Here is a 55994-nt window from a genome sequence, read left to right as displayed (position 1 = left end):
AGCACCTGGTTGCGATGCGCGGGGCACATGAGCGCGGAGAGATGAACAGTCCTCGCGTCTCCGAGCCGCGAATCCAATGCCTCACAGACCCGCCGGGCGTCGTCGCGCCGGTGCACGATGGCCAGGACGCTCGATTCCCGTGACAGGTCGTCAGCGAGCCGCTCATGCGACCAGGGCTCATCGGCGTCAGGCCAACACACGCGCACGCGCCGCAAGCGGCGGAAGGCCTCCCGAGGCTCCGGCAGGATTTCACGCACCTGCTCGAAGCCTTCCGCCAGCCCCGGCCGCCGCCCCAACGCCGGCTGTGTGGCCGTGCAGATGACCACCGATGCGCCATGGTCCGACACCAGCGTGCGCAACACATCCAGGATGGGCGCCAGCAGGCCCGGGGGCAGCGTTTGCGCTTCGTCCAGCACGATGACGCTGCCCGCCAGCCGGTGCAGCTTCCGGCAGGCACCGGGCCGGTTCGCGAACAGGCTGTCGAAGAGCTGGGCCGTGGTCGTCACCACGACGGGCCGGTCCCAGTTCTCCGCCGCCATGCGGTTGCGCGCCGTCTCCCGCTCCGGGTCCCCACCCGAGTGGTGCTCCAGCACCGCGTCCTCGCCCAGGGCCTCCGCGTACACCGCCGCGTTCTGCTCGATGATGGAGGTGAACGGGATGGCCACCACCACACGCTCCAGCTCGTGCTTCACGGCGTGCTCCAGCGCGAACGCCATCGATGCCAGCGTCTTGCCGCCCCCCGTGGGCACCGTCAGGCTGAAGATGCCCGGACGCTCGGCCGCTCTCGTCAGGCAGGCTTCCAGCACCTCCGCGCGCACGCGGTTCACTTCCGACAATGGTCCCTGTGCCTGGACTCGCGCCTTCAGCCCGCCCAGGTGCCGCGAGAGCCTGTCGCGGAGGATGGGGATGGGTGGTGAACCGGCACGCAGGGCCGCGCGCCCGGCATCGAAGAACGCTTCCGTGTCCAGGAAGTCCGCGTCACAGAGCGCGGAGAAGAACATCCGCGTCCAGACCTCCAGGCGCCGCCGCCAGGCCCTGGTCTCCCGAGGCGATGTCGGACGTACGGCCAGGAAGTCCGGCAGCGTGAGCAACCGCTCCACGCGCAGCAATGCTTCTGGCGCCGGCCATGCCAGCACCTGGGCATACAGCCGCTGCCTGTCCTCCTGCTGGAGACGGTCCGCCAGCGCTTCCGCGTTCGCCAGCCCTGCATGGTGCCCGGCGATGACGAAGGCCAGGGGCGTCCCTACGTCCGGCCCCAGCACCTCCCTCGAGTGCAGCGCTCCTGCGGTGGAGTGGTCCCGAGGCCCCGACGAGTCCTCCTGCTCCAGGTGCGCCGCGATGCCGTTCTCCTCACGGATCCGGCGCTGGAACGCAGCCGTGTATTTCCCCAGGTCATGCCACCGTCCCGCGAGCCGAGCCCACTCCTCGGAGCCGAAGCGCCTGGCGAACCGCGCCGCCAGCTCACCCACGGCTTCCAGGTGCTCCTCAAGCAGGTGCGGCCGTCCCTGTTCGTCCACATGTGCCCAGGCCGCGTGTGCATTGGACAGAGTGCCCCCCAGGCAATGAATGGCGTCAGCATGGACCACGGTCCACGCGCGCCGACATCCCCCGGAAGAGGCATGGCGAGACAGCGGACGATGTGTCTCGGACGTGTTCGCTACGGCGGCGCGAGCTGAACATCCAGCTCTACGTCCGAGAGCAATCCGAGCACTTCATCCCGGTACGGCAGTCCCGCCTGCGCTCCCAGCCGCGTCGTCGCGATGGCAGCGGCTGCATGCGCGAAGCGCGCGGCGGAGAGCAGTGGCTGAGACTCGGCGAGGGCGACACAGAGCGCCGCGGAGAAGGCATCCCCCGCTCCGGTGGTATCCACTGTGTCCACCGGCAGCTCAGGCAGCCACGCCTCCTCCTCCCGCGACACCAACAGACTGCCCCCAGGCGCCGCGATGATGGCCGCCCCCACGCCGCGCATCAGCAGGTTGCGGGCGGCTCGCCGCGCGGAAGCACGGCCATGCACCGTGATGCCTGTCAGCGTCCGGGCCTCGGAGGCGTTGGGCCGGATGACGTGCACATCCTCCAGCAACACCTCCGGCAGCGGCACGGCCGGCGCGGGATCCAACACCACCCGGACTCCGGCCGCTCGCGCCAGACGGACCGCCGCCTGGACCGCGTCCAGCGGCACCTCCAACTGCACGAGCAATACCTTCGCGGTGGCGATCCGCTCCGCGCTCCGCAACACATCCCGGATGGAAAGTCTGTGATTGGCGCCCGGTGAGAAGAAGGTCTGCTTCCTCCCGCGTCCATCCACCATCACCAGCACCGCGCTCGAGGGCGCGGATGGATCGGGCACCACTCCCTCCAACGCAACGCCTTCCCGTTCCAGCAACGTCACCTGCCTCAGGCCGCGCCCATTCGTCCCCACCCGTGCCACCAGCGAGGCTCGCGCCCCCAACCTCACGGCGGCCACCGCGCCGTTGGCTCCCTTTCCTCCGAGCGCCTCCTGGAAGACGTCACCCTCGGCGCTGCCTCCCGGCTCCGGCAGCGACGGCCCTCGCACCAGGTAGTCCGTGGCCACTCCCCCCACCACCACGATGCGCGGGCTCATGGCGGGGCCTCGCCGGACGGCTGCTGCCGTGCGGCCGTGACCAGGTGCTGGAGGAACCAGTCCCGGGCCAGCCGGGCCGCCTGCTCCAGTGTCCCCGGCTCCTCGAAGAGGTGGGTCGCCCCGGGGACAATCTCCAGCCGTTTGTGCGTGCGCAGCGCCTCCAGGGCCTGCTCGTTGAGTGCAATCACTTGCGTGTCCTCCCCACCCACGATGAGCAGGGTGGGCGCCCGCACCGCCGGCAGCGCCGCGCCCGCGAGATCCGGACGACCGCCCCGGGACACCACTGCCTGGATGGCTTCGGGCATCCGCCCCGCGGCCACCAGCGCCGCACCCGCTCCCGTGCTCGAACCAATCAACCCCAGCGGCTGGCCTCCCAACCCTGACACCCGTTCCAGCCACCGCGTGGCTCCTACCAGCCGCCGCGCCAGCAACTCGATGTCGAAGCGCAGGTGCCGCGTCCGCCGCTCGGCCTCCTCCTCCCCCAGCGTGAGCAGGTCCATGAGCAGTGTCGCCAGCCCCGCCTGCTGCATCACTCCCGCGACGTACCGGTTGCGCGGGCTGAAGCGACTGCTGCCGCTGCCATGCGCGAACAGCACCACGCCGGAGACAGACTCCGGCACGCTCAGCGTTCCTTCCAACCCCACGCCGGGCTCCACCTCCAGCCGCACCGCGTGCTCTGAAATTCTGTATTCAGCCATGTTTCAACCCTCCGCCGGCCCCACGGCAGCCCCTTCACCGTGCGCAGCGCGCGCCAGCAGCTCGCGCACCTCGTCGTCGGTGGTCTGCGTGAAGTCCTCGAACCATTGCCCCACCGCGTAGAACGGCTCTGGGGTGTGGACGCAGACGACCGCGTCCGCTTCGCGCTCGAACTCCGCGCACGTCTCCGGCGCGCCCACCCCCACGCCCACCACGATGCGCGCGGGCTTCTGCTGACGAAGCGCCCGGAGCGCCGCCCGCATCGTCGAGCCCGTGGCCAGCCCGTCATCCACCAGGATCACTGTCCGCCCTTCGACCCGCGCGGAAGGCCTGCCGTCACGGAAGAGCTGCTCCCTCCGGACCAGCTCCCGCCCCTCGCGCGCGGCAGCCGCGGCGATGGCCGACTGGGAAATCCCCAGCCTTCGCACCACACCCGCGTTGAGGACCGTGACGCCTCCGGTGGCGATGGCCCCCATCGCCAGCTCCTCGTGCCCCGGTGTGCCGAGCTTGCGCACCACGAACACGTCCAGCGGCACCCCTAGGATTCGAGCGACCTCGAAGCCCACGGGCACACCGCCGCGCGGCAGCGCCAACACCAACAGGTCACCCCCTCCGCCGAGCAGGACGCGGAGCCGTTGGCCCAACGCACGGCCGGCGTCGACGCGATCTCGAAACATTTGCATGTCTTGCTCCCATCTCTTGAGGTGGAAGACATGCCGGATGGCAGCAAGGGCACCCTGCCCGCCCGCTCGCATCACGCCCGAGTAACTGATTCAGCGATCAACCATTAACAAACATTTACATCCGACTTCTTACGCGTGACGCGAAGCGTCACCTGCCTATGGTCTGTTCCGCGTCAAACCCCCGTAGGAGTGCGTCAAAACCCAACGCAGGGAGTCCCCATGTCGAAGGTCTATGAAGCTCCGGGTCAGAAGGGCAGCAAGGTCGAGTACAAGAGCCGTTACGGCAACTACATCGGCGGTGAGTTCGTCCCGCCCGTGAAGGGCCAGTACTTCGAGAACATCAGCCCCGTCACGGGCCGCCCCTTCTGCGAGATTCCCCGCTCCACGGCGGAGGACATCGAGAAGGCGCTCGATGCCGCGCACAAGGCGAAGGACGCGTGGGGCCGCACCGCCGCCGGCGAGCGGGCCAACATCCTGCTGAAGATCGCCGACCGCATGGAGCAGAACCTGGAGATGCTCGCCGTCTCCGAGACGTGGGACAACGGCAAGCCCATCCGCGAGACGCTCGCCGCGGACCTGCCGCTCGCCATCGACCACTTCCGCTACTTCGCCGGTTGTATCCGCGCGCAGGAAGGCTCGCTCAGCCAGCTGGATGACAACACCGTCGCGTACCACTTCACGGAGCCGCTCGGCGTCGTGGGGCAGATCATCCCTTGGAACTTCCCGCTACTCATGGCCGCGTGGAAGCTGGCGCCCGCGCTCGCCGCCGGCAACTGCGTGGTCCTCAAGCCCGCGGAGCAGACCCCCGTCACCATCCTCAAGTTCGCGGAGCTGGTGGGCGACCTGCTTCCCCCCGGCGTGCTCAACATCGTGAACGGCTTCGGCATCGAGGCCGGCAAGCCGCTCGCCAGCAACAAGCGCATCGCCAAGATTGCCTTCACGGGTGAGACGACCACCGGCCGCCTCATCATGCAGTACGCCTCCGAGAACATCATCCCCGTCACCCTGGAGCTGGGCGGCAAGTCCCCCAACATCTTCTTCGAGGACGTCTTCGCCAAGGACGACGACTTCGCCCAGAAGGCGCTGGAGGGCTTCGCCATGTTCGCCCTCAACCAGGGCGAGGTCTGCACCTGCCCGTCCCGCTCACTGGTCGCCGAGCGCTTCTACGACGACTTCATCGCCAAGGCCGTGGAGCGCACCAAGCGCATCGTGCAGGGCAACCCCCTGGACGTCACCACGCAGATTGGCGCGCAGGCGTCCAATGATCAGCTGGAGAAGATCCTCAGCTACCTGGACATCGGCAAGAAGGAGGGCGCCAAGGTGCTCACCGGCGGCGGGCGCAAGTCGCTGTCCGGCGCGCTGGCGGAGGGCTACTACGTGGAGCCCACCATCTTCGAGGGCCACAACAAGATGCGCGTGTTCCAGGAGGAGATCTTCGGCCCCGTCGTGGCGGTGGCGAAGTTCAAGGACGCCGAGGACGCGCTCGCCATGGCCAATGACACGCTCTACGGCCTGGGCGCCGGCGTGTGGACGCGTGACAACAGCACCGCGTACCGCATGGGCCGCGGCATCCAGGCGGGCCGCGTCTGGGTGAACTGCTACCACCTGTACCCCGCGCACGCGGCGTTCGGCGGCTACAAGCAGTCCGGCATCGGGCGCGAGACGCACAAGATGATGCTCAATCACTACCAGCAGACGAAGAACCTGCTCGTCAGCTACGACCCGAAGCCCATGGGCTTCTTCTAGGACGCCCCGCATGCCCGTGCCGCGCGTCGAGGTCACGCCGGCCGCCGAGGCCCTGCTCCACAAGATGCAGGGCCTTCACGGTCCGCTCCTCTTCCACCAGTCCGGCGGCTGCTGCGACGGCAGCGCGCCCATGTGCTTCCCGCGCGGTGACTTCCGCGTGGGCCAGGAGGACGTGTACCTGGGCGACATCGTCCGCACGCCCTTCTACATGTCCGGCCCGCAGTTCGAGCTCTGGCGCCACACCCACCTCACCGTGGACGTGGTGCCCGGTCGCGGCAGCGGCTTCTCCGTCGAAGCCCCTGAAGGCGTGCGCTTCCTCATCCGCTCACGCCTGTTCACCGATGACGAGTACCGCGCGCTCGAACAGGAAGGCCCCCCGCCCAAGGGGCCCCAGCACTGAAGGCATCGCCGGCCCCAGCCTCCCTCACATCTCCGGGGGAGGCAGGGGCCGCGCTTCCGCCGTGTTCCGGGGCAGCCGCAGCGTGAAGGTGGCGCCCTGCCCCGGCTGGCTGTCCACGTCGATGCGGCCGCCCAGCGCCTCCACAATCTGGCGGCTGATGTAGAGACCCAGGCCCATGCCGCCGTAGTGCCGCTCGCTCACTGCGCGCTCGAAGCGGCCGAAGAGGCGCGGCAGCGCGTCCGCTTCGATGCCGATGCCCTCGTCGCGCACCTCCACCCAGGCTTCGTCGCGCGCATCCACGCCCGCGCGCACTGACACCGGGTGGCCCGCGCCGTACTTCGCCGCGTTGGAGAGCAGGTTCATCAGCACCTGGCCCAACCGCAGCGCGTCCCACTGGCCTGTCAGCGTGCGCGGCAGCTCCAGCTTGAGCAGGCACCGCGCCTGGGTGAACACGTCCCCCAGCCGCTCCACCGCGTCGCGCGTCAACTGCGCCAGGTCCACCTCCGCGCGATCCAGCGACAGCTTGCCCAGGGACATCCGGCTCACGTCCAGCAGGTTGTCCACCAGCGCCGTCAGCCGGAGCACCTGCCGCTGCGCGGTGTTGAGCCTGCCCGTCACCGGCCCGGGCGTGCCCGCTGTCTCCAGCGCGCGGCCAATGAGGTTGTGCTGGAGGATGAGGCTGGTGAGCGGCGTCTTCAATTCGTGGCTCGCCACGGAGAGGAACTCGTCGCGCAGCCGCACCGCGGACTGGGCGTCGTGGAACAGGCGCGCGTTCTCCAGCGCCACGCTCACGCGCAGCGCCAGCTCCTCCGCCATCGTCACGTCCGCGGCCACCAGCGTGCGCTGGGGCTCGGCGGTGAACAGCGTGATGACGCCCAGCGTGCGGCCGCGCGCGCGCAGCGGCACCGACAGCACGGACGTGGGCGCCAGGCGATCCACCAACGCCCGGTGCGCGGCGCTCGTGGAGACGGCGTCGCAGCGCGTGAAGTCCAGGCGCGACAGGAAGCAGACCTCCCCGGTGCGGAAACACTGGAGCGCCGGGTGCGCGGGCCCCCGGTCCGTGCCTCCCAGGGCCGCATGGAGGCGCGCGTCGTGCGCTGCAACGCGGTGGGCCGCCGTCACCCGCCGCAGGGTGCCGTCCGGCGCGGCCAGGTCCACCAGACAGCCGGTGGCCACGTGGTCCACCACCAGCCGCGCCACCTCTGGCAGCGCCTCTTCCACGTCGTCCAGGCGCAGCGCCAGCACGCGGCTCGCGTCCAGCAACAGCTGCAACCGCTCCTCGGCCTCCTTGCGCCGGGTGACGTCAGCCATGGCGCCGGTGAGCTCTGTCACCTTCCCGTCCGGTCCGCCGATGGACTGCCCCACGCTGTGCAGCCAGCGCACGCCGCCGTCGCGGCGAATCACGCGGAACTCCAGCTCGAAGAAGCCCGGCGGCTCGCGCTGGTAGCGGTGGAACTCCGCCTCGATGTGCGGCCGGTCCTCCGGGTGCAGGCGCGCCAGCATGTCGCCCACCGGCGCCGCCGAGTCCACCGCCGGCAGGCCCAGCATGTGGTTGAGCGCCGCGTCGCGCAGCTCCTTGCCGCGCACCAGGTCCAGGCGCCAGGTCCCCATGTCGCCCGTCACCAGCGCCTGCCGCAGCCGCTCCGTGCGCTCGCGCAGCGCTTCGTAGAGCGCGGCCCGCTCCAGCGCCTGCGCGCACTGGTGCGCCAGCGCCTCCAGGAACGCGCGCTCCTCGGCGGGGAAGACGCGAGCCTCCGGCCACCCCAGCAGCAGCAGGCCCCGCGCACGCGTCTCTCCCCACAGCGGCACCACCGCGCGGGCCCCCGGCCCCTGGCGGCGCGCGAACTCCGCGCCTTCCGGGTGGCGTGCGACGAACTCCTCCAGCGTCCCGAACCACTTCGCCTCGCGCCGGGGGGCCGGGTCCGTCCCGTCTGGTGGCCGGGTGAACGACGCCAGCGAGTCTTCCGGGTAGCCCAACACGCGCAGCGGGCGCATGAGGCCGTCCTCCTCCAACGCCAGCACCGCGACGCGCGTGGCTCCGCTCGCCTCCCACACCTCACGCGCCAGCACCTGCGCCACCGCGTCCTCGGTGGCCGCGCGGGACAGGGCCGCCGTCACCGCCTGCAGCCGCGCCGTGCGTGCCTGGGCCTGACGGGCCTCGCCATACAGGCGCGCGTTGTCCAGCGACAACGCCGCCCGGCGGGCCAGCTCGCGCGCCAGCTCCAGGTCCTGCTCACCAAAGCGTCCGGCCGTACCGGACATCAATGACAGACTTCCCAGCACCCGCCCGCGCGCCACCAGCGGCACCACCATCACGGAGCGGCACCCCAGGCGCCACGTCTCCTCCAAGGCCGCGTTCCCCCGTGCCGCCGCCAGGAAGGCCTGTTCGGGCACGTCCGGGATGAGGCGGGCCTCGCCGGTGCGCAGCACGTGGGCCATGTTCTGGGAGCCGTTCTCCTGGAGGGCCCAGCGCTCCCCAATGGCATACACGGTGGGTACGAGCGAGGGGTCCCGGTGCGTCGCGGCCCTTCGCACCACCTGGTTCGAAGGCGTGACGACGTCCACCGCGCACCAGTCCGCGAACACCGGCACCACCAGCTCCGCCAACTCGCGCAGCACCGTGGGCTCGTCCAGCGACGACGCCAGCACCTCACCCGCGCGGGCCAGGAACGCGAAGCGGCCCTCCTCCGCGGAGGATGACACCTCGCGCACTCCTGACAGGGACACGGGCACGACAGTCTCCACGGCGGCGGCCTCACGCGTGACGGCCTCGCCTCCGCTCCCGGACACGGGGACCCCGTCGTTCGCCGCCACGGCGGACGGCGGCGGTAGCTCGGTCGAAGGCTCGATGGACGGTTCGGGCATGGAGCGCGGGCCACGGCGTCACGGGGATGACGCCTCACCAGTGGGACGTTTCGATAATGACGGCCCCCGACCGGCCACAAGCCTCCCCGGCCACTGGATTCCTGGCGAGTGTCCGGCAGGCAACCCGCCCGGCCTGCCTGCCCTCGCGCAGTGCCTCAGCCCGCCGTGACGTCCGGTGAAGGCGGGTTCCACCACACCGCCCCCTTCTCCTGGATGGCGGTGTGCGCCCGCTCCCGCACCGCCTGCATCCCCGCGGCGTCCAGGGGCTGGAAGGCCGCGGCCGATTGCAGCGCGGCGTCCTGCTCGTTCGGGAAGCCCATCCCCATCAACATCACGTCCGGATCCAACGTCAGCGTGTATTGCACGCACTCCGCCACCGACAGGTGCGGCAGCATCGGCGTGTCGCGCGTCTCTCCGCCGGAGCTGACCTTGCCGCGCGGCCGAGCCTGGAGCGGACGGCCGTAGCCCTCCGTGTCTCCCAACAGCTTGCCCGCGCCGAACGTCTTGAAGGACACCACGCCCACGCCGTGCGCTCGCGCCAGGGGCAGCACCTGCTCCACGTAGCGCGCGTCCACGAACGGCCCCAGCGGGAACATCACCACGTCGCACCGCCCGGAGCGCACCGCCGCCACCAGCGCGTCCGGGTGGTGGCAGGAGATGCCCTTGAAGCGCGCCTGCCCCTTCGCCACGCACGCCTCCAACTGCGCCAGCGCGCCGCCCGGCCGGGCCAATTCCTCCCACTGCGCCAGCGACTTCACCGCGTGCAGCGCGAACAGGTCCACCGACGGCAGGCCCAGCCGCCGCAGGGACGCCTCCACCTGCGGCGCCACCGGTGCGTCCAACTCGTCCACCTTGTCGATGACGAACACGCCCTCACGCCGGCCGCGCAGCGCCTCGCCCACCACCTCCTCGCTCAGGCCGTCCTCGTAGCCAGGCGCTGTGTCGATGACGTTGAGCCCCGCGTCCAGCGCCCGCGCGAGCGTGGCGACCAGTTCCTCACGAGGCACCGTGCGGTCCGCCAGGTCGCCGATGCCCACCGCCGTCGCGGTGAAGCCCGTGCGTCCGAGCGCGCGGCGCGGGGTGAAGCGGGGAAGCGATGTCGTGGTCATGAAGCAATCCTCCCGTCAGGCCAAGGAGGAGAACAGCATCTCACCGCGCCTGGCGCCCCGTGCGGTTCTTGTCCCAGATGGCTCCGAGGATGAGCAGGTAGGCCATCAGGCGAACGACATACAGGTAGTGGATGCGCTCGGCGTCCAGCGTGGGCGCCAGCAGCGCGCCCAGCAGGTTGTGGACGCCCATCAGCGTGAAGGCCAGGGAGAACAGCGCGAACAGCCGGTCCTTCGACTGGAGATAGAAGCGCAGGAAGAACAGGGCGCACGCCAGGTACGCCATCAACACCGCGCCATCGAGCAGGATCTTCATCATGGCGTCCCCCCCATTGCGTCAGGACACGTCCCAGATGAGGCCGAAGAGCAGCACGCCGGCCCCCACCAGCGATGTAACGGTGCGCTCCAGCGACAGGTCGCCCGCGGGGATGAGCACCAGGTCCACGAAGAGCAGCACGTTGTTCAGCGTGAAGACCGTGAAGCACAGGCCGCTGTAGAGCAGCAGCTTCATCCGCGTGCGCCGCCAGGCCCGCAGCAGCAGCACCGCGCACGCCAGACTCGTCAACGCGCACAGGATGTAGACCGCCTCAGCCATGTCCGTCGCCGTCCTTGTCCTTCTTGATCACGAACGCGTCCGCGAAGCCCCTTACCCGGTCCATGGGGCGTGAGAAGATGAACGAAATCACACTCACGCGCCGCGCCGAGTACGCCATCGCCAGCTCCGCTGTGGCCTGAACGTCCTCCGAGCGGCCGGGGCTGAAGCGGTAGGCGTCCTCCGCTACCCCATCCTGGAGAAGCAGCCCTCCTGTCTTCAGCTCCGCCATGCGGCGGGCCGCTGAGGCTTCGGTGATGCGCAGTTCCAGGGCAACCGCCGGCGCCGACCACGCCCGCTCCGTCCGGGCGCGAAGCAGGAGGAGCACCTCCAGCTTCTCGATGGAATCGATGTGCGTCGTGAGGAAGCGCTGGACCCGTGGTGAGAGGCCGGCGTCAGTCACGTCTCCACCTATGGACCCAGATACTTTGTGAATCAACCTTTCTATTGGGGGCGGTTGTTCACAGTTACACACGAGCCCGGTCGCCTGACTGGTCAGGGTACGTCACGCCAGGGGCCGCCTGATTCCGCCTAGTTGCGAACGCGGGGGGCGGGGGCACGGACGCGGACGTCCATGCGGGCGTCGCCGGCCACCATGCTGCTCAGGGCCTCTGGTTGGGCCGGGGACAGGCGGGCCACGGCGCGCAGGGCGGCCACCAGGATGAGGGCCTCCAGGCTGGAGGGCACCGCCAGCCCCTCGGGGCCGGCCTTCACGGGCAGGGGCAGCCGGGGCGCGCGGCCGGCGGCGGTCAGCGCGTCCACGGCGTAGGTGGGGCGGGCCTCCAGCGACACGGTGATGGCGGGCAGGGACTGCGCCTCCTTGTCGGCGCCGTGCACCTGGAGCTCCAGCAGCCGCCCCAGCGAACCGGGGGACAGGTAGAGGGCCAGGCCCGACGGGCCCTCGTCGTCGCCGTGGAAGACGCAGCCCTCGTAGGTGTGCTCGTGCGCGCCCGTCACGTCCACGGTGAAGGCCTGGCTGTCATCCCAGTGCGTCCAGGGCTTCGCGTCCCAGAACTCGGTGGCGGCCTGGACGAAGAGCAGCGCTTTGTCGCTTCCCAGCCCGGACACACCCAGCTGGCCCCACGCGAGGAAGGTGGCGATGGCCGCCCGGGCGGAGAGCGCCGCCAGGGACGGAGGCGCCACGGCCAGGCCCAGCGCCTCGGCGGCTTCCGCCAGCGCGGGCTCGCACGACACCTGGGATGGCTCCAGGCCGGCGATGAGGGCGCGCACGCCAGAGAGGTCCGTCTGTTCGAAGACGGGGGCGGACGGTTCGCCCGACTCGCCGATGCGCAGGTAGACGCCGGTGGTGCCCACGGAGAGGGGCACGGGACCCAGCTTGAGCAGGTGGAACATGGCGGACCCTCCGGGAACGCGGGCGGTGCGCCTCACCCTCCCAGGATGCGGGGATTCGCGTCCAGGGCCCTGCGGACCATCTTCATCAGGGCGCGGATGTCGAACGGCTTCTGGAGGAACTCCATGCCCGGGTGCAGGCGCTTGAGGCCGCTGACGTCCACGGCGCTCATGCCCAGCACGGGAATCTGGCGCAGCGTCGGGTCCTGCTGGATGCGCGCGATGAGGGCGGGACCGTCCAGCACGGGCATCATCCAGTCCGTGAGCACCAGGTCCGGCTTCACCTCCGCCAGGCGCTCCAGGGCCTCGCGGCCATGGGACGCCGTGAGCACGCGGTAGCCCTCCTCTCTCAGAAGGTCCGCGAGCGCCTCCAGGATGCCCTGTTCGTCGTCCACCACCAGCACGGTCTCGGTCGCGGGAACCACGGAGCCTCTGGGGGTCAGGAGTGGTTGCCCGGGAAGCGGGCGATGCCGGTGAGCAGCAACTCGGGCGACGGCTGGAACGGCGGCTGGATCTCGATTCCCTGGGAGGTGATGAGGAACTCGCGCAGCGTCGGATCATAGTCCGCGTCGCGCAGCTTGAAGATGGACAGCAACCGCCTCAGGCGGCCATTGAGTTCCAGGTGGCGCATGAACAGCAGGTTCTCCGCCACGCCGGACAGGCCGGTACCCAGGGGAACATCCATGTCCGGGCCGAAGAGGCGCGGCGTCTCCAGCGTGAAGACGGTCGTCACACCGTGGCGTCGCAATTCCTGCGTGAGCGCGGCGAAGAAGGGACTGATGCGCGCCGGCTCGTTCGTGGTCTCCACCATGGCGCTCAGGCCATCCACGAACAGGCGTTTCACACCGCGTCTGCGCACGTCCTCCATCAGCGTGTGCGCCACCAAGTCCAGGTTGCACTCGGCGGGCATGTTCCACTGGAGCACCAGCCGGCCGTCCTTCACCGCGCTGGCCAGGGACAGCCCCACGTTGGCCGCCTTGTGCATCAGCCGGTCCGGCCCCTCGTAGAAGCTCACCATCAGGCAGGGCTCGCCCAGGCGCAGCCCTTCCGCCAGGTGGCTGACGCCGAGGATGGTCTTGCCGCAACCCGGGGGCCCCATCACCAGCGTGGTGGACGCCGCGGCGAAGCCCTCCGGAATCATGGCGTCCAGCGTGGGCACGCCGAAGCGCACGCGCTGCGTGCCCCAGTCCGGCGGCTGCGAGCGGCTGACCATCGTCTCCAGGCGGGGGAAGACCTCCAGGCCCGCCTCGGAGATGCGGAAGTGGTGCGAGCCATTGAGGCTGGCGCTGCCCCGGAACTTGCGCACCTGCAACTCGCGCCACGAACGCATGGCCGCCGTGCGCTCGCGCAGCTCCAAGATGCCGTCCACCATGGTGTATTCCGGGTGAACGGTGGGGCCCACGCTGCTCGTGAGCAGCAGCGCGGTGAAGCGGGACAGGCCGGCGGACACCTGGAGTTCGTGGATGAACTTCTTGAAGTCGCGGCTGCTGCCCGCGGCCTCCTGCGCCTGCACCAGTCCGTCCAGCACCAGGATGCCCGCGCCGTGGTTGCGCATCTCCCGGCGCAACAGCTCCAGCAGGCCCGGCAGCCCCTGCTCCTCCAGCATGCGGAAGCCGCTGACGTAGTAGATGCGCTGCGGCAGCTGGGAGGCGTCGAAGAACGCCATGCTGCGCAGGTTCGCCAGCATGCGCGAGTGCGACTCGGCCAGCAGCGTCACGTACAGACAGCGCGTGCCCTGTTGCGCCTGCGAGTAGCACAGCTGGTTGGCGAAGATGGTCTTCCCCGCGCCGGGCTCCCCCACCACGATGTAGACACCTGAGGCCACCAGGCCACCGCCCAGGACGGGATCCAGTCCGGGAACGCCTGTCGCGATGCGCTCGAAGACGGGAGGGTGCTGCTCGCTAGGGGACATGGCGACCGCTCATACCGTAAAACCCGGGGTGTCGCCCTGGGAGATTCGCGCCGGGGCCCCCTGAACGCCTGGAGCCCTCACACCGTGGAAACCCTCGTCCGGTTCGCCGAAGGGCTGGGCCGCTTCTCCGCGCGCTTCGTCCCCAGCGCCTTCTCCATCGCGGTGCTGCTCACCCTGCTCACCATGGCGCTGGCCATGGGCTGGGTGGGCGCCGCGCCGCCGGTGGTGCTGGACGCGTGGGGCGGAGGCTTCTGGGAGCTGCTCACCTTCTCCATGCAGATGGCGCTGGTGATGTTCACCGGCTACCTGCTCGCGCTCACCGCCCCGGTGAAGGCAATGCTGGAATGGGTGGCCAGCCTGCCCAGGAGCCCCCGGAGCGCCACCGCGCTGATGGCGGCGGTGTCCATGGCGCTCGCGTACTTCAACTGGGGCCTGTCGCTCGTCGCCAGCGCCATGCTGGTGCGCTTCATCGCGCGCAGGCGTCCGGACGTGGACTACCGGCTGCTGGTGGCCTGCGCCTACTTCGGCCTGGGCGCCACTTGGCACGCGGGACTGTCCGCCTCCGCGCCGCTGCTGGTGGCGACGCCGGGCCACTTCCTGGAGAAGCAGCTGGGGGTCATCCCCATCGACCGGACGTTGTTCTCCGCCTTCAACGTGGGCCTCACGCTGGCCGCGGTGGCGCTGCTCACGGCGCTGGCGTGGGCGCTGCATCCTTCTCCCGAGCGCACCGTGCGTGTGGAGCCCGCGGTGCTGGAGAAGCTGGGCGACTTCGTCCCACCTCAGAAGCCCCAAGGGCGCTTGAGCCCCGCGGAGTGGCTGGACCACGCGTGGCTGCTCAACGTCCTCTTCGGCGTGCTGGGTCTGGCGTGGTTCGCGCGGCACCTGTGGCTGAACGGCGGATGGAAGGCGCTCAACCTCAACGTGGTGAACTTCACCTTCCTCACGTTGGCGGTGCTGCTGCACGGCACGCCCGCGCGGCTGATCAAGGCGAGCGAGGAGGCCGCGAGCGTGCTGCACGGCATCGTGCTGCAGTTCCCGCTGTACGCGGGCATCTACGGCATCTTCAAGGCCACGGGGCTCACGGACCGCATCGGGGAGCTCTTCGTGTCGCTGTCCACGCAGCAGACGTTCCCGGCCATCGTGTACCTGTACAGCGGCGTGGTGAACTACTTCGTGCCTTCTGGAGGTTCCAAGTGGGCCATTGAAGCGCCCTACCTGCTGGATGCGGCGGGACGGCTGGGCGTGGCGCCGGAGAAGGTGGTGCTGGCGTACGCGTGGGGCGACATGGCCACCGACCTCATCCAGCCCTTCTGGGCGCTGCCGCTGCTGGCGGTGGCCCGCTTGGAGTTCAAGGACATCCTCGGCTTCCTCCTGGTGGCCTTCCTCGCGTACCTGCCGCTGGTGACGCTCGGCTTCTTCCTGTTCGGGTAGCGCGGCGCGGCGTCCCCGGTGCGAAACCCTGGAATCCGGGGCTTGGGGAATGACGCGGGATGTTTCATGGTAGACAGGCACACCAAGGGGCCGGACGTGGGCCGGCCGCCTTCAACATCACCGAGGGGACCCCAAGACATGAAGAGCCTGATCAACGGAAGCGTGCTGTGCGTGGTGCTGGGTGTGGCGACGGTGGCGGGAGCGCAGCAGAACGAGGTGGTCGCGCCGCCGGCGGAGCTGGTGAAGGCCCCCAGCGCGGACGCCATTCGCGAAACCTGGAACTACTTCTACAAGGGCCAGGGCCAGGGTCCCGTGCTGGTGGAGGCCAAGCTCTGCACGGACGTGGCCAAGGACGGCCCCAACAAGTACGAGTGCACCGCCGAGGTGGGCCCCGAGGGCGTCAAGGCGAACACCAACGTGATGCTGTGGCAGAGCTACCTGGTGCCCCAGGGCGACTCCATTGACGACATCACGGTGCAGGTGAAGCAGGGCACCACCGTGCGCGAGACGAAGGACGTGAAGGTGAAGGGCGAGGGCTGGCGCGCGCGGCAGTGGACCGGCGTGCGGCTGCCCAAGGCCGGCAACTGGACCGTGGCGGTCATGCGCGGCGACCAGGTCCTCAAGGAAGTGTCGGTGACGGTGACGGGGAAGTAATCCGCCGTCCCATCCCAGGCATACCGACGCCCGCCGGGAGCACTCCCAGGCGGGCGTTGCTGTCTGCTCAGGGCTGGAAGACGTCCTCGCCGCGAGGCGTGAGCACGCTCCAGGTGTTGGAGCGCAGGTTGAAGGCGCGGAACGTGAGGCCCGCCTCCCAGTCCCCCATCAGCAGGAACAGGTGGGGCCGGGCGAGGGGCAGGCCCTTCACGGACCGGGACTGGGACGCGGCGCCCACGGTGCCCCGGACGGCGTAATAGACATACGAGCCCGTCACGTCGGTGCCCGTCGGCGCGGGGAAGACCGCTCCCTCCGCGGGGCCACCGGACGCGCCATACGCCACGTCTGGTATGACGGGCGTGAAGGTGGTGCCCCGGCCGATGCCGTCACCCGCCACGTCGAAGAACCCCAGGCTGGCGCCCGTCACGGGCGACGTGGGACAGGCGTTGACGAACCGCACGCGCGCGTCCTGCGCGTCGGACGGCAGGGAGTCCGGCACCACGAATGCCTTCGGAGCCAGCGCGCCCGTCCCGCCCGCGCGGCCGGACACGACGACGAGGTAGCGGCGGCCCGCCTCCAGCGGACCCGTCTGGGCGCCCTCCAGCACGGACGTCACGCCATCTGACTGGAGAACGAAGGACAGCGGATGTCCCGCCGCGCTGGCCGGCAGGTCGCCCGGCTTCGGATCCGCGCCGAACTGGAAGTCCGCAGCCACGGGCACGCCCTGGCTGAGGGCCTTCAGCGGAGCGCCCGAATCCAGCGCGTGGAAGAAGTACAGCAGCGGGTCGCGCTTCAGGCGCACGGCGCCGTCCTTCCCACCAGGGATGAGCAGCAGCGACGGGGCAGCCGGGTCGTTCATGGCGCGCCGGTCATCGCCGAAGGACACGGCGTAGTACGCGGTGCCCGACGTCAGGCCGCCCGAGGGCAGCGTGTAGGCCAGCTCGCCGCTCTGGGAGGGCGCCGGGTTGTCATTGCTGCCCCGGACGAGCAGTCGCGTCGTGGACGCCACCGGGATGACGTGCCCCAGGACCTCCGTGTCCGCGGTGAAGGGCGCCACGTTGGGCAGGTCCAGCCCAGAGTCGGTCCGGATGAAGCGCGGCCTGCTGGCGGCGACCACGCGGTCCGCCGTCACGTGGCGCAACCGGGCCTCGCCAGCGCCCGGGGCTCCCAGCGTTTCATCTCGCAGCGCGAGCAGCTTCGGCGTGTCGAACCGCACCGTGCCCATGCGCGACATGAGGCCCAGCGCCAGGACGGTGACGTGTTCGCCCTCCGCCAGCGACACGCCCTGCAACGTGGCCAGGGCCGCCTCCGTGGCGGGCTTGCCCGTGTTGCGCACGCGGAAGGTCAGGTCCGTTCCGGGAGCCACCGGGATGAAGTCCGTGACCGCCGAGTTGCCCGGCTCCACGCCGGAGAACAGCGGCGCGGCGTCCCCGAGCGAGAGGTCCATGCGATACGTCGCGGCCACCCACGGGGTGTTCGGCTCTGAGGAGTTGCCTTCGAAGAGCACGTTGACGAAGCGCACGTACGCCGTGCCCGCGTCCACGCCGGCATCCGTCTGCGTGCCCGCGTCTGGCTCCGTGCCCGCATCCACGCCGGCATCCACGCCGGCATCCGTGCCCGCGTCCACGCCGGCATCCGTCTGCGTGCCCGCGTCCACGCCGGCATCCGTGCCCGAGTCCGGCTGGGTGCCCGCATCCGTCTCCGTGCCCGCGTCCGGCGGCGGTGCGGACGTGACGGCCACGCACTTCTCCTCCTGGCACTTCCAGACCTGGCCCGCGGGAGCAGCGCCCTTGTCGCGGCAGTCAAACGAGTCCACGCACTCGGCGGAATCACATCCGGCCAGCGCCGAGGCCAGGCCCACCACCAGCATCCACTGTCTCCAGCTGTGTCTCATCGCGAGGCTCCCCTTCCGGGAGTAAGTGTTTGGGATTGATTGGGCTTCAGGGCGAGGCGCGCTTCTCGCACTCACCGCGCAGCGGGTAGATCCACCCCGCCGGGTGCTGCGTGAGCTGGTCCTTGAGGAAGAAGTAGGCCATCACGCCGACGTTGAACTCCGCGTGCTGGAGCCACTCCCCGAGCGCCTCCGGATCCGACCCGTCACGAATCCCCTGCGTCAGCGGGTTGTCCAGGGTGCAGACCTCCGTCCACATCCGCGTTCCGCCAAACGAGGTGACATTCGCGCTCGGAGGGGTGGCCGTGCCGAAGCGGCCCAGCCGGATGAGGTCGCACGCGCCGCGCGCCGCGCCGAGCATGTTCGCGCCCCAAGCCGCCCAATCCCGGGCGTCGCCAGAGAAGTCGATGTCCACCTCGCCGTACTTCACCCACGCCTGCATGAAGTCCTCGGAGAACTTCACCGTCGTGCCGCCGGAGGCCATCCACAGCAGGTAGCGGGCGCCACCGTGCGCGCCGTACTCGGCCTCGAACGGCGCCAGGTTGGACGTCGTGCCTGTCGTTCCAAAGAGGCCCGCCGCCAGGTTGGCCACGCGAGCGCCGTTGAGCGCCACCAGCGTCTTGGCCGCGCCGCTCTGCCCATCGCCCGAGCGCCCATGGCAGTTGGCGCAGATGCCCTGGAAGGCCGTGGCACCGGGCGTGGAGTAGTAGAGCTGGCCGTAGGGACGGCGGGGGCGGCCCAGCTCATCCAGCATCCACGGCTCCACCGGATCCGGCGCCGGCTTCGTGGGGAACGCGCAGCCCGCCTTGGCCACCCACCAGTTGGTGGCGAAGGGCTGCTTCGCCAACTGCTCATGCGCGGAGGTGATGGGGTAGCGCGTCAGCCTTTCGAAGGGAGGCTTGCCAATGAAGTCCTTCCACGCCGGGTTGCGAGGCTCATAGGGGACCTTGTCGGAGAAATCCTCGGTGATCCACCGCACGTCACTGGGCGGAGTGCACGAGGCGCCCACCGCCAGGTCCGCCTGCCGGATGCGCTCGGCCGCCCTCGCCTCCTGCTCCGCGGGCGGCAGCGCTTCCTCGCCCTTCCAGCGCAGCGAACCGATGTAGCGCGCCATCAGCAGCGCGGCGCGGCAGTCCTGCCCGGGCACGTTCGCGGGCATGTGGATGAGGCGCGCGTCCGTGTCACGCGCCACGCGCTGGTAGAGCGTGCTGCTGGGCGTGCGCAGCAACAGGTCCTTCGTGTAGTCCGGGACGGTGACGGGGTCGCACACGGCATAGGTGCGCTGGCCGTTGCTCTCCTTCACGCCACAGGGGTTCCAGCCCGGCAGGATGCCGTTCGCGGAGAAGTCCAGCGAGGCGATGGCGGGGTTGCTCTGCGTGGCGAACCCGTTGGGGTTGTGGCACTGCCCGCAGTTGGCGACGAAGTACCCCTGGAGCTCCAGCGTCTGCCGGTTGGGCGCCGGCTGGCCCTGGGGGACCGCCTGCCGGGCCTGGACCTCCAGCCGGGGCAGCAGCGTCTCCAATTCCTGACGCGAGCCGGACACCGGCAGCCCGGTGATGACGCCCGCGCGCACCAGTCGCTCCACCTGGCTCCGCTCGTCGTCCAGGACCCGCGTGTTCACATCCACGCCCGCTTCACCCGGGGCGCGGCGGTTGAGCTGCAACGGCGTGAAGCCGAGCACGAAGTCCTGGGCCTCCGCGCCGGAATGACAGTTGATGCACCGGTGCGCGCCGGGGATGGCGTAGTTGCGCGTCTTCCCCGTGCTCTCGTTCTCCGTGTAGACGAGGACGCGGTCGGAGAAGGGCTCCCCGTTGCGGTAGCGCAGGTCATGCAGCTGGGCGACGGTGCCCTCCGTGTTCCAGAGGTACGTGCCGAAGAGCGACTGGTTCCACGGCGTGCGCACGACGATGAGCCGCGTTTCGATCTTCTGGTAGCGCACGTACCCGTCCTTGCCCGCGACGGACTTGAAGAACGTCTTGTAGAAGCGCGTGTTGGGAGGGACCTGGAACTTCCCCGTCTGGGCGTCGTACCGGATGGACTGGCCCGCCGGCACGTGCACCTGACGCAGCTTCTTCGCGTGGTCGGAGAAGAGCGGATACGTGGGCGCGAAGGCGAACGTGCCATGCGTGGCCAGCTTCTCCGCGTCGAACGTCAGGATGTCCGTGTCCGTGTCGGACAGCAGGGGCGGCAGCTTCGTCATCGCCGCGAAGGCCGCGTCCTTGTCCGGGTCACTCCCGAGCGCCTCCGGCTTCGTGACGTCCGGGATGCAGTTGCCCAGGTCCGTCATCGCGTCCGCCACCGCGGGCGCCACGGTGACTCCGCCCACGGCCTTGTCCTCGCAGCTCACCGGGAACGCGCCCGTGGGCGAGCCCTGCGCGAGCCAGGAGTTGAGGACGCACGCCAGCTCCACCGCCTTCTTCGTCTGCTCGGGCGAGGCCAGCGGGGGCATCTCCCCCTGGGACGACTTCAACGCCATCCGGGCGCCGTCCTTCTTCAATCCCTCCACGTCCGCGCCGTACTGGAAGCCCCCGACGATGTTGGGCGGCGCATGGCACTGCGCGCACTGCGCATCCACCCGGGCCTTCATCCCGTCGAAGGTCTCCGTGAACGTCGCCACGGGAGCGCCCGCGCGCATCGGGATGCGCTCCGCCGAACGCGCGGGCTTGCAGCTCGAGGGCGTCACGACGACGACCCCGCTGTCGGAAGGCCCCGCGTCGGGTGGCTGCTCCTCCGGACTGGAGGAACAGCCAGACACGATGACAGCGGCCAGCAGCAAGACCCCCCGGGTCAGGCCTGGGACAAACCCCTTGCGCTTCATTCCCATGTGGACGGGACCTCTCTCGGTGACTGAGAGGCACCCTACCGCGCAAGTTTCGTCTGCCTTTGACAAGTCCTTGCAACAAACCCTGTCATTCGGTCACGGCGTCGTGACCAGGCGGAGCTTGCCCAGCTTGTTGCCGGTGCGCTCCGTGAACCAGACATTGCCGTCCAGGCAGAAGAAACCCGCCGGGCCGAAAGTGATGCCCGCGGGGCGGCTGCGCACGGTGGGCACGTCGAACTCGGTGATGACGCCCGAAGCGGTGATGCGGCCCACACGGTTGCCACCTTGCTCCACGAACCAGATGTGGCCGTCCGCGCCGGACGACACGGCGACCGGGGCGCTGGAGGGGTTGGGCAGCGCGTACTCCGTCACCACGCCGTCCACGGTGATGCGGCCCACCTTGTTGCCCAACTGCTCGGTGAACCACATGGCGCCGTCCACGCCCGGCGCGATGGCGCTGGGGAAGCTGGAGGGCGTGGGGAGCGGGAACTCGGTGATGACGCCCGCGGCGGTGATGCGGCCCACCTTGTTACCCGCCTGTTCGGTGAACCAGACGTTGCCGTCCACGCCCAGGGAGATGGCGCGCGGCTGGGATTCAGGGGTGGGGACCGCGAACTCCGTGATGACGCCGGCCGGGGTGATGCGGCCAATCCGGTTGCCCACCTGCTCGGTGAACCAGACGTTGCCGTCCAGGCCCGCGGTGATGCCGGAAGGCGCGGAGCCCGCCTGGGGCAGCGGGAACTCCGTCACCACGCCGGCCGGGGTGATGCGGCCAATGCGGCCCGCGCCCAGCTCCGTGAACCAGACGTTGCCATCCAGGCCCGCGGTGATGCCCTGGGGCGAGGCGAAGGGCGTGGGCAGGTCGAAGCTGCTCACCACGCCCTGCCGCGTGGCGCGGCCGATGCGGTTGGTGCCCGGCTGCGTGAACCAGACGTGGCCATCCGGGCCCACGGTGATGCCCACGGGGGACGCGCCCGGCTCCAGGGCAATCTCCTCCACCGTGCCGGCGGCGCCAGCCGGCTGACGGCAGAGCCAGGGCAGCGGCCGGGAGGAGGACGTGAGGGCCAGGCTCGTGTCCTGGGCGAGGGCGGGAACGGCGAAGAGGAACGCGGAGGCGAGCGACAGCTTCACGGCGGAACGCATGGGGAGGGCTCCAGGAGGAAGGACTGCGGGAAGGGACGCGCCGGAAGGCGGCCGCGGCGCGCAAGACGGCCAGGCCGGGAGGGACACACCCTCCCGACCCGGCCGGTGCCTGGACTTCAGGCGGAGGGAATCAGTTGCAGACGCCGGCGCCGCGGCCGTCGTTGTTCACGCCGCCGCACTTCAGCGCGCCGGACGTGTTGCAGGAGATGAAGCCCTGGGTCACCAGGATGTTCTCGAACTGGGCCTTGCCGGAGCCGTAGACCCAGTCATAGATGATGGCCTCTTCGTCCGAGCGCACGTTGGTGGTGCTCTCGTTGAGGAACAGCGCGCGGGCCAGCGGGTAGGCATTGGCCTTGTCCGTGAGGAACTTGCGGACGTTGTCCACCGACGGGGCGATGCTGTTGACGCTCAGCGCCTTGTTGCCCGTGCGCTTCGCGGAGTCACCCGAGTAGCCGATGGCGTTGGAGTCGGTCGCGGTCAGGTAGCCGATGCACGCCGTGGCGCTGGCGTTGGCGCCGGCGCTGACGCCCGCGGGGCTGGTGCAGGCCGCGGGCAGGGAGCCGTCGGCGACGACGATGACGCCCGGGCAGAAGGAGCCGCCGCCCACCAGCGACTTGAAGGTGTCGGTGGTGCCGGACAGGTCGTCACGGCGGTACTTCGTGAGGGTGCTGGTGCAGGAGCCCGGGATGGCCACGTTCGAGGCGTTCGTGGCGAAGAACGTCTTCTGCAGGTCCGCCATGGTGATGTCGGTCAGCGTGTTGGCGCTGTTCACGAACGCGTTCACCGCGTCCAGGGCGATGATGTTGCTCTTCTCACCCGTGAGGCACGGGGTCTTCATGTCGCGCGACATGGGCGCGAGCGCCTGCTGGCCGGCGCCGCAGAAGCCGGCCGAGCCGCCGCGCAGACAGCCCTCGCCGACGCCGGAGCCCTTGCCCTGGACGTTCAGGCCCGCCCCCGCCGCGCCGTCCGCGGCGATCAGCGCCGCCTTCAGCGTGTCCGAACCGTAGAACTCCAGGTTGGGGCCCAGCCCCTGCGCCACCGACTTCGTGTCCCCCATGGTGGCGCCGGACTCGCCACCGCAACCCACTGCCGACATCGCGATCACCGCGGCGGACATCACCCACGTCATCGTCTTCATGGACAGCTCCTGGTGGTGCTGGAAACAGGTTGAACAGCAAGTCCGGGCTCCCCCGGACACACCCCGGCCCTGCCGCGTCACGCGGTCACGAAGACGTGGCAATGGCAGGCAAGCCGCCGAACCCGGCGCATCCCGGATTCGACGGGACGCAAGATGCAGCAATGGCAGACAGCGAGGTGACTCAAACGCGTCAAGATTCCGCGTTGGTCAGGTCACACCGCGCGAATGGATTCTTCCACGGAAGGACCGTGACGCGTCCGTCAGCGATGTGATGACTTTCATGCAGTCCATTGTCCTCCCGGACGTCTGGGTGCTTTTTTCATCCCGGCCCGGCCCTGGAGCAGGAGTTTTTTCAGACAGGACGACAGCTTCCTCTTCCATCCGGGAGGGGGACGTCTGGACTTCAGAGGGGACACCGCGGCCAGCACACGTTGGCCGCGCCCTTGCAGTAGGGCTTGAGCGCGGTTGAAGGGCGGGGGAGTCGGGGTTGGGTGGGGCGAGTCCGGGACGGGGGGCGGCGGTGGCGTGGATACGGATGGCGGTGTTCATGGGGGGGATGTTCCTCGTGGGGTGCGAGGAAGCCCGAGCCACGGCACCGCGCATCCCGGTGCTCGGTGAGGTGGGTGGACAGGTAGCGCCAGAGGGCGTGGAGGCACACGTGTGGTCGCGGACCCTGATGGTTGGGGACCCACAGGCTCCGCACGCGGTGGTGACCTCCAACGGGGACGTCCTGGTGGCGGCGACCTATCAAGAACCCATCGACCTGGGGGCGGGTCCCCTGCCCTTCAATCGCAACGTTGTGGCGCCACACCTGCTGGTGGCGCGGTATTCGCCGGACGGGACGCTGAAGTGGGCGCGGGGCTGGACGCCCGAGCACGAGGCGCGGGCCCGCGTGGGCGGCCTGGCGGTGGACGCCGCCGACAACATCTTCATGACAGGCATGTCCGCGGGCTTCACCCGCGACGGCGCCACGCTGCCGGAGGGGCCGTTCCTGGCCCGGCTGGACGGCGGTGGCGCGCTGGACTGGGTGCGCTCGCTGCCGGGTGAGGGCCCGGTGGCGGTGAACGGCGTCACGTCCGACCAGCACGGGGGCGCGGTGCTGGTGGGGGACTTCGCCGGCGCGCGCGACCTGGGAGAGGGATTGAAGCGCACGCCCCATGGCAAGCACGCGGGCTTCGCGTTGAGCGTGGGCGCCAAGGGCGAGCAGCGCTGGAGCCGCGTGTGGATGCCCACGAACGAGGGCGAGGTCTCCGCGCGAGCGGTGGCGGTGGATGTCTTTGGCGACGTGCACGTGGTGGGCGGTTACGCGGGGGCGGTGTCGTTGGGAGACGCCACGTTCGTCACCGTGCGCCAGCACACGCCCTTCGTGGTGAAGCTCACCCGCGACGGCGACCACGTCTGGAGCCACGACGTCCGCGGCACGGATGGCACGGCGGTGTCCGTGGCGGTGGGGGCAAACCGCGTCTTCGTGGGCGGAGGTTTCAGCGGCCGGCTGTACTTCCAGAAGACCTTCCACCGCGCGGACTCCCGCGACGGCTTCCTGCTGGCCTACGACGCGAACGGCGGCCAGCAGTGGGCGCGAACCTTCCCCACCGGCGCACCGATGGTGGCCACCGACGACGCGGGCCAGCTGACGGTCGCGGGCGGCCATGACGGCGGTCTCGCGCTGGGCGGAGGCAGCCTGCCTCCGGGCCTGTATGTCGCGAAGCTGCTACCGGAAGAGGGCACGTCGCTCTGGGTGCGCGGATTCGCGAGCCCCGGCACCGTGGCCCAGGCCCGGGCCGTGAGCGTGGACGCGTCCGGTGGCGTGCTGCTCGCCGGTGGCTTCAACCGGTCCATGCCGGAGGACGGACCGTCACGGCCGCTGCAGGACGGCTTCCTGCTCAAGCTGAGCCCTTGAGGAACTGCTCCTGGAGTCGTGGCTCCAGCGTCTTCCGGGGCTCCTTCTCGAACAGCGCGGAGAGGATTTCGAGCGATACCCCCTCGTACTTGAGCGCGAACTCCAGCTGATGGAAGAGCCCTGGCTCCGGCGCGTAGATCGGGGGATAGAGGACGATGCTCCGCCCTCCTTCGACGCGCTCGCGCTTCCCACTCCCAGGCGCGACAAAGGACACCTGGTGATGCGGCAGCACGACGAGCTCGTGCGCCAGGATGATCCGGGCGTAACCGATGGGCTCCGCCTTGGGAGGAAGGTCGACTCCCAGGCGTGCGCGGATGGCTTGACCGAACGGTTCCAGAAATCGTTCTCCCGAAGGAGAACGTAACCAAAATGGTTATCCGGCTCCAAAAATCGTTACGCCTGGGCCATCATCCACAGAAAGACTTACGCCTCAGGCCCCGATACCCTCGGGGTCCGTGGCCAGCTCTCCGCCCAGGTGCATGCCCGTCTGGCAGCGGTAGTCCGTAATGAGCGACGCGGCCAGCACCTTCACGCCCAGCAGCACGTGCAGCGCCGCCGCCACCGGCGAGCGCTTCGCGTACCCCAATACGAAGGGCGCCAGCACCGCGCCCAGGCCATAGGCGTAGTCCGCCAGCTCGTGCGCCTCGATGGGGATGATCTTCGTGAGGCTCAGCCGGTAGTCCGTGAACAGCGACACGCCCACCGCGGCCCCGCCCAGCGCCCAGCCGGCCGCCTTCGCCTTGCTGTCACCGGACGCGCTCCCCACCGCCACCAGCGCCGCCCCGCCTACGTAGTCCAACACCGAGTGCAGGTCCTGCGACACCCAACGGCGCAGCGGCAGCCGGCCGAACAGCGGACGCGACAGGATGCCCGCCGCCGCGCTGTGGTCCCTCATCCGGCGCCACTCGCGCCGCACGGCGCCCTCCGAGCGCGGAGGAACTGGGGGCAGCAGGGGCTCGGGGCCTCGGACCTCGTACATGACGTGACTCCTCTCCCGGCCTTCGTGGCCTTGCCCGGAACGGTAGCCATGCCTCCAAACCCAGGCGCTGGAGCCGCCCCGGCCCCACGCCCGCCTGCCTGTGCCAACAATGGTGGGCAGGCTGACTACCCCACGAACTGTTGACTGCTCAGCAAGGGGGCTTCCACCCACCCCTCCCTGACGGGCAGACTGTTGTGCGCACTCAGGCCCTCACATTTCGAGAGGACCGACCGCTCCCGAGCGGTGGGTGCCGCGCCCCACCAACAAAGAGAAGACGATTCATGGCTACTGGTACGGTGAAGTGGTTCAACGATGCGAAGGGCTTTGGCTTCCTCACTCAGGACGGCGGTGGTGAGGACGTGTTCTGCCACCACAGCGCCATCAACATGGACGGCTTCCGCACTCTCCAGGAAGGTCAGAAGGTGGAGTTCGAGGTGACGCGCGGCCCCAAGGGCCTGCAGGCGCAGAACGTCCGCTCAGTGGGTTGATCTCCACCCGCTCCGGGTCAAACCCAGAGCACGGAAGCCCGGTCCCGCTCACGTGGGCCGGGCTTCTTCATTTTTACAACCCACCCAGAAGGAATAACACGCAATTCCTTTCAAACCTTCCACCGTCCAAGGAATCAAGGGGGGGCTGGTGAAAGTCCGAAAGACGTCTGTTAGGCTTTGATCCTGCGAGGGAGGGCGCACCTATGTTCGAAGTCACCAACGATGTCAGCCGTCGGACCATCACTGCCCGCATGAGCGGTTTCATGCGGCCGAACGAGATGAAGGAGTACGTGGCCGTCTACAAGAAGGCCACGGACAGCTACGGCGGAGGGCGGCACCTGGTTCTGGCCGACATGCGGGGTCTGCGCCCGCTGGAGCCGGAATCCGCGAACCTGTTCTCCGAGGTCATCAACCACGGGCGCAAGAATGGCTGTGCGATGTGCGCGCACGTGTCGGACTCCACCATCGCGCGCCTGCAGACGGCCCGCGTGGCGTCGGAAGCATCCCCCAACGACGACATCACCGTGGATTGTGTGTCGCTGGAGGAAGCGCAGAACCAGCTCGCCAAGGCGCGTGTGCGCCTGCTCAACGGCGAAGGCATGGCGGCTTCGCGCTAGAGCCGTTCCTTCCGGGCAGGACGCCCGCGGAACGCCCCGTCTCCGGCAAGGCCCGGAGCCGGTAGCCTCCCGCGGAAGACGCCCACCCGGAACTTGTTTCATCCCCTTTGTTTCAAATGAAAGGCGCGGGTGACGGAACCGTCACCCGCGCCTTTTGTTTCATGCCGTGAGGCCTCAGGCCGCGCGGTCGTGCGCCGCGGACGCGTCCACGGGGTGCGCGGAGTGCGGTCCCTGCGCGCGGGGCTGCTTCTTGCGGAAGGACAGCTTCTCCATCGCCGCGAACACCACCGGCACCACCAGCAGCGTGAGGAAGGTGGAGGTGATGACGCCGCCGATGACGGAGATGGCCATGGGGGCGCGGAACTCGGAGCCGATGCCCGTGCCCACGGCGGTGGGCACCATGCCAATGGCCATGGCCGCGCTCGTCATGAGGATGGGGCGCAGGCGGCGGGGGCCGGCCTTGAGCAGGGCCTCGTCCACGGAGTCGCCCTCGCGCAGGTGATGGAGCGCGCCGTCGATGAGGAGGATGGCGTTCTTCGTCACCAGGCCCATCAGCAGGATGACGCCAATCATCGCGCCCATGCTGACGTGGTAGTTCGTGACGACGAGTCCCAGCAGCGCGCCCACGAGCGCCAGCGGCAGCGACACCATGATGGTGAAGGGGTGCTTGAAGGACTCGAACTGGCTGGCGAGCACCATGTAGATGAAGACGAAGGCCAGGCCGAACGCGATGCCGAACGCGTCGTTCTGCTCATCCAGGCTCTTCATCTGGCCGTCGTAAACGATGGCGTAGCCGGGCGGCAGCGGCTTCTCCGCGATGGCGGCCTTGAGCTTCGTGGCCACGTCACCCAGCGCGGCGCCCTTGGCCAGCTGGGACACGACGGCCACCTGACGCTCGCGGTTCTCGTGCTCGATGACGCTGGGGCCGTCCTTGAGCGACACCTCCGCCACGTCCGTCACCTGGTGCAGGCCCTTGGGCGTGGCGATCATCAACTGGCGCACGCGCTCCGGCGTGGCGCGGTCCTGCTCGCGCAGGCGCACGCGGATGTCCGTCTCATCCGTGCCCTCGCGCAGCTTGGCCGTCACGTCACCGTCGATGGCGAGCCGCAGCTGAGCGGCGAGCGACCCGGCGGACAGGTCCATGTCCGCGGCGCGCGCGCGGTCGATTTGAATCTGGAGTTCCGGCTTGGCCGGGTTGGAGTCCACGCGCACATCGGAGGTGCCCAGGGTGCGCAGGATGCTGGCGACGCGCTCGGCCTCCTCGTTGACGCGCTTCAGGTCCGGGCCCACCACGCGCACCATGATGGGGAACCAGTCACCCAGGCCTTCGATGGACGGCGGGTCCGACAGGGTGATGGCGGTGGAGACCAGGTTGGGGACCAGCAGGGCGCGGGCCTCCTCCTTGAGGACGGGGATGCTCTTGGTGCGCTGGTCCTTGCCCACCGTGAGCACGCGCATGCGCGCCTTGTAGACATCTCCGTTGGGACCGACCGTCGTGTAGATGTCCGTGACCTCGGGGATCTTCTTGAGGAGGACCTCGGCTTCCGCGGCGCGCTCCGTCGTCTGCGCCAGGTTGACGGAGTCCGGCAGCTGCAACTCGACGATGAGCTGCGAGCGGTCCTCCGCGCTCATGAACTCCACGCCCAGGCGGCTGGCGGCGCCGAAGGACAGGACCAGCGCCAGCATGGTGAGGCCCGCGGTGGTCCACTTGTGGCGCAGCACCCAGCCCAGGATGCGGGCGTAGGTGGACTCCGTGGCCTCCAGGAAGCGGCGCAGCGCGCGGAAGACGGCGGGCTCGTGCCGCTGCTCCCCCGGCTTGTGCGCCTTGGCGAAGCGCGCGGACAGCATGGGGTCCAGCGTGAAGGAGATGAACAGCGAGATGAGCACCGCCACGGAGATGGTGATGCCGAACTGCTTGAAGAACTGACCCACGATGCCGGGCATGAAGGCCACGGGGATGAACACCGCCACCAGGGCCAGCGTCGTCGCGAGCACCGCCAGACCCACGTCCTTGGTGCCGTTGGACGCGGCGCTCATCGGGTCCTCGCCCTGCTCCAGGCGGTGGGTGATGGCCTCACGGACCACCACCGCGTCGTCGATGAGCAGACCGATGGCCAGCGACAGCGACAGCAGCGTCATCTGGTTGAGCGAGTAGCCCAGCACGTACATCACGAAGAACGTGCCGATGACGGACGTGGGCAGCGCGAGCGCGGAGATGAACGTGCCGCGCGGGTCCAACAGGAACATCAGGATGATGAGGACCGCCATCAAGCCGCCGAAGATGAGGGCGATCCACACCTCGTGGGTGTTGGCGCGGATGAGGTCCGACTGGTCGATGAGGAGCGTGGCCTGGAAGCCCTGCCCCACCACCGGCCCCATCTGGGCGAGCGTCTTCTTCACCGCGTCGCTGACGCTCACGGTGTTGGAGCCCGGCTGCTTCACGAGCTCGAGCACCACGGCGTCGCGGGCGTTGAGGCGCGCGGTGGTGCGGCGCTCGGCGACGCCGTCCGTGACGGTGGCGACTTCCTCCAGGCGCACCTGCGCGCCGGTGCTGCTGCGGGCGATGGGCAGCTTGCGCAGGTCCTCCACGCTGACGAACTCGCCCATGGCGCGCACGGTCAGCTCGTTGGGCCCCAATTGCAGACGGCCCGCGGGCAGGTTGAGGTTCTCCATGGCGATGCGCTGGGACACCTGCGACGGCGCGATGCCCACCGCGCGGGCCTTGTCCAAGTCGATGTCGACCTGGATTTCACGCGTGTCACCGCCGGTGATGCGCACCTCCGCCACGCCGGCCAGCTGCGCGAGCGCGGGCTTGATGCGGTCATCCAGCAGCTTGCGCAGCGCCTGGGACTGCATGTCCGCGGAGATGGCGTAGGTGAGGATGGGCGCGGCGGACAGGTCCACGCGGCTGACGATGGGCGCGTCCGCGTCCGTGGGCAGCTTGTTGACGGCCTGGCCCACCTTGTCGCGCACGTCCTGGACGGCGGTGTCCAGGGCGGTGCCCAGCGTGAAGGACACCACCACGGTGCCCACGTTCTCACGGCTGAAGGAGTGGATTTTATCCACGCCGCTGATGCCGGCGACCGCGTCCTCCAGGGGCTTGATGACCTGGGTCTCGATTTCGCCCGGGCCCGCGCCTTTGTAGAGGGTGTTGACCACCACCACGGGGAAGCTGACGTCCGGGTAGAGGTCGGTGCCCAGGCGCTTGAGGCCCATCACGCCCAGCACGATGAGCAGCAGGGACACCATGGCCGTGAACACCGGCCGTCGAATGGAAACGTCACTGAGAATCATGGAAGAGCTCACGCACGCCGCGCGCGAAGAAAGGCCGCGGCGAAAAGGGGCGGCTTGCGGCTACTTCACGGAGACGCGGGTGCCGGGGGTCAGGGAGGGCGTGGGGAAGTCCACCACCTGCTGGAGGGCGGTCGCGGCGCGCACCACCACCTCGCGGTCGCGGCGCTCCAACACCTGCACGTCCACGCGCTGAAGCGAGCCGTCGCTGACGACGAGCACATGGTCCCCGTTGGAGGAGGACAGCGCCGTGGTGGGCAGGGCCTGCGCGTCCTGCGTCTCCCCCAGCTTCAGCATGGCGCGCGCCAGGGTGTGGGCCACGAAGCGGCCGTCCGCGTTGGGCACGGCGATCTCCACCGGGATGCGGCGGGTGGTGGGGTCCGCGGAGGGCAGGATGGTGCGCACCACGGCCTCGTCGGTGGACGCGCCATTGCCCAGCGCCGCCACGCGCACCTTCGTGCCGGGCTTGAGCAGCGCGCGCGCCCCTTCCGCCACGGTGGTGCGGAAGATGAGCGTGTCCAGTTGCTCCAGCGTGAACAGGGCCGAGCCCGGCCCCACGGTGGCGCCCGTCTGGTCCGGGGATTCAATCAGCGTGCCCGCGAAGGGCGCCTTCAGGTCATGCCGGCGGCGCGCCGCGCGGGCCTGCGCGAGCTGAGCCTTCGCGGCCATCACCTGCGCCTGGGCCTGCGCGGCGGCGGCCACGGCGTTCTTGTGCTGCTGGTCGCTGACGCCACCGCCGGTGCTGAGCTTCTCCGTGCGCTCGGCGGCGTCCTTCGCGATGGAGGCGCCGGCCTCCGCGGCGGCGACGGCGGCCTCCGCGCCAGCCACCTGTGCGTCCACGATTTCGGAGTTGAGCTGGGCGAGCGTGTCGCCCTTCTTCACGGCCTGGCCCTTCTGGGCGCGCACCGACTCCAGGCGACCGCCCACCTCGAAGCCGACCTGGAGGCCCTGGGCGGGGTACAGCGTGCCCGTCACCTCTTCCGACTGCGAGGCCTGCACGCCGCGCGCGGAGACGACCTTCACCGCGGGCGCCGGCTTGTCCTGGCCAGCGGCGGCGGGCGGCGCGGACGCGGCATCCGCCTTGTCACAACCGGTGAGCGCGAGCGCGGCGGCCATCCCCAGGGCGGTGAAGGCGCGGGAGGCGGAGGGCTTCGTGGATGGTTTCACGGGCGTTTCCTTGGCGGGCGGTGCGGGTGGTCCGCGCGGGCTTGGCGCCGGCGCGTGGAAGGCGGTGAAGAAGGACGGGCGACGGCGGCGGGCGTCGCGGGCACGGCCTCGCGGGGCAGCGAGCCTTCGTGCATGAGACGTTGGAGGCCCACGGCCCAGGTGGCCAGGTCCGGCTTCTGCGTCAGCCGCCCCATGCGCCGGGCCAGCAGCAGATAGGTGCCCACGATGAAGGAGCCGAAGAGGCTGGGGTCCACGTCCGGGGTGTCCGGATGCTGGCCGCGCAGGTGGTGGAACTCCCCGGCGATGCGCTCCACCTCGCGGTCCACCACGTCCCACATGACGGACTCGAAGGCGGTGCCCTGGCTGCCCACGATGAGCGCGGTGACGAGCTCACGCTGCTCCCACATGAGCTCCAGCATCTCCACGTCGAGCTCGGCCTCCATCCGCAGGAAGTCGCGGTAGCGCTCCGAGCGCGTGGCGACGTCCCCGGGGCCCGGCAGGCCGCTGTGGTCGGCGCGGAAGCGGTCCATGCAGGACATGCGCTTCGTGGCCAGGACCTCCAGCGCCTCCAGGAACTCCTGCACCAGCGCCGCGAAGAGGGCCTCCTTCGAGGGGAAGTGCAGGTAGAAGGCGCCCTTGGACAGGCCGCTGGCGGCGGTGATGTCGCTGATGCGCGCGCCCTTCACGCCCCGCTTCGCGAACTCCGCCCGCGCGGACGCGATGAGCGCGCTGCGGGCTTTGGGGTCAGCGGGGCGGGGCATGGCGGACGCATTCCTAACCCGCCGGTCAGAAATAAAACAGTCGTTGCTGAACGGCGGGTCAGGAATCCGAGGGGCGTGTCGGCGGGGGGCGCATGAGGGCGGAGCAGAGCGGACACGCGGGCGGGGCGTGGGGGGCGTCCCGGCGGTGCAGGTCCAGGATGGCGCGGGACACCTCCGCCAGTTCGCGGCGCACCTCGCGGCGGGCGCCCTTCACGCGCTGGATGCGCATGTCGTCGTAGCCGGTGGTCTGGTGGCGCATCCAGGCGATGACGGCGGCCTCCGCGCGCCTCTCAATGGGGATGCGCTCCGTGCGGGCGACGGTGCCGCTGCCCACGGGGGTGGCGTGGCCGGCGACCATCACGGCCAGGCGCTTGGCGTGGGGGAGCCACGCGGGGCTGAAGGCGAGGAAGCGCAGGACGGCGTTGGCGAAGTCGACCTCGTACTCGGCCTGCTCCTTGGCGCGGCGCTCGCGGCCCTGGGCCAGCTTCTTGGCGTAGGCGGGGGTGGCGCGCTCATCGTCCAGGGCGGCGCGGGCGTGGACGATGTGGGCCTCCGGCGCCCACACGCCCCGGGAGAAGAGCTTGCGGCCCACCTTCTCCACCACGGTCCAGGAGGGGCCGGCGGCCTTCACGCGGCGGGTGAGGCCGGCGTCGCCGGGGGGGAGGAGGGCCCAGCCGTCAGGAACGGTGAGCAGGCGGCCGTCCTGGGCTTTCACTCGGCGGGGGTCGGCCGTGGGGCCGACCGTCAGGGAATCAGGCATGGGGGAGGGTCCGAAAGGGCCGGCTGCATAGCACGCCCCCTCGCACCCTGGTAAATGCCCCCGGGAACGCTCGCGCGCAGGCAGATTCCGCGCGTGCGAGGAGGCCACTCTCGACGTGGGAAGCGCTGGCATGTCCCTACTGAGGCTCACCTTCCTCGGCACCTCCGCCGCACAGCCCACGCTGCATCGCGGCCTCTCCGGTCTGGCGGTGAAGGCGGACGCGGATCTGCTGTTGTTCGACTGCGGCGAGGGCACCCAGCGGCAGATGGTGCGCTTCGGCACGGGCTTCACCGTGGACGCGGCGTTCTTCACGCACTTCCACGCCGACCACTACCTGGGAATCATCGGCTTCCTGCGCACGCTGGGGATGATGGGCCGCACCGAGCCCATGCACCTGTACGGGCCTCCCCCCGCGCGCCGGCTGCTGCACCAGGCCGTGCACCTGGGGCTGGAGTCGCTGGCCTTCCCGGTGGAGATCCACGAACTGAAAGACGGGGACTCGGTGCGCCGCAATGGCTACACCGTGCAGGCGGTGGGCGTGGACCACCGCATCCACGCGCTGGGCTATGTGCTGGCGGAGGACGGCCGTCCGGGGCGCTTCCACCTGGAGAAGGCGCGGGAGCTGGGCGTGCCGGAGGGGCCGTCCTTCGGCAAGCTGCAGAAGGGCGAGTCCATCACGCTGCCAGACGGGCGCGTGGTGAAGCCGGAGGACGTGCTGGGCGAGTCGCGGTCCGGGCGGCGGCTGGTGATTTCCGGAGACACGCGGCCGTGCCCGTCGCTGGTGCAGGCGGCGAAGGACGCGGACCTGCTGGTGCACGAGTCCACCTTCTCCGACGACGAGCAGGCGCGCGCGCTGGAGACGCGGCACTCCACCGCGCGGGAGGCGGCCCAGGTGGCCAAGGACGCGGGGGCGAGGCGGCTCATCCTCACCCACCTGTCCAGCCGCCATGACACCGACCCCGGACGGCTGCTCACGCAGGCGCGTGAGGCGTTCAAGGGGCCGGTGGAGGTGGCCTTCGACGGCCTCACCGTGGAGCTGCCGCTGCGCGACTGACGTCGGTGTCGCGCGGGCGGCAGCCCCTGCTCGGTGACGGTGGGTGGGGCTACTCGACCTTCTTCGCCTCGGCCTTGAGGGCGGAGGCGGCGTCGGGGTCCACCTTCTGGAGCAGCTCCCACTCCAGCTCGGAGTCGCGCCGCATCTGGGAGTTGCCGGCGCCGGTCACCGCCTCCCCCTGGTCCTTGGCGCGGCCGTCGGTGCTGTCTGCGGCGCGGGACTCGGAGCGGTCCTGGCGGCGGAACTCCACCGCGGACTGGCCGGGCCCCCGCTCGAAGCCGCGCACCAGGTAGCGTGCGTAGGAGGTGCCCAGCGAGGAGGGAGCGCTGGTCATCAGCCACTCCGTCGTGGTCTCGAAGCCGGTCTGCGTGTTCGTCACGGAGAAGCCCTTCTCCTTGACCAGGGCCAGGGCCGCCGGCCACACCTCCGCGATGGGCTTGCGGTAGACGTGCCCCATGGCCTTGTCCTCCAGGTACGCCTGCTGACGGCGCGCGGCGCAGCCGCTGAAGGCGAGGGCGAGGGCGGACACCACGAGCAGCGCCGAGGCGCGGGACGATTTCGAGGGATTCATTGCTCCGGACTCCATGAAAGAGAAGGCGGTTGCGGAATTTCGCCCGGTGCGGGCCTGGAAGCCAAGTCCGGACCCTTCCGGGAGAGGGTCACCTCCACCAGGCAACCTTCATTTGGCTAGAGCCCGGCCGCCTTCCGGTGATGCGTCCGGCGTCGCACATCCCTGCGCACGAAGCCGTCCGGGGGGCCGGTGCCGGGGTCATGCTGGCGGGCGGACATGATTCCCATCAGCGACGACAACCCGACCCTGCGCACCCCGGTGATGACGTACCTGCTGCTCGCGGCCCTGGGGCTGACCTGGGTGTTCTTCCAGGGCGCGGGCTTCAACGTGGTGGCGCTGGCCACCAGCATCTGCGAGCTGGGCATGGTGCCCGGGGAGCTCACCGGCCGCGCGCCGCTGGGTCAGGCGGTGCCGCTGGGGGACGGGCTCGCGTGCGTGGTGGACAACGAGGCCATCAATCGCCTCACGCCGCTCACGTCCATGTTCCTGCACGGCGGCTGGGGGCACCTGCTGGGCAACGTGCTGTTCTTCTGGGTCTTCGGAAACAACATCGAGGACAGCATGGGGCGTTTGCGCTTCCTCGTCTTCTACCTGGTGTGCGGGCTGGTGGCGGCGGCGGCGCACGTGGCGGTGGACCCCACGTCGCCGGTGCCCACGGTGGGCGCGTCCGGCGCCATCGCGGGCGTGCTGGGCGCGTACCTGGTGCTCTACCCGCGCGTGCGCGTGAACATGCTGTTCATCATCTTCATCCTCATCCGCGTCTTCCCCATCCCCGCGTGGGCCGTGCTGGTGTGGTGGTTCGTGCTCCAGGTCATCACCGGCCTGCCGCAGTTGATGACGCTGCGGCCCGAGGTATCCGGTGGCGTCGCCGTCTGGGCGCACATCGGTGGGTTCGTGGCGGGCATGGTGCTGATCAAACTCTTCGAGAACCCCCGCTACACCTCACAGCGCACGACGTGGCGGCACCGGATGCACCCGAACCACCCCTAGGGCAAGCGGACGGACAGGCCCCCGCCGGCCCGGGATGCGGATGCGAGCGAGCGCCCCGACATTGGGGGGTGGTGTTCTTCGCGTCGTGAGGAGGCGGGCATGGGGGCGGACGAAAAGAAGGAAGGGCTCTGCGTGGACGCGCCGCCGCCGCGCAAGCGGGTGCTCATCCTGGGGGGCGGCTTCGCGGGGATGTACGCGGCGCTGCACCTGGAGCGGCAGTTGGGGAAGCGGGACGACGTGGAGGTGACGCTCGTCAGCCGCGACAACTACTTCCTCTTCACGCCCATGCTCCATGAGGTGGCGGCGAGCGACCTGACCGCGACCGCCATCGTCATCTCGCTGCGCAAGCTGCTGCCGCGCCTGACGTTCGTGGAGGGCGACGTCAGCGGGCTGGACCTGGAGACGAAGCGGGTCACGGTGGCGCACGGCGGGCTGGACGGCCACAGCCACACGCTGGAGTACGACTCCGTGGTGCTGGCCATGGGCTCGGAGACGAACTTCTTCGGCAAGCCGGGCCCGCGCGACTACACGCTGACCATGAAGACTCTGGGCGACGCGATGCTCCTGCGCAACTGCCTGGTGGACCGGTTGGAGGAGGCGGACGCGGACTGCGTCGCGACGGGCACGCGCAACGCCATCGTCACCTTCGTGGTGGTGGGCGGCGGCTTCGCGGGCGTGGAGACAGCCGGCGCCATCAACGACTTCATCCACGGCGCCCTGCCCTTCTATCCCAACATCCAGCACGCCAACGTGCGCGTGATGCTGGTGCACGGCGGCAAGGAGGTGCTGCCGGAGCTGGGCGAGGACCTGGGCGCGTACGCGCGCAAGAAGCTCATCGAGCACGGCATCGAGGTGCGCACCGGCGTCCGCGTGAGGGACGTGACGGCGGCGGGCGTGGAGCTCCCGGACGGCACGGTGGTGCCCACCAAGACGGTGGTGTGGACCGCGGGCGTCACGCCGCCGTCCCTGCTGTCGACGCTGCCGTGCGAGAAGGAGCGTGGGCGGCTCAAGGTGAACGAGCGCATGGAGGTGCCGGGCTTCCCGGGCGTGTGGGCGCTGGGTGACTGCGCGTCGGTGCCGGACGTCACCAACGGAGGGAAGCCCTGCCCGCCCACCGCGCAGCACGCGCTTCGCCAGGGCGTGACGGTGGCGCGCAACGTGTGCGCGGCGCTGAAGGGGAAGCCGGGGAAGCCGTTCCGATACAGGATGCTGGGGCAGCTGGCCACGATTGGCCAGCGCTCGGGCGTGGCGCGCATCCTGGGGCTGAAGTTCTCCGGCACCTTCGCGTGGGTGCTCTGGCGCACCGTCTACCTGTTCAAGCTGCCGAAGCTGGAGACGAAGGTGCGCGTGGCCATGGGCTGGACGCTGGACCTGTTCTTCCGCAAGGACGTGGTGCAGCTCATCGGCCCGCGTGAGTTGGATCAGCTCACGCTGCCGGCGCTTCCGCTCAACAGCCGCCAGCAGGTGCGCCAGGTGCAGGCGCTGCACCCGCGCTCGCAGCACTGAGTGCTGTCTGGTTCTCAAGGGCTCGGGACGCGGTTTCGACTGATGGAGTGCGTTCGGGTCAAGGCGCTGCGCGTCCGCCGATCTCCGGAAAGCGCTCGTAGGTCCGCTTGAGCGTGTCCAGGTGGGCGGGCTTGTCCAGGTCGAGCGGCGCATCGGTGAGCTGCACGACCCAGCCGCCCGATGCCGTGCGCCGAGCCCGTGAAAGCAGCTCGGCGTCACGGGTCGGATCCGGGAACCCGATGGCCCGCGCGGCAGCGGCAGACCAATGGTTCAGCCACCCGAGGAACCAGGGAATCTCAGGCGCCGGGAGCTTCTCTGGCAGGTTGATCATGGGCAGCCCACGGGGTGAACACTCTTGTCCATGAGACGATCGGCGAAACTGCGGCGCGACTTCCGAACCGTAACCATACGGCGACGCATGTCCCCAGAACGAGCACGCACCCTCAGCCACGCCCTCAAGCAAAGCCGCCGCTGCCGCGAGCACGGGCTCGTCCAGTGGCAGTTCTGCATGCACTTCAGACAGGGACTGACTGCCTGGGCTGAGGAGTCCAGGTCTTCCCCTCCCGTTAACCGTCACGGGGTAACGCTCATCCCCGTTGCACAGAAGAGGGAATCTCCCGTCCTGCGTCCTTTCCGCGAGCCACGCGTCGCGCTGCGGCAATGCGATGGGGCGCACTCCTTTGCCTACTTCCCACTCCAGGCGCAGGCCGGGAAGCGCCTTCTCCATCCCACGGACGATGGCGAGCGTGCGGCCGTCCTGGCCTACAAGCGGAGGCGCATAAACAGTGAGGGAGAGGGCTTTACGCCTGGTCATCGTTTGCACCCCGTGACGACGACATCCAGTGAGAAGTCCACTTCGATAAGCGCGTCTTTGTGCTCCTGGGTGCTCACGCCAATGGCGAAGTCATATCCACATGCCGCAGCAGCAGTTCGCTCCTTTTGTATTTGCTCCAACTCCCTCTCAATCTCCCGCCGCTGGATGAAGCCAGAGTACGTGTCGAATCGATGGGTCTTGATCTCCCACAGCTTGCGCACGCCCACTTGCAGCGCATCGAAGCGCACTCCGCCAACGAGCACGTCCATCCCGGGGTAACGGTTGGGTGGGAACTTGTCGGCACATTCATTATGTGGGTCGTCCTCGCCCGCGTGGGGCACCGGAACAGGTTCGCAACTGGCGCGTCCCGTCCGGTCCACGGGCACAGGCGGCACTGGGGGCTGCCAGTCCTGCCCCGCTGGCTCGGGCTTCAGCTTGGGCTTGCGTTGCGCTTCGGTTTCCCGGGATGCCACCTTCGTTCCTCGTGAGGTTCCTGCTTCCTCGGGGTAGGCGTGGCGGAGCTCATAGGCATCCATCGCTTCCTTGATGGCGACGCCGACCACCACCACACCCAGCACGATGACGGCGCCCACGGCAATCTCAGGAGCCGCCAGCACGCAGAACCCGATTCCAACGGCAGCGGCGTCAGCGGAGGCGACCGTGCATCTTCCCGTGGTGTCGTGGAACTCGATCCGGTCACGGTCGAGGGTCCGATAGCACTTCTCCACCAACACGGGCCAAGGCTGTGCAGCCTCACGGACGACGCACCGTCCACCGTCAGTCCATGGCAGCTCCGCTGCTCGCTGGAGGTTGGCGAGCCTCGGGTTACGCACCGTCAGCTCATTCCTGCTCGGCGCCGACGTGGCACAGGCCGAGAGAATGAGCAGGAGCGCGGCGCAAGCGCGAAGACGCCTCATGGTCACGACCTTTCAATCAAGCGCGATGCTGGGGGTCCAAGGGTCGCCTGACTCCAGCCACGCGGTCAGACGAGCGGCGGCAAGTGGTGCAGCAGCCGCTCCAGGTCCGGCTGGAGCTCGTCCGGCGTGGCGGTGGCCAGCTCCTCGTGCGCGTGCGTGCCCCAGGTGACGGCGTACGTCTTGAGGCCCGCGGCCTGGCCCGCGCGCAGGTCCAGCGTGGTGTCGCCCACCATCCACAGGCCGCCGGTGCCCAGCGCCTTCAGGGCATGGTGGATGACGTCCGGCGCGGGCTTGTGCGGGAAGCCGTCCGTGCCCTGCACGTGGTGCAGCAGGCCGCCCAGCCCCATCGCGTCCACGAAGCGCCGCGCCATGTCGCCGCGCTTGGTGGTGGCGACGGCGAGCAGGTAGCCCCGCTCGCGCAGCGTGCGCAGGACGCGCTCCACGCCGGGGAAGGACCGGGAGCGGCGGTGGAAGTTCAGCGGGTAGTGCTCGCGGTAGGCCACGCAGAGCGTGGTGGCGTGCTCCGGAGCGAAGCGCGTGTACATGGCCTCCAGCGGCTGGCCGATGAGCGCGCGCACCTCCGCGACGGAGGGCGCGGGCAGGCCGTGGTGCGTGAAGCCGTGGAGGAAGCTGTCGATGATGTCCGGCAGCGAATCCACCAGCGTGCCGTCCAGGTCGAAACAGATGCCGCGAGGGGTATCAGTGCTCACGCGCTGTTCCATACGCCCTTTCGCGCGGGGCGTGCACGGATTGTGCGTCGCGGCGCGGCCCGGTCCGCGCCCGCCGTGCAGGCATCCCAGACTGGCCGTCGCGCGGGGCGTGCGTCAGAGTGCCGCGCGCGATGTCCCGGGACGAACCGCCCGGGCGAACGAACGGTCATGGCGGGTGCGCGGATGATGCGAGGACGTCTCGGTTGGATGCTGGGGGCGCTGGTCCTGTGTGCGGGCGCGGGTTGCTCGCGGCGCGTGCCGGAGGGAACGCCCGCGGAGCACGCGGTCGCGGACGCGCCCACGGTGTACGTGGCCAAACGCATCCGCACACTGGATTCCGCGAAGCCGGAGGCCCAGGCGCTCGCAGTGCGGGACGGCAAGGTGCTGGCCGTGGGCACGCGTGAGGAGGTGCTCGCCGCTGCGGGTGCCACCGCGCGCGTGGTGGAGCTGGGTGACGCGACGGTGGTCCCGGGCCTCACCGATTCGCACGGACACCTGGCGGGGCTGGGACAGGCGCTCGCGGGCGTGCGGCTGGAGGGCACCGCGTCGCTGGCGGAGGTGCGCCAGCGGCTGGAGAAGGCCCCAGCCACCGCGTACCAGGGCGACTGGCTGGTGGGTCAGGGCTGGGACCAGAACGACTGGGACACGCCGCGCTTCCCCACCCTCGCGGACATGGGCGAGCACCTGAAGGACACGCCCGTGGTGCTGTGGCGCATCGACGGGCACGCGCTGTGGCTCAACGGCGCGGCGCTCAAGCGCGCGAACATCACCCGTGACACGAAGGACCCCGAGGGCGGCACCATCCAGCGGTTGCCGGGGGGCGACCCCAGCGGCGTGCTCATCGACAACGCCATGGACCTGGCGCTGAAGGCGCTGCCCCTGCCCACGAAGGAGCAGCATGAGGCACGCATGCGGTCCGCGCTGGAGCACTGCGCGCGCGTGGGCCTTACCGGAGTGCACGACGCGGGCATGGACCTGCGCACGTTCCGCCTGTTCCAGGCCTGGGACAAGGCGGGCACCCTGCCCCTGCGCGTCTACGCCATGGCGGATGGCCAGACGGATGACCGCGTGCAGTACCTGAAGGATGGCCCCTTCCAGGGCAAGCTCCTGACGATGCGCGCGGTGAAGCTCACCCTGGACGGCGCGCTGGGCAGCCGGGGCGCGGCACTGGGCGCGGCCTACAGCGACGAGCCCGGCCACCGCGGCCTGCTGCTGCTGTCCCCGGAGGAGTACGCCTTCCGCGTGCACGCCTTCGTGGGCCGAGGCTTCCAGGTGGCGACGCATGCGATTGGCGACCGCGCAAACACGCTGCTCCTGGACACGCTGTCGCGCGAGCTGACCACCACGGGGACCAAGGCCGCGCGTCCGCGCGTGGAGCACGCGCAGATCATGACGGCCGAGGACATCACCCGGCTGGGCGCGAACGGCTTCGTGGCGAGCGTGCAGCCCACGCACGCCACCAGCGACATGCCCTGGGCGGAGAAGCGCGTGGGCTCGGAGCGCATCCAGAACGCCTACGCGTGGCAGAAGCTGAAGGCCGCGGGCGCCGTGCTGGCGCTGGGCAGCGACTTCCCGGTGGAGCGGCCGGACGTGCTCGCGGGGCTGTACGCGGCGCGCACCCGGCAGGACCCGAGCGGCCAGCCCCCGGGTGGGTGGCACCCGGACCAGCGCCTGAGCGGTGAGGAGGCGCTGGAGGGCTTCACGGTGGGCGCGGCCTACGCTTCGTTCGCGGAGGCACAGCGCGGCCGGCTGAAGCCGGGCATGGACGCGGACTTCGTGGCGCTGTCGGTGGACCCCGTGGACGCGCCAGCGGCGGACCTGCTCACCGGGCAGGTCCGGCTGACGGTGGTCGCGGGCCGCGAGGTGTTCCGCGCGGACGCGAAGTAGCTACAGGTCCGCCTCGTAGGAGAGCGACTCGATGCGCTGGTTCGTCTCCGCCTGCAGGCGGGTGCGCTCCTGCTCGAGTCGCTCCAGTTCCCGACCGATGCTCTCCAGCCGGTCCTCCTGTGCGTTGAGCTTGGTGACGAAGCGCTCCACCAGCTCGCGCTGGGACGCGCCGCTCTTGAGCGAGTCGATGTTGGAGCGGATCCGCTCCTGGTCCTTGAAGAGCTGGCTGCGCTCTTCGTTGAGGCGCTGGAGGTCCTGGGCGACCTTCGACTGCTTCTCGCGCATGGCCACCACGTCGCGCAGGGCCTGGGCGACGCGCGGATCGATGTAGCGCGAGTCGAGGAAGAACGTGACCTCCTCCAGGCCCAGGTTGCCGAGGTAGTACTGGCGGTGGCCGCGGGTGCGCTCGGTGATGACGAGCGTGTCGGAGGTGCCCGGGGCCAGCTCACGCTTGAAGCGCCAGAAGCCATCCGTGGTCTCCGCGGGGGCGACCGTGTCCTTCAACTCCCAGCCGGTGCGCGGGTGCTCCACGAAGAGCACCTGGGGGCGCTTCGCCTTGTTGCGCGCGAGGACCTTGGTGCGGCGCTGGTGGAAGAACTCCACCACCAGGGTGCCCCGGTTGAGCCGCGCGCGGAACACCGGGCCGTCCTCCTGGTCCTCCTCCACGGACATGGTGCAGGACAGCTCCACGGCGTAGGGGACGAAGCGCACGTCGTCGGGCTTGAGCGTGTCGAGCATCGCCTCGCCCACGTAGGTCTCGTCCTCGGTGATGGTGACGGGGCCGCCCTCCAGCGTGAGGCCGGTGGTGTTCTTGAACTCGATGCAGGACATCGGGTTCTTCTCACGCGTGGAGCGGTTGTAGAGCAGCACGCGGCGGCCCTCGAAGGGGCGGTGCACGATGGGGACGAGCGCGCTCTGGTTGCGGTGCACGGTGACGGGGCGGTCCACGCCGTACTCGAAGAGGTCACCCACCTCCTTGGTCAGCGTCGTCACCGAGGTGCTCTGCTCCAGCGCCTCGCGCATGCCGCCGCGTCCGCCGCCGCCAATCATGGGGCCGCCCTTGGCGCGCATCCTGCGGGGGGCCCCGGGGGGCGCGGCCATGGCGGGCATGATGGTGGACGCCATGTCCGCGGAGGAGCCGAAGGACTCGTCGTCCGCGGACTCCATCATGGGCTCGGCGGGGGCGCTCTCGTAGGCCTCCTCGGGGATGACGGGCGCGACGCCGGTCTCCGAGCGCACCTCCACGACGGGGCGGCGCATGTAGCGGGGGTTGTAGAGGTCGTGGACGAAGGACACGGGCAGGCCCGCGATGAGGGACAGCTCCACGTCCACCCAGTCCTCGTCACCGGTGTTGTCCACCATGGCCCAGCCCTGGAGGAGGGGCGATTGTCCCTCGTCCAGGAGGATGCGGTAGCTGGTCTTCCACACAGGGGACTCCAGCACGTAGCTGACGAACAGCTCGCGCGAGCCCTCTCCGGCGGTGAGGATGGACAGCCGCTTGGAGTCCTTCTTGTACGAGGACATGACGGTGGCCAGGTAGAACTCCAGGTCCTTGCGCACGGCCTCGTCGAGGAACTCCAGCTCGCCCAGCTCCAGCACGTCGAAGGTGCGCAGCGACGCGCCGACGAGCAGCGTGAGGAAGGGGCGCACGACGCTGGCCTCCCCCTGGACGACGGGCAGGGACTCCAGGCCGACGATGGCGCCTTCCACCTGAGCGCCGCCGACGCGGGCGCGGACGCGGGCGCCCTTCACCTGGCCGAGCAGCGCGGTGAGGCTGCCGTGTTCCGGGATGCGGATGGTGGCTTCGGAGAGGAGCTGCTCCAGGGGCTTGGTGGAGTCGTAGCTCACGGCGGACACGGAGCCGCCGTTCAGGTCCAGCACGGTCATGGACTTGAGCACGTCGTTCATGTCGCGCGCCTTGAAGTCCAGGTGCGCGGTCTCGCTGCCGGTCACCTTCCCCCGGCGCTCGAAGTAGCCGACGCCGTGCTTGTAGAGGACGACACGGCGGATGGACAGAGGCGAAGGCATGCGTGGGGCTCCGAAAGAGAGAGGGCCCACTGTACTTGATGCCTGTCAGCGGGGCTGAGCAACGTGGCCAACAGATGCGACTGGCCGAGGTGCTCCGTTCAACGCCGAGCCGGCAGGACCGAACCGTCGCTGCGCCGCGTAGGTGATGCCGGTCAGCACAAGCAGTACCCCAGCGGGCACACTGCTGGCGACGGTGTCACGGGAGGCTACGTGAGAGATGATCGCACCGCTGAGGTCGAAGAACAGGCCCGCGAACGCCCATTCCTTCAAGCGCGGCCAACGCGAGCCGAACACCAAGGTGACTGCGGCGAGCAGCTTCCAAACTCCAAGGATCGTGGCCAGGTAGCTGGGGTAGCCCAGACGCGCCAGGATCTCCATCACGTTGGGCTGGCGAGTGACGTTGAAGGTGCCGGACATCAGAAACATCGCCGCCAGCAAGCCGGTAGGCACCCAGTACAGGAGTTTCGTTCTCATGGCACTTGCCTAAGCCTTCGCACCGGCCTGAGGCAACCATGCAAAAACTGGAATGATTGGCTACGATTTGCTCCAAATGGACGACCTACCGGAGACAGCCGAGCTGATCGCCTTCGTGCGTGTGGTCGACACGCGCTCGCTCTCACGTGCCGCGAAAGAGCTGCGCCTGCCACGCTCGACCGTTGGACGGCGCTTGCAACGGCTCGAAGAACGCCTCGGAATACGCCTCCTCAAACGCACGACCCGAAGGCAGGCGCTCACCGACGCGGGCGCCGAGTTCTACCAGCACGCGCGCCACTCGGTCGAAGCACTCGAGCGTGCGCGCGCCATCGTTCAGCGGCCGAGTGGCAAGGTTGAGGGCCGGGTGCGCATCTCCGTTCCTACCGGAGCCCCCGACTCCCTGGGGGAACTCTTCGGTCAGTTCTCGTTGCGCCATCCCGACGTTGTCCTGGAGGTGGACGCCAGTAATACGCACGTCGATTTGATTCACGGCGGATTTGACCTCGCGCTGCGCTCCGGCCCCGTCGCGTCGACGCCGCTCAACCTGGTGTCACGCAAGTTGGGTACGAACACGCTGGTCTGCGTGGCGACGCCTGAGTATCTGGCAAGGGCAGGAACTCCCAAGCGCCCTACGGACCTGCGCAGGCACGCTTGCTTGAGTCCATTCGTGCTCGGAGAAACGCCCTCGCTGAGCTGGCCGCGCCTCAAGGGGGGCAGCGTGCGCATTCATCCGCGCATGACTTCCAACGACATGTTCGTGCTGCTCGGCGCGGCACGGACCAGCCTTGGCATCGCGCTGCTCCCCGATTTCCTGGCGCAGGCAGAGGTCGCTGCCGGCACGCTGGTGCGGGTTCTCGCCAAGCACATCGGCGCGCAGACGCTCCTCTCGGTTGTCTACCACGAGCGCGAGCTGATGCCGCTCGCCGTGCGCACGCTCATCGACTTCATCGTCGAAACGGGGCTCCCCACTCGCCAATGTCGAGCGGTAGGTGTCACGCGCGCGAAAGACCCGCAACGCCCGCGACAATGCTGAACGAGCCGGCATCGGCCTTCGGCAGTACCACGGCCTCTGCCGCACCACGACGCTCGCCGTCACTTGGTGATGTCCCCGATTTCGCGCCGCGGGCCTTTGTCTCTTCCGGAGACGAAACGCCATGCAGGCCACCTCGACACCGATCCCCACTTCACCTGCGACGCTGGGGGCAACGCGACGACGCAGGAGTCGACCTCCACGGCCAAGGCCGAGGCGACGCCCGTGACGTCCTGGAGTTCCTCCAGGGTGGTGAGCCAGTGGAGAAAACCATCTGGGGCAGCCCGGCCGGCAAGAAGCGCCTGGCGAAGCGGCTGGTGGCCATGCTGCCCGCGCACAAGACGTATGTGGAGCCCTCCGCCGACGCGTACCGGCTCCTCCAGAAGCTGACGCCCGCGAGCCTGGCTAAGCTGAAGAAGCTGCCGTGGGTGGGCGACGAGAAGACGTTCAAGAGCCTCTTCGACGCCAAGCCCCAAGGCGACGTGGCGCGCCTGCACCGCTTCCTGTACCTGACGCACTTCAACTACGGGAGGTTGCGTGGCAGGTCCTCCTGCGTGAGGACACGCTCGCAGCAATTCAAGAGGCAGGGCTGAAAGGCATCATCCCGGTCTGGGCGGAGTTGCGGAACCGCCGCACGAAGGAACTGCCTCAATATGAATTAGAAGCACGTCCTCTGGCGAAGCTGCATCCCGCGTGCATCCAGGACCGTGACCGGGTGCCCACCTGCGATGGCTGCGGGAGCCACGGTTTCTATCTTCCACCGGAGCGATGGTTGCTCGGTGAATCCATCCCCAAGGACTTCGACCTCTTCGGCGTGAAAGAGACCACCCGCATCGTCGTCTCCGAGCGCTTCGTCGACACCGTGAACCGGTTGGGCCCCAGCGACATGGTCTACCGGGAGATCTCCGTGGAGTAGCGTCTGGGCTGCGGGCACCTACGCCGCTGCGGGAGAAGTAGCCATGAGCGAAGGCGAAACAGATGTCGTGCTCTACGTTGAAGAAGCGGGACAGGCCGAGGTCGAGGTCGCCCTTCGCGAGTGTCTGGGGCCTGCATTTCTTGACCCCAACACCCCTCATGTCTGTGGCCTGCACCTGATGGTACTGGACCTCACCCAGGCGTTCGCCTACACGCGCGCCTTCATGCAGGAGCACGGGCTCAAGGACGAATGGTTCTTCGAAGAATTCGACATGAGCCGGTTCAACGTCGTCGTCCGCCTCTTTGGAGACAATCGGTCCATCACAAGACTCGACTCGGTCTTGGGTGATGGCATCGCCCGCTTCTTGTCAGAGCGTTTGTCGCAGCGGGTTTTCATACTGCTCGATGGAGGTGAGATCCCTTTTCGTCTGTACGAGCATGGAGAGATCCGGCGGGACTACACGGAGACCTATCGCGAGTATTTCGCCGACAGTCCGTGGGTTCCTCGAACGCTGTGACGCACATCCGCCTGCGTTCAGGTCCAAGGAGCAAGTACTTGAGCAGCGGTTTCCACTCAAGGTGGAGTTCCCTGGCGGAAGAGTCCGGCATGTGCGTCAATGGCAGACAGGGGGCATCCGCCAGATGCAACGACAGTCTTTCCGTCAGGGATTCATCGCAGTGGCCGGTGTGGCCCTGGTCCTGCTCATGGGCTGCGGGACGTCCAGGCCCCGGGGCTTCAGTACCGTGACGGAGGTTCCTCCAGGGAGCACCTCGGTCCAGGTGCCCACATCGTGGCAGGACGCGCGCGTGGGCGACCGCGTGGAATATGCCTTCCACGCGGACCGGATCGGTTCGCGCCGGGGGACCAGCGCTTCGGCGGGCCAGCTCTTCGTGGAGGTCATCGCTGTCCGGTCCCCCTGGGTCTGGCTCTTCATCCGGGTGACCCGGAATGACCGCCAACCCCATCCGCATCCGTTCCTGAGCCACGGCTTCGTGCTGCCCATGCGCATGGGGCAGGCTCCGGCGAATCCCCCCGACCCCATCGAAAGCGGTAGCACCAGCACCACCCGCCTCTGGGCCTTCGCTGCCGGTCAGCACTGGATCGTCCAACGGATTGCCCGCGACGACTCTCCGGGGGACGGCCCCACGCAGCACCGGCTCTACGCCACGACTCCCGGGCCGCTCTATCTCACCAACGGGTTGCTCAAGGTCTCCTTCTTCTCGATGGGTTACAGCATGTCCGCAGGCCATTCGCTTGCGCTCGTGTCATTCCAGCGAGGCACAGGCACGGTCCAGGGAACCCCTCCTGTCATGGGCAACCCTTGGGGCCCAGGCACCTGGTACGAGACGCAGGAGCGCGCCAGTTGGGGTGACGTCCGGAAGCAAGTCTGTCTTGGCGCGGAACAGGGCTATTTGCTGCGCAAGGTTTGGGAAAAACCGCGGGACGAAGTCCGGTGTGATGACTTCCAGGGCGCGGAGGTCGTTGCGTTGGAGGATGCGTTGATCAACCTCGTCAACGACTCCGTCTACATTCCCACCTGGCCGCCTCGTGACTACGGAGCCCCGCTCCCCAGGAAGGTGCGGGTCCAACTGGGACAAGCGTCCGTGGTGGCGTACCTCGAAGAAGCCCCTGCTCATCAAAACGGTGGCGCCTCCTGGATGCGGTCCAGGAGCTATCCCACGGACCTGTGGAGTCCCGTGCTCCAGGGGCTTCCCATGGAGGTTCGCTTCGACCGGCTCTCGGAAGGGGTGTACCGACAGTCCGAGGAAGGAGCGCGCGAATACCGTTCCGACAGTCGGCTCATTCGCTGGGGCACGTGGCTGGAGGAATCCCCCGAGCTGTCGACCAGCGCACGTTGACGCCACTCATGCGGACACCCTCCACGCGGCTCCACGCGGGGCTCCGTGTATCTAGCGACCGCATGCGACGCCCCCTCTCCCGCGCTCCCCTCCTGCTGTGCTCCGCGCTCCTGCTGACCACGGGCTGCGAGAGCATGAAGCCCCGTGCCGTCTCCCCCTCCGACGGCACCACCGCCACCGCCACCGCGCAGCCCGACGCCTCCGCTCCGACCGAAGCCTCCGTACTGGACGCTGGCGCCCCCGACACCCCCGCCACGCCCTCGCCGTGGCAGCGCGCCCGCGTGGGCGACCGCGTGGAGTACGCCTTCTCCGCCCACCGGGGCCGCCCTGGCGCGGACACCGGCGTGGGCGTGGCCGGCCATGTCACGCTGGAGGTCGTCTCCGTCCAGGCGCCTTGGGCGTGGCTCACCGTCACCTTCACGGATGATCAGGGCAGGCCCCTGGCCCACCCGCGCCTCTCCCAGCCTCGCGTGCTGCCCATGCGCATGGAGGAGACGCAGCCGTGGAAGGACGAGCACCGCGGCCAGCGCTCCGCCGAACAGACCACCGCCGCCGGACGCACCTGGGATGCCCGCCGCTTCCTGGACGACCGCCGCCCCAGCGACGGCCCCCTCCAGAACCGCCTCTACGCCAATGAGCCCGGCCCGCTGTACCTCACCCATGGCCTGCTCGACGCCAGCACCACGCTCTCCGGCTTCGGCGCCAGCGGCAGCCAGCAGCTCACGCTCGTGTCCTTCCGCCAGGGCTCCGACGCCGCGGGCAACGTGCCCGTGCTCGACCGGCCCTGGGGCCCGGGCACCTGGTACGACGTGCGCCAGGACCTCTCCGGCACGTCCTCCGTGCGCCGCGTCTGCCTGGGCGCCGAGCGCGGCTTCCTCCTTCGCAAGGAGCTGACCGGCCCCACCGGCGACGCCCCCTGCGCCGACCTCCGCGACGCGGAAGCCCAGCCCCTGGAAGAGGCCCTGCTCGCCGCCGTCAGCGAAGCCATCGGCCAGCCTCAGCAGTGGCCTCCCGTCGCCGCCGGCACCGCGCCGCCGCGCCGAGAGACGTTCACCGTCGCCCAGCACCCCATCCCCGCGTTCATCCTCGAAGCGCCCGCGGGCGAGGGCGCCGAGCGCCGGGTGCAGGTCACCACCTACGCCGCCGACCCTTGGGGCGCCGCGCTCAACGGACTCGCGGACGAGGCCCGCTTCATGCCGCTCGCCGACGCCGTCTACCACTCCCCGCCCAAGGGCAAGCGCGTGCCCGAGGACGGCACCGCGCTCGCCGGCTGGGGCAAGTGGGTCATCGACGGCGGCAGGTAGCGCGCGTCAGTCACACGTGCGGCGCTCCGGCTTGTCCGCGCGGCACTGCGCCACGGACGGGAGCGCCTCGCGCGCCTCGTCCGCCACCTCCACCAACTGACGCGCGCACTCCGTTGCCGCCAGCGAGCCCTGGATGTCGAACAGGGACAGCACTTCCTTGCAGCGCTTCTGCATGGACTCCACGCCCGCCACGAAGAGCGGCTGCATCACCTCCGGCGTGAACGAGTAGCCGCTCGCCGTCGCCAGCCCCGACTCCGGCTTGAACATCCACGTGCTGCGCCAGCTGCTCGCCACCTGGTCGAAGCGCGCCGAGCCCATCCACACCGCCTGCCCCGCCCCCGGCCCCACCATCCGCGGCTGGAAGCCCGTGCCCTTGCGGCGGCAGAAGTCCTCCGTCGCGCCGCGCAGCGTGCAGACGTTGTACTCGCCCAGCCGGCGCGTCACCGCGAGCAACTCCGCCTGCTGCACCTCCGCCACGCGCGGCTGCGCCACGAACAAATCGATGGTGCGCATCAGCACGCTCATCGCGTTCTTCGGATCCATCGCCGGTGACGGGTTCATCCCTCCCGTCGAAATCACCAGCACGCGCTCCGCCCCACGCTCCACCGCCTGGAGCAGCGGAAGCCCGGAGCGCACCCCGCCGTCGTAGTACGTCCCCGTGCGGTCACCCGCCGCCGACGGCAGCTTGCCCGCAGGGTTCGACAGCACCGGCTCCGCGATGGACGCCACGATGGCGTGAATCATCCCGCCCTTGCGCAGATGGTCCGACGCGCCCGGCCTGAAGTCCGCCGGGTCCTGGTCGCTCACGCTGAACACGTCGCCCGTCTGGAAATCCACCGACACCGACACCAGCTCCGTGCCGTTGTGCAACATCTCCGGCTGGATGAATTGATCCAGCTTCGTATAGATGCCGTCGAACTTCACCAGGCCCCGCGTGTCCTCCGCCAGGTTCCACAACCACGTGGAGTTCACGCAGTACAGGTCCGACTCCACCGTGCACGTGTAGTTGCCCAGCAAGAGCCGCCGCGCGTTCGCCTCCTGGCCCGGCGTGTGGAACAGGTCCACCAGCGTGCTGATGAGCGCGCCCGTGCTCGTCCCCGCCGCCAGGTCGATTCGCGCGTCGCCGCACCCCTCCGGCGCGGGCTTGCCCCGGCACTGCTCCAGGATGCCCAACAGCCGCCACATGGCCCCCGCGCTGAACGCCCCGTTGGCCCCGCCACCGCTCAGCACCACCGCGTTGCTGGGCCGCTGCAGGTCGCGCCGCCACGAGCGCGCCCGCACGTACGCCGCCGCGGACGCCGCGCCCCGCTGGATGCCCTGCGCGAGCACCTCGCGCGTCAGCGGCACCTCCAGCGACTGCTGCAACGCCGCGAGCGACGGACCAATGCCCATCGCGTTCGCGAGGAAGCGCTCCGCGTCCACCTCCTCCGCCGCCGCTGCCGCCACGGGGAGGGACTGCGCGGGCATCGGCACGCCCCACGCCGACGCCTTCACGGTCCGGTCGACGTAGCCCGTGTGCGCGTCGTTCTCATAGCAGGACGCCGAGTCGTTGCCCGCGTGCTGGACCAGGCACGCGGACATGTCCAGCACGGCCTCCGGAGACGCGCCCAGCGCTTCCATCCACGCGCCCGCGCGCGCCGGGTCCACATAGGAGTCCGTCAGCTGCGCGCGCGTCAGCCCCGCCACGCGCTCCACCGCCGGCACCCGGACCGGCACGTCCTTCGGATTCGACGAGTCCGGGGTGTTGAGCGTGTCCAGCAGGACGTCCGTGCGCAGGAAGCTGCAACCGCTCGCCGTGGCGGCGAGGAACATCAGCAGGGGCGTGAGGTGACGGCGCATGGAAGACGCCTCCTTGACGAGGGAGTGGACGGACCGTCTTCCTCCTTAGCTGAAGCCCCCGACGCCCGGCCATCACCCGAAACGTCTGGCATCCGCAATCTCGCAAAGCACTGCTCGCGACGCGTCGCGGTGCGGTTAGCATGCGCCTCCCGTTCCGGAGGGTATCCCCTACATGGTTGAGTATGACCCGCATCGCTGGTGGAGCTACTTCCACTACCTGCGCGGTTCGATGGTGAAGGAGATCGTCGGCCGAGTGTTGATGTGCGTTGTCTGGGCCGCGGCCGTGGTGGGCTTCTCGAAGCACGTGCGCGACGTGGGCGTGCCCCCGACAGTGCACACGCTGGCGGGCATCTCGCTGAGCCTCCTGCTCGTGTTCCGAACCAACGCTTCCTATGACCGCTTCTGGGAGGGCCGGAAGCTCTGGGGCGGCATCGTCAACGAGACGCGCAACCTGGTCCGCGCGTCGGAGCCCTTCCTGGGCCGCACGGAGCTGTTCGCCACGCTGGTGCGCTGGACGGCCATGTTCCCCTTCGCCACCGCCGCGTGGCTGCGCGGCCAGCAGCGGCACCTGGGCCCCCACACGGACACCCTGCCCTCCGGGGAGGTGGCGGACGCGCTCAAGGCCCAGCACGTGCCCCTCAACGTGGCCCGCCGGATGACCGCCGTGCTGGACGAGGGCCGCCGCCAGGGGCTCTATCCCGAGTACGTCCAGATGCAGCTGGACCAGAACGTCCACCAGCTCATCGACTACCTGGGGGGTTGTGAGCGCATCCACCGCACGCCCATGCCCTTCGCGTACATGGTGCACGTGCGCCGCGCGCTCATCCTCTACTGCTTCACCCTGCCCTTCGCGCTGGTGGACACCTTTGGCTGGGTGACAGTCCTGGCCACGTTCCTCGTCGCGTATGTCTTCTTTGGTATCGAAGAGATTGGCGTCGAGATCGAGGACCCCTTCGGCACGGACGACAACGACCTGCCGCTCGATACCATCTGCCAGAGCATCCAGAACAACCTGCTGGCGCTCCTGCCCACCTCCACCGCGAGCGCCCATGCCGACTCCGCCACCTGAGCCCGCGAGCTCCGTCCTCTTCCAGCGCAAATGGAAGGCAGAGCTGCGCGCCAGCGGCGCGATGACGCCTCGGGTGCCAGTGCAGTTCGTCGCCGAGCAGGGCCGGGCCATCCGCGTCATCGACATCCGTGAGAAGGAAGACCTCACGGGGGTGATGGGTCACATCCCGGGCTCGCTCTGGGTGCCGCTGGAGCGCATCGCGGAGGTGCATCAGCAGTTGGGTCCGGACGTGCCCGTGGTGCTCGTGTCGCACAGCGGCCGGCGCGCGGGACTGGCGGCGCAGTACCTGCACGCGCTGGGCATGCAGTACGTGGCCGCGCTGGCTGGCGGCATGATTGCCTGGCGCACGGCGGGATACTCCACCAGCCGTCGCGCGGCCATCTTCGAGCGCGGCCTCACCACGCCCACCTTCGCGGCGGAAGAAGGGCCCACCACGGGCCCGCTGGCGAAGGAACACATCGAGCGGCACGTGGGCGACCCCAGCCAGGTGCGCTGGGCGCGGCTGTCCGCGCTGCTGATGACGGGGCGCCGCTCGTGCGTGGACGGCCGTGACGAGCAGGGCGTCATCGGCACGCCGGGTGGCGACGCGGGCGAGTTCCTGCTGGCGCTGGCCGCCGTGGAGAACGTCACCGGCGCCCGGTTCGATGACGCGACGGTGGAGGAGCTCCTCTTCCAGGAGCTGGAGGTGTTCGGCCGCTTCTACATGCACACGGACACGCTCGCGTGGGGGAAGCTGGTGGCGGCGCTCGCGGCGGATCAGCGCCTGTCCAGCCAGCGCCTGCCGACCAAGGACGACGAGGCGGGCTGGCACGCGTTCGTGGACCATCCGCCCGTGGACGCGCGACCCGTGGTGATGGAGCAGTTGCTGGAGCCCGCGCACATGGGCTGCGGCCACCTGAAGCTGATGCTCACGCGGCCCCAGGACTACGGCGTGCGGCCGGACCTGGTGCGCTCGTTCCTGCGCGCATTCCACGACCTGCGCTGGCAGGGCGTGCCGGAGCTGGAGTTCGTCACGCTCTCCGGCGAGCACGACGAAGCGGCGGTGTTGACGGTGTTCGTGGAGGAGGAACTCTGGGACATGGCGCCCATCCCGCTGGTGTCTCCGTCCGTGGGGCCCAAGCAGGTGTTCGTCGCGCACCCGCAGGTGGCGGCGAAGCACCGCGACCACTACGTGGAGTTCTTCCAGCGCCTGCCCAGGTGGGTGAAGGTGGAGCCGCACCAGGTGGAGCCGCTGCGCACGGAGATGAACGCCCTCGCCGCCACGCAGCTGGGCCACACGCTCAAGAGCCTGGCGAACGGGCTGCCCATCTTCGAGGCGCGCTTCGACGGCTCGGAGACGGTGCGTGTGGTGGAGGCAGGCAAGGTCTAGCCCTGCCTCCGCCAGCCGTGAAGGACTACTCCGCGACGGAGACCTTCACCTCGATGTTGCCGCGCGTGGCGTTGGAGTACGGGCACACCTGGTGGGCGGCCTCCATCAGCTTCTGCGCCTCCTCGCGGGGGACGCCCGGGAGGATGCCCGTGAGCTCCACCGCCAGGCCGAAGCCGCCGTCCGGCGTCTTGCCGATGGTGACGGTGGCCTTCACGCCGGCCTTCTCATCCAGCTTCTTGCCGGCCTTGCCCGCGACCAGGCGCAGCGCGCTCTCGAAGCAGGAGGAGAAGCCCGCGGCGAAGAGCTGCTCGGGGTTGGTGGCCGTCTCCTTGCCGGAGCCGCCCAGCTGCTTCGGCATGGCCAGCTCCAGGCCGTCCAGCGGGCTGTTCTCGAGGAGCAGCTTGCCGTTGCGGCCGCCGTGCGTGATGGCGGTGGTGGAGTAGAGCGGCGAGATCTGGACCGGGGCCATGGTGTTGCTCCTTCGTGACTTCGTGGTTGGAAACCGCGTGTGTCTCAAGCGCTGCGTGAGGAAACCTTTTCGAACAGCCGCTGGATGTCCCGGCGCAGCCGCGACAACTCCTCCAGCGTCAAACCGGTGCGGCAGACAATGGCCTCCGGGATGGACGCGGCCTTGCGGCGCAGGGCCTTACCCTGCGCGGTGAGCGACACCGTCACCGACCGCGCGTCCTCCGTGGAACGCTCGCGGCGCACGAAGCCCTGCGTCTCCAGCCGCTTGAGCAGCGGCGTGAGCGTCCCGGAGTCCAGGTACAGCTTCTCCCCCAGCTCCTTCACCGTCACTCCGTCCGTCTCCCAGAGCACCAGCATCACCAGGTACTGCGGATAGGTGAGCCCCAGCTTCGCCAGCAGCGGCGTGTAGGCCTGCACCATCGCGCGCGACGCCGCGTAGAGCGGGAAGCACAGCTGCAGGTCCAGCCGGAGGAAGTCATCCGTCGACATGGGGAATATGTAGTGCGCAATTGAATTGCGCGCAACTGAATTGGAGGCGCGCTGGGAAGGTGGGCAGGGGTGTGGTACAGCCGCCACCCCCGGAGTGCCCGGGAACTGTCGAGGACGAGTGATGCTCAGGACGGTCACCGCCACGCGCTACGTGACGCCCTTGCGCGAAGGGGGCTCGCTGCCCGCCATCGTGGAGGCGAACGACGCGGGGCTCTATGTCGTGAAGTTCCGTGGCGCGGGCCAGGGAGCGAAGGCGCTCATCGCGGAGCTGTTGGCGGGAGAGATTGCTCGCGTGCTGGGCCTGCGCGTTCCGGAGCTGGTGTTCGTGGAGCTGGACGTGTCACTGGGGCGCAACGAGCCGGACAGTGAAATCCGCGAGCTGCTCAAGTCGAGCGCGGGGTTGAACCTGGCGCTGGACTACCTGCCGCGCTCGGTGACGTTCGACCCGCTGGCGGTGCCGGTGCCGGAGGCGCAGGTGGCGTCCGCCATCGTGGCCTTCGACGCGTTCGTGACGAACGTGGACCGCACGCCGAAGAACCCCAACCTCCTGGTGTGGCACCGCAACCTCTGGCTCATCGACCACGGGGCGGCGATGTACTTCCACCACTCGTGGGACGGGTGGGAGGAGCGCAGCCAGACGCGGTTCGCGCCCATCAAGGACCACGTGCTGCTGCCGTGGGCGCACGGGCTGGCGGAGGCCGGGGACCTGCTCCAGGCGCGGGTGACGCGGGAGGTGGTGGAGCGCATCGTGGGGTCCATTCCGGAGGCGTGGCTGGGCCAGGAGCCCGCGTTCGCGTCCACGTCGGAGCACCGCGCGGCGTACGTGACGTGGCTGATGCGCAGGCTGGAAGCGGCGCCGGGGTTCATCGAGGAGGCGACGCGTGCCCACGCCCAGCTCGTTTGATTACGCCATCATCCGGCTGGTGCCTCGCGTGGAGCGCGAGGAGTTCATCAACGTGGGCGTCGTCCTCTTCTGCGTGCAGCACCGCTTCCTGGGAGCGCGCGTGGAATTGGATACCGCGCGGCTGAAGGCATTGTCGCCGGACGCGGACGTGGAGCTGCTCGCGGGCCACCTGGAGAGCTTCCGCCGCGTGTGCGTGGGCGGGAAGGACGCGGGGCCCATTGGACGGCTGCCGCAGAAGGAGCGCTGGCACTGGCTGGTGGCGCCGCGGAGCACGATGCTCCAGACGGGCCCGGTGCACGCGGGCCTGTGTGACGACCCGGACCGCGCGCTGGAGCACCTGCTGGACACGATGGTGCGGGTGAAGCCCGCGGTCTGACGCCAGGAAGGAGCGCGGATGAAGGCCGAGGAGTACAGGGTCTCCAAGTTCGAGCTTCGGCTCATGGAACTGTCCAAGGCCGCGCTGGCAGCGCCAGAGCGGCTGGCGCCGGAATTGGACCCCGGCAGGGCCGTGCTTCGGACCTGGCACTACCCCTCGTTTGATCACTACCGGGTCTGGCTCCTGGAGAAGAAGTCTCGAGGGCACTTCGAGTACCTCCGACTGCGCCGTGTGGTCTGGAACCACCGGCAGGAGCGGGAGGACCTCGTCCAAGCCACCAACCCAGAGGACTTCCTGCGGAGCGTCCCCTCGCGCATCGAGGTGACTGACACGGACGTGGATGCGGAGCGCTGGCAAGCCTTCGAAGAAGCCGCTGCGAGCGTTGTCATCCCACCGCTGTCATTCCCGCTCCGCGGCCTGTCCGTTG

52 protein-coding genes and 1 pseudogene (2 of these 53 running past the window's edge) are annotated in these 55994 nt (G+C 69.4%); 22 read left to right on the top strand and 31 right to left on the bottom strand.

The genetic code is table 11. From position 1 onward, the window contains the following. The 4 genes from D7Y04_RS02720 to D7Y04_RS02705 form a co-directional block, all read right to left on the bottom strand. Positions 1-1517, bottom strand: partial view of a CRISPR-associated endonuclease Cas3'' gene (locus tag D7Y04_RS02720; protein WP_233601247.1) — the 5' portion only. The gene continues 697 nt to the left of window position 1, outside the view; only the first 1517 of its 2214 coding nucleotides appear in the window; the start codon lies at positions 1515-1517; its stop codon lies off the left edge, out of view. Positions 1518-1657: 140 nt separating this feature from the next. Beyond that, positions 1658-2602 (bottom strand): ribokinase, encoded by a 945-nt coding sequence (locus tag D7Y04_RS02715; protein WP_121758215.1) that lies wholly within the window; start codon positions 2600-2602, stop codon positions 1658-1660. Continuing rightward, positions 2599-3300, bottom strand: coding sequence for a dienelactone hydrolase family protein (locus D7Y04_RS02710; RefSeq protein ID WP_120593886.1), 702 nt, complete (start codon positions 3298-3300; stop codon positions 2599-2601). The genes D7Y04_RS02715 and D7Y04_RS02710 overlap by 4 nt, the downstream gene beginning before the upstream one ends. 3 nt (positions 3301-3303) lie before the next feature. Continuing rightward, positions 3304-3981 carry a phosphoribosyltransferase gene (locus tag D7Y04_RS02705; RefSeq protein WP_120593923.1) on the bottom strand — a complete coding sequence of 226 codons (678 nt, stop codon included), beginning with the start codon at positions 3979-3981 and terminating at the stop codon, positions 3304-3306. A gap of 219 nt (positions 3982-4200) precedes the next feature. Here D7Y04_RS02705 and adh point away from each other — a divergent pair, with 219 nt between their 5' ends. Together adh and D7Y04_RS02695 are read left to right on the top strand one after the other, a co-directional pair. After that, positions 4201-5727: an aldehyde dehydrogenase gene (gene adh, locus D7Y04_RS02700; RefSeq protein ID WP_120593885.1), complete on the top strand. Its 1527-nt coding sequence runs from the start codon at positions 4201-4203 to the stop codon at positions 5725-5727. Positions 5728-5737: 10 nt separating this feature from the next. After that, positions 5738-6127, top strand: a complete 390-nt coding sequence (locus D7Y04_RS02695) for a DUF779 domain-containing protein (protein WP_120593884.1) — start codon at positions 5738-5740, stop codon at positions 6125-6127. Positions 6128-6151: 24 nt separating this feature from the next. Here D7Y04_RS02695 and D7Y04_RS02690 read toward each other — a convergent pair whose 3' ends face one another. The 8 genes from D7Y04_RS02690 to D7Y04_RS02655 all read right to left on the bottom strand — a co-directional run bounded on the left by D7Y04_RS02690 (position 6152) and on the right by D7Y04_RS02655 (position 13952). Then, entirely contained in the window at positions 6152-8992 is a 2841-nt protein-coding gene (locus D7Y04_RS02690; protein ID WP_121758214.1) for a GAF domain-containing protein, read from the bottom strand. Between the two features lie 155 nt (positions 8993-9147). Next, the gene (locus tag D7Y04_RS02685) at positions 9148-10101 is read right to left on the bottom strand and encodes an aldo/keto reductase (protein WP_121758213.1); all 954 of its coding nucleotides are present in this window, start codon (positions 10099-10101) and stop codon (positions 9148-9150) included. Between the two features lie 40 nt (positions 10102-10141). Next, positions 10142-10414 (bottom strand): DUF5985 family protein, encoded by a 273-nt coding sequence (locus D7Y04_RS02680; protein ID WP_121759254.1) that lies wholly within the window; start codon positions 10412-10414, stop codon positions 10142-10144. Between the two features lie 21 nt (positions 10415-10435). Next, positions 10436-10693 (bottom strand): DUF5985 family protein, encoded by a 258-nt coding sequence (locus D7Y04_RS02675; RefSeq protein ID WP_120593881.1) that lies wholly within the window; start codon positions 10691-10693, stop codon positions 10436-10438. After that, positions 10686-11093, bottom strand: coding sequence for a hypothetical protein (locus D7Y04_RS02670; RefSeq protein ID WP_121758212.1), 408 nt, complete (start codon positions 11091-11093; stop codon positions 10686-10688). Before D7Y04_RS02670 ends, D7Y04_RS02675 begins: the two co-directional genes overlap by 8 nt. 128 nt (positions 11094-11221) lie before the next feature. Beyond that, entirely contained in the window at positions 11222-12043 is an 822-nt protein-coding gene (locus D7Y04_RS02665; RefSeq protein ID WP_121758211.1) for a hypothetical protein, read from the bottom strand. Positions 12044-12075: 32 nt separating this feature from the next. Beyond that, complete coding sequence (locus tag D7Y04_RS02660; RefSeq protein WP_120593879.1) at positions 12076-12465, bottom strand: response regulator; 390 nt, start codon at positions 12463-12465, stop codon at positions 12076-12078. A 14-nt stretch (positions 12466-12479) separates the two neighbouring features. Further along, positions 12480-13952, bottom strand: a complete 1473-nt coding sequence (locus D7Y04_RS02655; RefSeq protein WP_120593878.1) for an ATPase domain-containing protein — start codon at positions 13950-13952, stop codon at positions 12480-12482. An 84-nt stretch (positions 13953-14036) separates the two neighbouring features. Here D7Y04_RS02655 and D7Y04_RS02650 point away from each other — a divergent pair, with 84 nt between their 5' ends. Beyond that, positions 14037-15383 (top strand): short-chain fatty acid transporter, encoded by a 1347-nt coding sequence (locus D7Y04_RS02650; RefSeq protein ID WP_121758210.1) that lies wholly within the window; start codon positions 14037-14039, stop codon positions 15381-15383. Between the two features lie 138 nt (positions 15384-15521). Further along, the gene (locus D7Y04_RS02645; protein ID WP_121758209.1) at positions 15522-16037 is read left to right on the top strand and encodes a hypothetical protein; all 516 of its coding nucleotides are present in this window, start codon (positions 15522-15524) and stop codon (positions 16035-16037) included. A gap of 67 nt (positions 16038-16104) precedes the next feature. On the opposite strand, the gene D7Y04_RS45420 is transcribed toward D7Y04_RS02645, so the two are convergent. From D7Y04_RS45420 to D7Y04_RS02625, 4 genes are all read right to left on the bottom strand, one after another. Next, complete coding sequence (locus D7Y04_RS45420; RefSeq protein ID WP_304988627.1) at positions 16105-17931, bottom strand: DUF4397 domain-containing protein; 1827 nt, start codon at positions 17929-17931, stop codon at positions 16105-16107. Positions 17932-17977: 46 nt separating this feature from the next. Further along, positions 17978-20752 carry a hypothetical protein gene (locus tag D7Y04_RS02635; RefSeq protein WP_120593875.1) on the bottom strand — a complete coding sequence of 925 codons (2775 nt, stop codon included), beginning with the start codon at positions 20750-20752 and terminating at the stop codon, positions 17978-17980. 93 nt (positions 20753-20845) lie between these two features. Beyond that, complete coding sequence (locus D7Y04_RS02630; protein ID WP_199749602.1) at positions 20846-21892, bottom strand: Virginiamycin B lyase; 1047 nt, start codon at positions 21890-21892, stop codon at positions 20846-20848. A gap of 130 nt (positions 21893-22022) precedes the next feature. Beyond that, positions 22023-23030, bottom strand: coding sequence for a substrate-binding domain-containing protein (locus tag D7Y04_RS02625; RefSeq protein WP_121758208.1), 1008 nt, complete (start codon positions 23028-23030; stop codon positions 22023-22025). Positions 23031-23565: 535 nt separating this feature from the next. Between D7Y04_RS02625 and D7Y04_RS02620 the strand changes: the two genes are divergently transcribed. Beyond that, positions 23566-24930: a hypothetical protein gene (locus D7Y04_RS02620; protein ID WP_121758207.1), complete on the top strand. Its 1365-nt coding sequence runs from the start codon at positions 23566-23568 to the stop codon at positions 24928-24930. On the opposite strand, the gene D7Y04_RS02615 is transcribed toward D7Y04_RS02620, so the two are convergent. Beyond that, positions 24914-25162: a hypothetical protein gene (locus tag D7Y04_RS02615; protein WP_121758206.1), complete on the bottom strand. Its 249-nt coding sequence runs from the start codon at positions 25160-25162 to the stop codon at positions 24914-24916. The genes D7Y04_RS02620 and D7Y04_RS02615 overlap by 17 nt on opposite strands. Before the next feature lie 198 nt (positions 25163-25360). Continuing rightward, a complete protein-coding gene (locus D7Y04_RS02610; protein WP_121758205.1) occupies positions 25361-25909 on the bottom strand; it encodes a hypothetical protein in 549 nt (182 codons plus the stop codon). A 281-nt stretch (positions 25910-26190) separates the two neighbouring features. On the opposite strand from D7Y04_RS02610, the gene D7Y04_RS02605 reads away from it, so the two are divergent. Both D7Y04_RS02605 and D7Y04_RS02600 read left to right on the top strand, forming a co-directional pair. Beyond that, positions 26191-26397 carry a cold-shock protein gene (locus tag D7Y04_RS02605; RefSeq protein WP_120562412.1) on the top strand — a complete coding sequence of 69 codons (207 nt, stop codon included), beginning with the start codon at positions 26191-26193 and terminating at the stop codon, positions 26395-26397. A gap of 263 nt (positions 26398-26660) precedes the next feature. Continuing rightward, complete coding sequence (locus tag D7Y04_RS02600) at positions 26661-27014, top strand: hypothetical protein (RefSeq protein WP_233601246.1); 354 nt, start codon at positions 26661-26663, stop codon at positions 27012-27014. 174 nt (positions 27015-27188) lie between these two features. Here the strand turns inward: D7Y04_RS02600 and D7Y04_RS02595 are convergent, their stop codons facing one another. The 4 genes from D7Y04_RS02595 to D7Y04_RS02580 are packed head-to-tail and all read right to left on the bottom strand — an operon-like array spanning position 27189 to position 32993. Beyond that, positions 27189-30308 carry an efflux RND transporter permease subunit gene (locus D7Y04_RS02595; protein ID WP_121758204.1) on the bottom strand — a complete coding sequence of 1040 codons (3120 nt, stop codon included), beginning with the start codon at positions 30306-30308 and terminating at the stop codon, positions 27189-27191. 60 nt (positions 30309-30368) lie between these two features. Continuing rightward, a complete protein-coding gene (locus tag D7Y04_RS02590) occupies positions 30369-31472 on the bottom strand; it encodes an efflux RND transporter periplasmic adaptor subunit (protein ID WP_121758203.1) in 1104 nt (367 codons plus the stop codon). Next, complete coding sequence (locus D7Y04_RS02585) at positions 31469-32233, bottom strand: TetR/AcrR family transcriptional regulator (protein ID WP_120600353.1); 765 nt, start codon at positions 32231-32233, stop codon at positions 31469-31471. The genes D7Y04_RS02590 and D7Y04_RS02585 overlap by 4 nt, the downstream gene beginning before the upstream one ends. A 58-nt stretch (positions 32234-32291) precedes the next feature. Then, complete coding sequence (locus tag D7Y04_RS02580; protein ID WP_121758202.1) at positions 32292-32993, bottom strand: DUF2293 domain-containing protein; 702 nt, start codon at positions 32991-32993, stop codon at positions 32292-32294. 130 nt (positions 32994-33123) lie between these two features. Here D7Y04_RS02580 and rnz point away from each other — a divergent pair, with 130 nt between their 5' ends. After that, positions 33124-34047 carry a ribonuclease Z gene (rnz, locus tag D7Y04_RS02575; protein ID WP_120593714.1) on the top strand — a complete coding sequence of 308 codons (924 nt, stop codon included), beginning with the start codon at positions 33124-33126 and terminating at the stop codon, positions 34045-34047. A 49-nt stretch (positions 34048-34096) separates the two neighbouring features. Here rnz and D7Y04_RS02570 read toward each other — a convergent pair whose 3' ends face one another. Further along, on the bottom strand, positions 34097-34618 hold the full coding sequence (locus tag D7Y04_RS02570) for a hypothetical protein (RefSeq protein ID WP_121758201.1): 522 nt from the start codon (positions 34616-34618) through the stop codon (positions 34097-34099). 216 nt (positions 34619-34834) lie between these two features. Here D7Y04_RS02570 and D7Y04_RS02565 point away from each other — a divergent pair, with 216 nt between their 5' ends. Together D7Y04_RS02565 and D7Y04_RS02560 are read left to right on the top strand one after the other, a co-directional pair. Continuing rightward, positions 34835-35608 (top strand): rhomboid family intramembrane serine protease, encoded by a 774-nt coding sequence (locus D7Y04_RS02565; protein ID WP_120593716.1) that lies wholly within the window; start codon positions 34835-34837, stop codon positions 35606-35608. Between the two features lie 99 nt (positions 35609-35707). After that, positions 35708-37114 carry an NAD(P)/FAD-dependent oxidoreductase gene (locus D7Y04_RS02560; RefSeq protein WP_121758200.1) on the top strand — a complete coding sequence of 469 codons (1407 nt, stop codon included), beginning with the start codon at positions 35708-35710 and terminating at the stop codon, positions 37112-37114. 58 nt (positions 37115-37172) lie between these two features. On the opposite strand, the gene D7Y04_RS02555 is transcribed toward D7Y04_RS02560, so the two are convergent. The 3 genes from D7Y04_RS02555 to D7Y04_RS02545 all read right to left on the bottom strand — a co-directional run bounded on the left by D7Y04_RS02555 (position 37173) and on the right by D7Y04_RS02545 (position 39567). Next, positions 37173-37928 carry a DUF5953 family protein gene (locus D7Y04_RS02555; RefSeq protein ID WP_121758199.1) on the bottom strand — a complete coding sequence of 252 codons (756 nt, stop codon included), beginning with the start codon at positions 37926-37928 and terminating at the stop codon, positions 37173-37175. Further along, the gene (locus tag D7Y04_RS02550) at positions 37925-38845 is read right to left on the bottom strand and encodes a DUF6310 domain-containing protein (RefSeq protein WP_121759252.1); all 921 of its coding nucleotides are present in this window, start codon (positions 38843-38845) and stop codon (positions 37925-37927) included. Before D7Y04_RS02550 ends, D7Y04_RS02555 begins: the two co-directional genes overlap by 4 nt. Positions 38846-38910: 65 nt before the next feature. Beyond that, the gene (locus D7Y04_RS02545) at positions 38911-39567 is read right to left on the bottom strand and encodes an HAD family hydrolase (RefSeq protein WP_370457081.1); all 657 of its coding nucleotides are present in this window, start codon (positions 39565-39567) and stop codon (positions 38911-38913) included. 171 nt (positions 39568-39738) lie between these two features. Here D7Y04_RS02545 and D7Y04_RS02540 point away from each other — a divergent pair, with 171 nt between their 5' ends. Then, a complete protein-coding gene (locus D7Y04_RS02540; RefSeq protein ID WP_370457080.1) occupies positions 39739-41442 on the top strand; it encodes an amidohydrolase in 1704 nt (567 codons plus the stop codon). On the opposite strand, the gene D7Y04_RS02535 is transcribed toward D7Y04_RS02540, so the two are convergent. Both D7Y04_RS02535 and D7Y04_RS02530 read right to left on the bottom strand, forming a co-directional pair. Further along, positions 41443-43470 carry a hypothetical protein gene (locus D7Y04_RS02535; RefSeq protein ID WP_121758197.1) on the bottom strand — a complete coding sequence of 676 codons (2028 nt, stop codon included), beginning with the start codon at positions 43468-43470 and terminating at the stop codon, positions 41443-41445. Between the two features lie 45 nt (positions 43471-43515). Further along, the gene (locus tag D7Y04_RS02530; protein WP_120593723.1) at positions 43516-43944 is read right to left on the bottom strand and encodes a DoxX family protein; all 429 of its coding nucleotides are present in this window, start codon (positions 43942-43944) and stop codon (positions 43516-43518) included. Positions 43945-43996: 52 nt separating this feature from the next. On the opposite strand from D7Y04_RS02530, the gene D7Y04_RS02525 reads away from it, so the two are divergent. The 6 genes and pseudogenes from D7Y04_RS02525 to D7Y04_RS02500 all read left to right on the top strand — a co-directional run bounded on the left by D7Y04_RS02525 (position 43997) and on the right by D7Y04_RS02500 (position 49053). Continuing rightward, a complete protein-coding gene (locus tag D7Y04_RS02525; protein WP_121758196.1) occupies positions 43997-44977 on the top strand; it encodes a LysR family transcriptional regulator in 981 nt (326 codons plus the stop codon). A gap of 257 nt (positions 44978-45234) precedes the next feature. Next, positions 45235-45522 (top strand): annotated as a pseudogene (locus tag D7Y04_RS45415) (N-6 DNA methylase); the annotation flags it as partial. Positions 45523-45524: 2 nt separating this feature from the next. Next, positions 45525-45890: a double-CXXCG motif protein gene (locus D7Y04_RS02515; protein ID WP_233601360.1), complete on the top strand. Its 366-nt coding sequence runs from the start codon at positions 45525-45527 to the stop codon at positions 45888-45890. A 43-nt stretch (positions 45891-45933) separates the two neighbouring features. Beyond that, the gene (locus tag D7Y04_RS02510) at positions 45934-46407 is read left to right on the top strand and encodes a hypothetical protein (RefSeq protein WP_120593727.1); all 474 of its coding nucleotides are present in this window, start codon (positions 45934-45936) and stop codon (positions 46405-46407) included. A gap of 124 nt (positions 46408-46531) precedes the next feature. Beyond that, positions 46532-47749 (top strand): DUF6068 family protein, encoded by a 1218-nt coding sequence (locus tag D7Y04_RS02505; RefSeq protein WP_147477022.1) that lies wholly within the window; start codon positions 46532-46534, stop codon positions 47747-47749. A gap of 62 nt (positions 47750-47811) precedes the next feature. Further along, positions 47812-49053 carry a DUF6068 family protein gene (locus D7Y04_RS02500; protein WP_121758192.1) on the top strand — a complete coding sequence of 414 codons (1242 nt, stop codon included), beginning with the start codon at positions 47812-47814 and terminating at the stop codon, positions 49051-49053. 6 nt (positions 49054-49059) lie between these two features. Here the strand turns inward: D7Y04_RS02500 and D7Y04_RS02495 are convergent, their stop codons facing one another. Further along, entirely contained in the window at positions 49060-50892 is a 1833-nt protein-coding gene (locus D7Y04_RS02495; RefSeq protein ID WP_121758191.1) for a patatin-like phospholipase family protein, read from the bottom strand. A gap of 172 nt (positions 50893-51064) precedes the next feature. On the opposite strand from D7Y04_RS02495, the gene D7Y04_RS02490 reads away from it, so the two are divergent. Both D7Y04_RS02490 and D7Y04_RS02485 read left to right on the top strand, forming a co-directional pair. Further along, positions 51065-51961 carry a bestrophin family protein gene (locus D7Y04_RS02490; protein WP_121758190.1) on the top strand — a complete coding sequence of 299 codons (897 nt, stop codon included), beginning with the start codon at positions 51065-51067 and terminating at the stop codon, positions 51959-51961. Beyond that, positions 51942-53330: a rhodanese-like domain-containing protein gene (locus tag D7Y04_RS02485; RefSeq protein WP_121758189.1), complete on the top strand. Its 1389-nt coding sequence runs from the start codon at positions 51942-51944 to the stop codon at positions 53328-53330. Before D7Y04_RS02490 ends, D7Y04_RS02485 begins: the two co-directional genes overlap by 20 nt. Positions 53331-53355: 25 nt before the next feature. Here D7Y04_RS02485 and D7Y04_RS02480 read toward each other — a convergent pair whose 3' ends face one another. After that, positions 53356-53799, bottom strand: a complete 444-nt coding sequence (locus tag D7Y04_RS02480; RefSeq protein ID WP_120593733.1) for an organic hydroperoxide resistance protein — start codon at positions 53797-53799, stop codon at positions 53356-53358. A 44-nt stretch (positions 53800-53843) separates the two neighbouring features. Next, positions 53844-54287 carry a MarR family winged helix-turn-helix transcriptional regulator gene (locus tag D7Y04_RS02475; protein WP_120574685.1) on the bottom strand — a complete coding sequence of 148 codons (444 nt, stop codon included), beginning with the start codon at positions 54285-54287 and terminating at the stop codon, positions 53844-53846. Positions 54288-54408: 121 nt separating this feature from the next. Here D7Y04_RS02475 and D7Y04_RS02470 point away from each other — a divergent pair, with 121 nt between their 5' ends. The 3 genes in view from D7Y04_RS02470 to D7Y04_RS02460 are tightly spaced (at most 18 nt apart) and all read left to right on the top strand, a layout consistent with a single transcriptional unit that may run on beyond the window. Next, a complete protein-coding gene (locus tag D7Y04_RS02470; RefSeq protein ID WP_121758188.1) occupies positions 54409-55191 on the top strand; it encodes a HipA family kinase in 783 nt (260 codons plus the stop codon). Continuing rightward, complete coding sequence (locus D7Y04_RS02465; RefSeq protein ID WP_121758187.1) at positions 55169-55567, top strand: DUF3037 domain-containing protein; 399 nt, start codon at positions 55169-55171, stop codon at positions 55565-55567. Before D7Y04_RS02470 ends, D7Y04_RS02465 begins: the two co-directional genes overlap by 23 nt. Positions 55568-55585: 18 nt before the next feature. After that, a protein-coding gene (locus D7Y04_RS02460; protein ID WP_121758186.1) for a hypothetical protein crosses the window boundary here: on the top strand, positions 55586-55994 show its 5' portion. Its footprint extends 152 nt past the window's final position; 409 of the gene's 561 nt are visible here — the first part of the coding sequence; its start codon is at positions 55586-55588; the stop codon falls past the right edge of the window.

The organism is Corallococcus sp. AB038B (assembly GCF_003668955.1).
Lineage (GTDB): Bacteria > Myxococcota > Myxococcia > Myxococcales > Myxococcaceae > Corallococcus > Corallococcus exiguus.
The sequence above is the reverse complement of the archived record's forward strand: the minus strand, read 5'-3'. Positions and strand labels throughout refer to the sequence as shown.

Coding starts and splice junctions, on each gene's coding strand:
- D7Y04_RS02715 (WP_121758215.1), bottom strand. CDS start 2,602: ATGAGCCCGCGCATCGTGGTGGTGGGGGGAGTGGCCACGGACTACCTG.
- D7Y04_RS02710 (WP_120593886.1), bottom strand. CDS start 3,300: ATGGCTGAATACAGAATTTCAGAGCACGCGGTGCGGCTGGAGGTGGAG.
- D7Y04_RS02705 (WP_120593923.1), bottom strand. CDS start 3,981: ATGCAAATGTTTCGAGATCGCGTCGACGCCGGCCGTGCGTTGGGCCAA.
- adh (WP_120593885.1), top strand. CDS start 4,201: ATGTCGAAGGTCTATGAAGCTCCGGGTCAGAAGGGCAGCAAGGTCGAG.
- D7Y04_RS02695 (WP_120593884.1), top strand. CDS start 5,738: ATGCCCGTGCCGCGCGTCGAGGTCACGCCGGCCGCCGAGGCCCTGCTC.
- D7Y04_RS02690 (WP_121758214.1), bottom strand. CDS start 8,992: ATGCCCGAACCGTCCATCGAGCCTTCGACCGAGCTACCGCCGCCGTCC.
- D7Y04_RS02685 (WP_121758213.1), bottom strand. CDS start 10,101: ATGACCACGACATCGCTTCCCCGCTTCACCCCGCGCCGCGCGCTCGGA.
- D7Y04_RS02680 (WP_121759254.1), bottom strand. CDS start 10,414: ATGAAGATCCTGCTCGATGGCGCGGTGTTGATGGCGTACCTGGCGTGC.
- D7Y04_RS02675 (WP_120593881.1), bottom strand. CDS start 10,693: ATGGCTGAGGCGGTCTACATCCTGTGCGCGTTGACGAGTCTGGCGTGC.
- D7Y04_RS02665 (WP_121758211.1), bottom strand. CDS start 12,043: ATGTTCCACCTGCTCAAGCTGGGTCCCGTGCCCCTCTCCGTGGGCACC.
- D7Y04_RS02655 (WP_120593878.1), bottom strand. CDS start 13,952: ATGTCCCCTAGCGAGCAGCACCCTCCCGTCTTCGAGCGCATCGCGACA.
- D7Y04_RS02645 (WP_121758209.1), top strand. CDS start 15,522: ATGAAGAGCCTGATCAACGGAAGCGTGCTGTGCGTGGTGCTGGGTGTG.
- D7Y04_RS45420 (WP_304988627.1), bottom strand. CDS start 17,931: ATGAGACACAGCTGGAGACAGTGGATGCTGGTGGTGGGCCTGGCCTCG.
- D7Y04_RS02635 (WP_120593875.1), bottom strand. CDS start 20,752: ATGGGAATGAAGCGCAAGGGGTTTGTCCCAGGCCTGACCCGGGGGGTC.
- D7Y04_RS02630 (WP_199749602.1), bottom strand. CDS start 21,892: ATGCGTTCCGCCGTGAAGCTGTCGCTCGCCTCCGCGTTCCTCTTCGCC.
- D7Y04_RS02625 (WP_121758208.1), bottom strand. CDS start 23,030: ATGAAGACGATGACGTGGGTGATGTCCGCCGCGGTGATCGCGATGTCG.
- D7Y04_RS02620 (WP_121758207.1), top strand. CDS start 23,566: ATGGCGGTGTTCATGGGGGGGATGTTCCTCGTGGGGTGCGAGGAAGCC.
- D7Y04_RS02610 (WP_121758205.1), bottom strand. CDS start 25,909: ATGTACGAGGTCCGAGGCCCCGAGCCCCTGCTGCCCCCAGTTCCTCCG.
- D7Y04_RS02605 (WP_120562412.1), top strand. CDS start 26,191: ATGGCTACTGGTACGGTGAAGTGGTTCAACGATGCGAAGGGCTTTGGC.
- D7Y04_RS02600 (WP_233601246.1), top strand. CDS start 26,661: ATGCGGCCGAACGAGATGAAGGAGTACGTGGCCGTCTACAAGAAGGCC.
- D7Y04_RS02595 (WP_121758204.1), bottom strand. CDS start 30,308: ATGATTCTCAGTGACGTTTCCATTCGACGGCCGGTGTTCACGGCCATG.
- D7Y04_RS02585 (WP_120600353.1), bottom strand. CDS start 32,233: ATGCCCCGCCCCGCTGACCCCAAAGCCCGCAGCGCGCTCATCGCGTCC.
- D7Y04_RS02580 (WP_121758202.1), bottom strand. CDS start 32,993: ATGCCTGATTCCCTGACGGTCGGCCCCACGGCCGACCCCCGCCGAGTG.
- rnz (WP_120593714.1), top strand. CDS start 33,124: ATGTCCCTACTGAGGCTCACCTTCCTCGGCACCTCCGCCGCACAGCCC.
- D7Y04_RS02570 (WP_121758201.1), bottom strand. CDS start 34,618: ATGAATCCCTCGAAATCGTCCCGCGCCTCGGCGCTGCTCGTGGTGTCC.
- D7Y04_RS02565 (WP_120593716.1), top strand. CDS start 34,835: ATGATTCCCATCAGCGACGACAACCCGACCCTGCGCACCCCGGTGATG.
- D7Y04_RS02560 (WP_121758200.1), top strand. CDS start 35,708: ATGGGGGCGGACGAAAAGAAGGAAGGGCTCTGCGTGGACGCGCCGCCG.
- D7Y04_RS02555 (WP_121758199.1), bottom strand. CDS start 37,928: ATGACCAGGCGTAAAGCCCTCTCCCTCACTGTTTATGCGCCTCCGCTT.
- D7Y04_RS02550 (WP_121759252.1), bottom strand. CDS start 38,845: ATGAGGCGTCTTCGCGCTTGCGCCGCGCTCCTGCTCATTCTCTCGGCC.
- D7Y04_RS02545 (WP_370457081.1), bottom strand. CDS start 39,567: ATGGAACAGCGCGTGAGCACTGATACCCCTCGCGGCATCTGTTTCGAC.
- D7Y04_RS02540 (WP_370457080.1), top strand. CDS start 39,739: ATGATGCGAGGACGTCTCGGTTGGATGCTGGGGGCGCTGGTCCTGTGT.
- D7Y04_RS02535 (WP_121758197.1), bottom strand. CDS start 43,470: ATGCCTTCGCCTCTGTCCATCCGCCGTGTCGTCCTCTACAAGCACGGC.
- D7Y04_RS02530 (WP_120593723.1), bottom strand. CDS start 43,944: ATGAGAACGAAACTCCTGTACTGGGTGCCTACCGGCTTGCTGGCGGCG.
- D7Y04_RS02525 (WP_121758196.1), top strand. CDS start 43,997: ATGATTGGCTACGATTTGCTCCAAATGGACGACCTACCGGAGACAGCC.
- D7Y04_RS02510 (WP_120593727.1), top strand. CDS start 45,934: ATGAGCGAAGGCGAAACAGATGTCGTGCTCTACGTTGAAGAAGCGGGA.
- D7Y04_RS02505 (WP_147477022.1), top strand. CDS start 46,532: ATGCAACGACAGTCTTTCCGTCAGGGATTCATCGCAGTGGCCGGTGTG.
- D7Y04_RS02500 (WP_121758192.1), top strand. CDS start 47,812: ATGCGACGCCCCCTCTCCCGCGCTCCCCTCCTGCTGTGCTCCGCGCTC.
- D7Y04_RS02495 (WP_121758191.1), bottom strand. CDS start 50,892: ATGCGCCGTCACCTCACGCCCCTGCTGATGTTCCTCGCCGCCACGGCG.
- D7Y04_RS02490 (WP_121758190.1), top strand. CDS start 51,065: ATGGTTGAGTATGACCCGCATCGCTGGTGGAGCTACTTCCACTACCTG.
- D7Y04_RS02485 (WP_121758189.1), top strand. CDS start 51,942: ATGCCGACTCCGCCACCTGAGCCCGCGAGCTCCGTCCTCTTCCAGCGC.
- D7Y04_RS02480 (WP_120593733.1), bottom strand. CDS start 53,799: ATGGCCCCGGTCCAGATCTCGCCGCTCTACTCCACCACCGCCATCACG.
- D7Y04_RS02475 (WP_120574685.1), bottom strand. CDS start 54,287: ATGTCGACGGATGACTTCCTCCGGCTGGACCTGCAGCTGTGCTTCCCG.
- D7Y04_RS02470 (WP_121758188.1), top strand. CDS start 54,409: ATGCTCAGGACGGTCACCGCCACGCGCTACGTGACGCCCTTGCGCGAA.